The following is a 57,671-nucleotide window of genomic DNA, read 5'->3' as shown; positions in this document are numbered from 1 at the left end:
ACCTCGGCCTTCGACGCGGCGAGGGTCTTGCCCATCTCGGTGGTCATCACCCGGGCGATCTCGTCGCGCTCCGCCTCCAGCAGGTCGGCCGCCGCCTCCAGCCACCGTCCGCGCTGCGCGATCGTGGTGGACCGCAGGTCCCGGTACGCCAGGTCGGTCCGCTCGATCGCCGCGTCGACCTGCGCGTCCGACATCGCCTCGTACGTCTTGAGCACCTGTCCGGTCCGGGGGTCGGTGGTGGCGATGGACATCGGGCTTCTCCCGTCACTCGAAGAGCGAGTGCCGTACGCCGGGTTCCTCGCGACGGCGGGCGGCACGACGACGTTGGATGACGGCCAGGTCGACGACGGCGATCACCGCGAAAACGACGCAGACCACACCCAACCAGGCCACGTCGGCACGGAACGCCAGCACCGCGAAGACGGCCATGCTGACGAGCCCGAAGCCGGCCAGTACGAGCCTCAGGTTGAGCGCGCTGTTCGCGTGGCCGACCGTGCCTCGGGCGCGTCGGGGCTGTGATCGGGTCATCGTCCCCACCTACCCGGCGCTGCCGGGGCTAACCGTCGCCGCCGGGTCGCGGTGGTGCGTTGCGTTACATCGACCGTCCGCCGATAGGCCGGTCCGGGTCGGCGCGCGCACCATGGGAGCCATGACCGTGAGCTCTGCCGTGCCGGTGACCGTCGCCGTGGCCCGACGTGCCGACCCCGCCCGCACCGACGAGATGGTGGCGTGGATGCGGGCCGGTACGGCGCTGGCCGAGGTGTTCCCGGGTTTCCTCGGCGCCGGTTGGGTCCGCAGCGCGCCCGGCTCGGGCGAGTGGCACATGCTCTACCGCTTCGCCGATCCGGACACGCTGCGCCGCTGGGAGGAGTCACCGCAGCGCAACTGGTGGCTCACCTCGGCGCAGGGCATCGTCGAACACACCCGGGTCGAGCGGCGCAGCGGCATCGAGGGCTGGTTCGACCCGCCCCGCGCGGAGACCGTGGAGATGTTGGACGCGGCGGTGCCCGCGTCGCCGCCCCGCTGGAAGCAGGCGATCACGATCTGGCTGGCGTTCTTCCCGCTCAGCCTGACCGCGACCCTGCTGACCGGCCATCTCCTGCCGGACCTGCCGGTCGCGGCCCGGGTCCTGGTCATGACGCTCACCCTCACCCCGCTGATGACCTATCTGGTGCTGCCCCGGATCACCCGGGCGCTGCACTGGTGGCTGCACGGTCACCGCGCCCCGTGGCGCGCATAGCACGCAGCCCTCGACCGCGACAGTTCTCTGCCGCATCTCCGACACCGACACGGAAGCACCACCCGCCCCACGCGTAGAGTCACCATGCTGTTGCTCTGTGCTGTGAGGCTGGGGAACTCATGCCCAAACGCTGGACCACCGTCGTGGTCAGCCTGCTCGCACTGGTCGCGCTCGCCTGCGAGGCCGGTGCGGAACCGACACCGAGGCCCAGCGACGGCACACCCCGGGCCGGCTCGCCCAAGGTCGTCGCGGCGCTCGGCGACTCGATCACCACCGGATTCGGCTCCTGCCTGGTGCTGACCTCGTGCGAACGCAACTCCTGGTCGACCGGGGACGGCCTGCGTGTGGACAGCCACTACCGCCGGCTGGTGGACCGCAACCCCGGGCTGCGCGGCCACGCCCACAACCACGCCCGTCCGGGCGCGCGGGCCGCCGCGCTGGCCGGGCAGGCCGAGCGGGCGGTACGCGACCGCGCCGACTACGTGACCGTGCTGGTCGGCGCCAACGACGCGTGCCGGAGCACGATCGGCGCGATGACGCCGGTGACCGAGTTCCGGGCCGAGATCGACCGGGGGCTGCGGGTGCTGCGCGAGGGCCGCCCGAAGGCCCGGGTGCTCGTGGTCAGCATCCCCGACCTGTACCGCCTCTGGGAGGTCGGCCACGACGACTCGCGGGCGGCCCGCGCCTGGCGTCGTGGCGTCTGCCCGGCGCTGCTGGCCGACGCGACCTCGGACGCCCCCGCCGATCGGGCCCGCCGGGCGGAGTTCCGGGACCGGATCGACGCCTACAACAGCCAACTCCGCGCGGCCTGCCGGGCGTACGGCTCCCGGTGCCGCCACGACGGCGGGGCGGTGCACCGGGTGCGCTTCGACCTGGACCTGGTCAACCGGTTGGACTACTTCCACCCCAACACCGACGGTCAGTCCCGCCTCGCCGAGGTGACCTGGCGCTCCGCCGGCTACGCGGACTGACGCGCCGGCGGCTGCGGTCCCTCCGTCTACTCCGGAGAGATGCGGGGCGCCGGGATGGGTGGGCCCTCCGGTCGGCGGTACATGGCCCGCGAGCGTTCGGCCAGCCCCTTGGTGGCCGAGGAGTTGGCCCAGGTGCCGAGCACGATCGCGGCACCGGGCACCACCTTGGCGAAGAGTCGCTTCGCGGCCCGTACGCCGGCCATCTGGGCCAGCCGTACGCCCAGCCGCAGCATCACCCGACTCAACGCCTGTTGCCCGCCACCGCCGCCGAACAACGCGCCGGCCCGTTCCCGCCCGGCCGCCACCCCCAGCGCGAGCCGGGCACTCGCCGCCACCTTGTGCACCTTCTGCAGCACCAGCAGGTCGGCGGCGCGGTCCGGGTGCGTCGGGTCCACCCCGTACGCGGCGGCGATGTGCAGCACCATCCGCGCCTGTGTCCAGGCCAGCACTCCCACGTCGATCACCGCGCCGGGCAGGCCGGCGGCACCGGAGACGGCACCGGAGAGCCGCGCCCGGTTGACGAACCGGCGTACCGCCTTCTCCGCCAGGGCCTCCTCGGTGAGGCGCGGATGGTCGGCGCGGGTCTGCCGGGCCCACCGCGCCGCCTCCGGCCCGAGCCGGCGCACCGCCTCGATGGCGAGGTGCTCCGGCGCGTACTGCGGATCCTGGCGCATGCGGTCCCAGAGCGTGGCCGGCGGGGCCTCGACGGCCTCGCCCGCGGACGCCGGCCCGGCCGGTGCCGGGGTGACGGGCTGACCGTCGGCGGGGACGGAATCGCTCATCGCTCTCCCTTCGGTGAGTTCTATCCATGTGTACCTCGTGACGGCAACGCGGTACCCCGGCCGGTTGTTGCTACACCGATGCCGGGGCGAACGGCCCGCCGCAACAGGAATGCATCAGGATGACGGGTACGTTCTGGCGATCGGGACGCCGCCAACCCGGCGACCCGTGACGCGCACACCAGGGAGGCCGCACCGGTGCTCGACCCACACGAGCTCTACGAACTCACCGACGATCTGCCCGAACTCGGTCAACCGGTCCTGATCCAGGCCCTCACCGGCTTCGTCGACGCCGGTAACGCCAGCCGGTTGGCCCGCGAACAGCTCCTCACATCGCTGGACGCCCATCCGATCGCCCGGTTCGACCTGGACCAGGTGTTCGACTACCGCTCCCGGCGCCCGGTGATGACCTTCGTCGAGGACCACTGGGAGAGCTACGACGCCCCGGCGTTGGAGCTGCACCTGCTGCGCGACGACGACGAGACCCCGTTCCTGCTGCTCACCGGCCCCGAGCCGGACCTGCAGTGGGAGCGGTTCGTGGCCGCCGTGGCGGGTCTGGCCGAGCGGCTGGACGTCCGGCTCACCGTCGGGCTGAACGCGATCCCGATGGCGGTGCCGCACACCCGTCCGACCGGCGTGACCGCGCACGCCACCCGGCGTGACCTGATCGCCGGCTACGAGCCGTGGCTGCAACGGGTGCAGGTCCCCGGCAGCGTGGGACACCTGCTGGAGTTCCGCCTCGGCGAGGCGGGCCGCGACGCGCTGGGCTTCGCCGCCCACGTGCCGCACTACGTGGCGCAGGCCGAGTACCCGGCCGCCGCCGAGGTGCTGCTGGCGTCGGTGTCGCGCAGCACCGGGCTGCTGCTGCCCCGCGACGGGCTGCACTCGGCCGCCGAGGTGGTCCGGGTCGAGATCGACCGGCAGGTCGCGCAGAACGACGAGGCCAGTGCGCTGGTGCAGGCGCTGGAGGAGCAGTACGACGCGTACGCCCGGGGCAAGGGCGAGCGGAACCTGCTCGCCGCCGAGAACGGCCCGCTGCCCACGGCGGAGGAACTCGGCGCCGAACTGGAACGCTTCCTCGCCGAGCAGACCCGCCCGCCGGAGGCGTGACGGCTTTGCGGGCAAGGCCTTGCGTGCAAGGAAGGGCCCCCTATTAACGCCTCGTGCATAGCAGGGGTCCCCTCCTAACACCTCGCCACCGCCGCGCGCGCACCGCGCACCGCCGCGCACCGCGCACCGCCGCGCACCGCGCACCGCCGCGCGCCACGAGCAGCAGCGTGCACGGCGAGCCGCAGCGCGCACCACGAGCCGACAGGCACGGCGAGCCGCCAGCGCGTGGTGAACTGCCACCGCGTCGTGAGCCGCCGCGACCCGCCGGGCTCGTGCGCCGCCCGGCGGACCGGGCCCGGATACGGCAGGCTGGCACCATGCGCCTGGCCACCTGGAACGTCAACTCGGTGAAGGCCCGCCTGCCCCGGCTATTGGACTGGCTGGCCGGCACCGGGCCGGACGTGGTCTGCCTGCAGGAGACCAAGTGCCCCGACGGCGCGTTCCCGGTCGCCGAGGTGGGCGAACTCGGCTACACCGTCGCCAGCCACAGCGACGGCCGGTGGAACGGTGTGGCCGTGCTGTCCCGGGTCGGGCTGGCCGACGTCACGGTCGGGTTCCCCGGCGAACCCGGGTTCCCCGAGCCGGAGGCCCGCGCCATCGCGGCCACCTGCGACGGGCTGCGGGTCTGGTCGGTGTACGTGCCGAACGGCCGCGCCCCCGACGATCCGCACTACGCGTACAAGCTGGCCTGGCTGGCGGCGCTGCGGGACGCGCTGGACACGGAACTCACCGGCGGGCCGGCGCTGGCGGTCTGCGGCGACTTCAACGTGGCCCCGACCGACGAGGACGTGTGGGAGCCGGCGCTGTTCGCGACCTCCACCCACGTCACGCCCGCCGAGCGGGCCGCCCTGGCGGCGCTGCGCGACCTGGGCCTCACCGACGTGGTGCCCGCCCCGATGAAGGGGCCGCACCCGTACACCTACTGGGACTACCGGGCCGGGATGTTCCACCAGAACAAGGGCATGCGAATCGACCTGGTGTACGCCTCGGCGCCGGTGGCCCGCGCGGTCCGCTCCGCGTACGTGGACCGGGAGGCCCGCAAGGGCAAGGGCCCCTCCGACCACGCGCCGATCGTGGTCGACGTCGACCTCGTACCGACGGTCGAGTCCTTCTGACTCCCCCACCACCCACTCCCGCCGATCTTGGTGCGAAACGGCCCCCGGGGCGGGGCATCGGCGGACCAAGATCTGTTCCGCTCGTCCAGGTCTAGGGTGAAGACATGGCAGTTGTGAAGATCAACGCGATCGACGTCCCGCCCGGTGCCGGCGAGGAGTTGGAGAAGCGGTTCGCCGCCCGCGCCCGGGCCGTGGAGAACTCCCCCGGTTTCCTCGGCTTCGAGTTGCTGCGGCCGGTGGCCGGCGAGAACCGCTACTTCGTGTACACGCGGTGGGAGACCGAGCAGGCGTACCAGGATTGGGCCAACGGTCCCGCCCGCGCCGCCCACGCCGCCCCGCCCGGCGCCGAGCAGCGTCCCCCGGTCGCCTCCGGCGCCACCCTCCTGGAGTTCGAGGTCGTCCAGCAGGTCCCCTGACCGCAGCCGCCCTCTCCCCCAACGACGGGTGGTCAGGCGGGACGGGTGCCGGTCAGGCTGGCGAAGGCGATGACGTTGTCGGCGTAGCCGTCCGGGCCACCGAGCCACTGACCGCCGCAGGTGATCAGGCGCAGCGTCGGTGGGCCGTCGTGACCGTAGACGCGGTCGGCCGGCAACTGGTCCTTCGGGAAGTGCTCGACGGAGTCCACGGTGAACACCGCCACCGAACCGTCCTCGCGGCCCACCTCGACCGTGTCGCCCACCCGGAGCTTGGCCAGGTCGTAGAAGACCGACGGGCCGCTCTTGGTGTCCACGTGCCCGACGATGACCGCCGGGCCGGGGTCGCCGGGGACCGGCCCCCGGTCGTACCAGCCGGTCTCCTCGTGTCGGCTCAGCGGCGGCACCCCGATCGTGCCGTCCGGTGCGTCCCCGACCGGCTTCACCGGGGCGGCGACGTCGATCGAGGGCACCGACAGGCTCACCGGCCGGGCCGCGGTCCGCGCCACGGGTGCCGAGGTCGACGCCGCTTCGCCGCCGGTCGCGGCCCAGCCCAGCGGGGAACCGGCGGTACGCCCCAGTCCGGCTCCGGTGGCGAAGACACCGACCAGCACCAGCACCACGGCCAGCGGCATCGACCAGGGGCGACGGCCGGAGCGCTCGACGCGTTCCACGCGGCGGGCGCGGACCCGGGCACCAGCGCCGATCGGGGCCCGGCCCTCCACGTCCGGCGGGATCGGCCCGTCCAGGTCGGTGGGGTACGCGCGCCCCAGTGGCGGCGCACCCGGCCCGGGCGGCGGGGTGTCGACGGGTAGGTGTGACCACGGACGCGACCCGCGCGGTGTGGCGGCGGGCGGGCGCGGTGTACCCAGCGAGGCGGCCACGGATGGACGAGATGTGCCCGGGGAGGCGGCTGCGGATGGACGAGATGTGCCCGGGGAGGCGGCTGCGGATGGACGAGATGTGCCCGGGGAGGCGGCTGCGGGTGGGTGGGGGCCGCGAGGCGGCGGATCGGGCACGAAAAGGTCGGGGCGGGGCGGGCCGCCTACCGGACGGCCACGCGAGGCACCAGGGCCGGGCGACGGGCGGCCGGCACGGGGCGTACCACCGGAGCCGGTCGGTCGGGGCGCGCGAGGGGCGGGCACGGCGGACTCACCCGCCCGTGCCACGTCGGCGGGTGGCAGCGACCCAGACGACCATGCCGGTGACGGTCAAGGCGAGCCCACCGGGCAGCAGCAGGCCCGAGGCGACGCCACCGGAACCGCCGCCGAAGCCGGTCGCCGGGCCCCGGCTCGGCTTCATCTGGCGTACCACCTGGACCATCGTGGAGGCGGTCTCGCCGCCCCGGCACTCCAGCTTGACCCGGTAGTTGCCGGGGAGCACCCGGTCCTTGACCATGGCCGTCCCGTGGAGCAGGCCGCGTTGCGGCTGCACCGCGACCCGGCCGAAGGCGTCCGAGACGACGATCGCGCCGACCGAGTTGTCCTGGCAGCTCGCTCGGAGGCCGACCAGGTGCCCCGGTTCGACGGTGCTCGGCATGACCTCGACGAAGACGTTCGGACCGGGTTGCGGGGCGGCGGCGAGTACGGCCGTCAGGTCGGGTTGCGGCGCGGCGGGTACGGCTGTCGGGCCGGATCGCGGGGCGACGGGTGCGGCGGGTGCGGCGGCGGCCGGCAGCGCCGGTGCGAGCAGGAGGGCCGCGAGCAGTGGCAGGGCGGCGGCGGGCAGCAACGTGGTGGCGACCGAGGGCAGACGACGAGTACGGGTCACTGACACGATGCCCCCTCCCGGCGCGCCGGAGCAGTCGCCGGGCGCCGATGCGGACACCCGGTCTGCCGTACGGGATGATGGTCTCACTCCCGGTCGTACCTCACATCCGATCCGGCGCGATGCTCGCGTAGGCTCGGTTCGCTGTGACCTCCACCGACCCGCTTCCCACCGTGTCCGCGCCGCCGCACCCGGCGCGGCCGATCCGCACCTTCCACCCGCGTGGCGGCAGGATGAGCGACCGTCAGACGGCGGCGTTGACGCAGCTGTGGCCGATGTACGCCCTGCGAGTGGCCGACATCGACCGACTCGACCCGGTCGACCTCTTCGGCCGGCGGGCCCCGCTCGTGGTCGAGATCGGGTCCGGCATGGGCGACACGACCGCCGAAATGGCCGCCGCCGACCCGGATCGAGACTATCTGGCGGTCGAGGTGCACACGCCGGGAATCGCGAACCTCCTGGACCTCGTGCACCAGCGTGGGCTGGGCAATCTCCGGATCGCCGAGGGTGACGCGCTGGACCTGGTACGCCTGTTGCCGCCCGACTCGCTGGACGCGGTGCACGTGTTCTTCCCGGATCCGTGGCCGAAGTCCCGGCACCACAAGCGGCGACTGATCCAGCCGGCGCACGTGGCGTTGCTGCGGTCCCGGCTGGCACCGGGCGGCACGCTGCACTGCGCGACCGACTGGGCGGAGTACGCGGCGTCGATGCGGGTGACGCTGGACGCCGACCCGGGCCTGGTCAACCTCTACGACGGGGTCGCGCCCCGACCGGCCCACCGGCCGGTCACCCGGTTCGAGCGGCGGGCGTTGCGGGTAGGACGGCCGATCGCCGACCTGATGTACCGCCGCCGGCTCTCGGATGTGTAAGGAGGGGTCCCCTGCTAACGCCTCGTGCATAGCAGGGGACCCCTCCTAACATCTCAGCCCGACGACCCGCGGCCCGGCGGCGGCACGCGGCGGGGTGCGGCGCGGGCGGCAGGGTGCGGCGCGGGCGGCGGCATCCCCGGTTGGCGTTGGCGGGGCTGGGACAGGCACCATGGACCGGCCATGACACTCACCGCCGCGCTGCCCAAGTCCACCGACCCCGACACCCTCTACGACGCGTTCGCCGGCTGGGCGTCCGAGCGCGGTCTGGACCTCTATCCCCACCAGGAGGAGGCGGTCATCGAGATCGTCTCCGGCGCGAACGTGATCATGAATACGCCGACCGGCTCCGGCAAGAGCCTGGTGGCGATCGCCGCGCACTTCGCCGCGCTGGCCGACGACCGGACGACGTTCTACACCGCGCCGATCAAGGCCCTGGTGTCGGAGAAGTTCTTCGCGCTCTGCGAGGTGTTCGGCGCGGAGAACGTCGGCATGCTCACCGGCGACGCGAGCGTCAACGCCGACGCGCCGATCATCTGCTGCACGGCGGAGATCCTGGCCAATCTGGCGCTGCGCGAGGGCGGCCGCGCCGACGTCGGCCAGGTCGTCATGGACGAGTTCCACTTCTATGCCGAGCCCGACCGGGGCTGGGCCTGGCAGGTGCCGCTAATCGAACTGCCGCAGGCGCAGTTCGTGCTGATGTCGGCCACCCTGGGCGACACCACCCGGTTCGTGGACGACCTGACCCGGCGTACCGGTCGGCCGACCGCCGTCGTCCGCTCGGCCGAGCGGCCGGTCCCGCTGCTCTTCTCGTACGCGATGACGCCGATGCACGAGACGCTCGAAGAGTTGCTGCAGACCAAGCAGGCCCCGGTGTACGTCGTGCACTTCACCCAGGCCGCCGCGCTGGAGCGGGCACAGGCGCTGATGAGCGTCAACGTCTGCACCCGCGCCGAGAAGGACATGATCGCCCAGGCCATCGGCGGCTTCCGGTTCACCTCCGGCTTCGGCAAGACGCTGTCCCGCCTGGTCCGCCACGGCATCGGTGTGCACCACGCCGGCATGCTGCCCAAGTACCGCCGGCTGGTGGAGACGCTCGCCCAGGCGGGCCTGCTCAAGGTCATCTGCGGTACGGACACCCTCGGCGTCGGCATCAACGTGCCGATCCGCACCGTGCTGTTCACCGGCCTGTCCAAGTACGACGGCGTGCGTACCCGCCTGCTCAAGGCCCGCGAGTTCCACCAGATCGCCGGGCGGGCCGGGCGGGCCGGCTTCGACACCCTCGGTCGGGTCGTCGTGCAGGCCCCCGAGCACGTGATCGAGAATGAGAAGGCGCTCGCCAAGGCCGGTGACGACCCGAAGAAGCGCCGCAAGGTGGTCAAGAAGAAGCCGCCGGAGGGCTCCATCGGGTGGGGCCAGCCCACCTTCGACCGCCTGGTGTCCGCCGAGCCGGAGCCGCTGACCTCCAGCTTCCAGGTCAGCCACTCGATGCTGCTCAACGTCATCGGCCGCCCCGGCGACGCGTTCGCCGCGATGCGGCACCTGCTCACCGACAACCACGAGGACGCGGCGGCGCAGCGCCGGCACATCCGCCGGGCGATCGCCATCTATCGCGCGCTGCGGGCCGGTGGCGTGGTCGAGGAACTGCCCGAGCCGGACGAGACCGGGCGGCGGGTCCGGCTCACCGTCGACCTGCAACTGGACTTCGCGCTCAACCAGCCGCTGTCGCCCCTGGCGCTGGCCACCATCGAGTTGCTGGACACCGAGTCCCCGTCGTACGCGCTCGACGTGCTGTCGGTGATCGAGTCGATCCTCGACGACCCCCGCCAGGTGCTCTCCGCGCAGCAGTTCAAGGCGCGCGGCGAGGCGGTCGCCGCGATGAAGGCCGAGGGCATCGAGTACGAGGCCCGCCTCGAACTGCTCGACGAGGTGACCTGGCCGAAGCCGTTGGCCGAGCTGCTGGACAACGCGTACGAGATGTACCGGCAGGGGCATCCGTGGGTGGCCGACCACCAGCTCTCCCCCAAGTCGGTCGTCCGGGACATGTACGAGCGGGCGATGACGTTCACCGAGTTCGTGCAGTTCTACGGGCTGTCCCGGTCCGAGGGACTGGTGCTTCGGTACCTCGCGGACGCGTACAAGACGCTGCGGCAGACGGTGCCCGGGGAGGCCAAGACCGAGGAACTCGTCGACCTGATCGAGTGGCTCGGCGAGTTGGTCCGGCAGGTCGACTCCAGCCTGATCGACGAGTGGGAGCGGCTGCGCAACCCGGGCGACCTGCCCGACGTCGCCGCCGCGTTGGACGACCGACCGGCCGCGGTGACCCGCAACGCGCGGGCGTTCCGGGTGCTGGTGCGCAACGCCCTGTTCCGGCGGGTGGAACTGGCGGCGTTGCGACACTGGGACGCCCTCGGCGAACTGGACGCCGAGTTCGGCTGGAACGCCGACGCCTGGGCGGACGCCCTGGAGCCGTACTTCGAGGCGTACTCGGAGATCGGCACCGGGCCGAACGCCCGTGGCCCCGCGTTGCTCATGATCGAGCAGGGTCGCGAGCGCTGGACCGTCCGGCAGATCCTCGACGACCCGGACGGCGACCACGACTGGGGCATCAGCGCCGAGGTCGACCTGGCCGCCTCGGACGAGGCGGGGGCGGCGGTGGTACGCGTCATCGACGTCGGCCAACTGTAGGAATCCACTCCATCCCACGGGCACCGGCAGCGCGACGCGCCGAGCGTTGCGGGGCTTCGGCGTGCCCGGGGATTGACGGCACAAAATGGGGCGTTCCTGAACAGTGGGGGTCGACGCTCACATGCCATCACATAGGCGACGCATTCCTCCCGGGCAACGTTCCGCCGACAGCGCCGTCGTGCTGCTCGTGGCGGCATCGTTCGGCCCGTACGTGGTGTCCGGTGTCCGTACCGAGCAGCTTGCCGTCTGCGCCGTCGCCGTGCTCGCGTTCCTGGCCCGCGCCCGACGCCTGCCGGCCGCGCCCGGGCCGGTCGTGGCGCTCGCCGCCCTGCTCGTCGCCTATCCGACGGTCGCCGCCGTGGCGTCGATCGGCGACGCCCACCTTCCCACCGGGATGCGCACGGTCGGCTTCTGGGCCGGACTGGACAACCTGCTCCTGCCGGCGGTCATCCTGGCCGCCGGCTACCTGATCGTCTCCGGCGACGTCGACCGGCTGCGGTTGCTGCGGTTCGCCGCCGGGACGCTCGTCACGATCCTCGCCGCCAACGCGATCCTGGCGTACGCGATGCTGATGGACCCCGGCGCGTACGACCACATCCTGACCGCCTGGTGGAGTGGCGACACCGGCACGGTGACGACCGCCGAGCGGGCCGCCACGATGGGCCGCTACTCGGGCGTCTTCAACCAGCCCGCCGAGGCCGGTGTCATGTACAGCCTCGGGCTGGTCGCCGCCGTGTTCCTGCTGCGCCGCCGGCCCGTCCCGTTGGCCGTCGCCGGAGTGCTCCTCGCCATCGGCGGCCTCCTCACCGCGTCCAAGATCTTCCTGCTGGTCGGGCTGCCGGTGGCGATCTGGCAGACCTGGGCCGGCTCGCCGTGGCGTACCCGCCTCGGCGCCGCCCTGGCCGTCACCGGCGTGCTGGCCGTCTTCGATCATCAGGCGCGGCGGCCCGACTCGCCGATCGGCGGCATGCTCCTCGACGCCTGGCTCACCCCCGGCGAACAGTCCGGCAGTCTCCTGTCGCTGTACTCGGCCCGCCGCTTCGGCGAGAACTCGACGCTCGCCGAAGCGGCCGGGATCGTGTTCACCCACTCGCCGTGGACCGGCTTCGGCCTGGACGGGCTGCGGGTCGCGTACGACTCGGCATGGGTGGAGGCGTTGGTGATGGCCGGCGTCCTCGGCGTGGTGGCGCAGACCGCGATCCTGACCATGCTGGTCGTGCTCTGGTGGCGGTCCCGCCGACGGGCCGACCGCGCCGTGGTGCGGTTCGGCGCCGGGCTACTGGTCGTGGTGGTCGTCGGTTCGCTGGGACTGCCCACCACCACGGTCAACCGGGTGGCGACGGTGGTGTGGCTGCTGGTGGCGCTGCTGCTCGTGACACGACCGTCCGCCCCGGCGGCGACGGTGGCGGATCCGCACCGGACCCCGCCCATCACGCGGCGACTCGCGCCCCCACCCCGCCGGCCGACGACGCCGATCCGCGCGTTGGTCCCGCTCGGAGCGGCGTCCCAAAAATGGTCGGCAGGTCGGCGTCAGCACGGTCCGATCAGCCCCTTATCTCCCCTGGGCGATGTCAGACCCGTCGATTAGAATGTATGTACTAATCGAGTTCCTGACCTGGGAGGATGCTCGTGACCGCGCCCACCTCCGCCCCCCTCACGCCGTACGCCACCCTTCTCGGCTTCACCCGGTACGTCGGCCGTACCGGGCCCACCAAGGCCAGCTTCGTCGGCGGTCTGCGTCGGCAGCGGGCCAGCCGCTCCGGGTTCAACCCGCACGGCCAGTTCGTCAAGGCGCTCAAGGCCGACATCGCCTTCCACACCGGCGGCACCCACCTGACGCAGGTGGTCGACGTGGTCAAGCCCCGCTGGCGACCGCTCTACCAGGCCCTGGTGCCCGGCGCGACCGCCTGGCTGCACTCGCTCGGCGAGCCGGCCACCGTCGACCTGGCCCAGACCCGCGACGCCCTCGCCATGCTCGGCGACCTCCCCATCAAGATCAACCCACACTTCGGCATCCGGTACGCCGACGGCCGCGCCGAGGCGGTCCGCCTGCACTTCGACGAGGCGCCGCCCAGCGAGGAGGCCACCCTGGCCGCCCTGCACCTGACCGCCCGCCACATGGACGCCGTCCTGCCGCACGCCGAGCCGGTCCTGGTCGACGTCCGGCGCGGCACCACCCACCGGATGCCCGACAACGCCAAGCCCCAGGAGATCGAACGCTGGCTGGCCGGCGAGGCCGCCGCCTTCCGCGCCATCTGGTCCGCCGCCGCCTGACGCCTCTCCCCCTGCCCTTCCCGTCCGCACGTCCGCAACCGATCATCCCGTTGCTTTCGGTCGGCTCTCCGTTTCTCTTCGGACTCAGTGGTGGTCCGGTGCCAGCCGGTGCCGGACCACCCGCCCGCCGAGTCGAGGTGCCCCGCTGCCACGGCCCACCGGGATTCAGCCCAGCGTCGGATCAACCCCGGCGGCGCGGTGGCCGCCGACAGGTCCCCTGGCCGCCGAGGGCTCCTGGCTCTCGGCTGGCCACGGCCGCCGGGGAAGGACACCAGGCTGTCGGCAGGTCGCCCCCGCACCGGCTGTTCAGGATGGGCACCCGGGCTGTCGGCAAGACCCGCAGCCGCCGATGGAACACCGGCTGTCGACAATTCACTGGCCGCCAAGCACATAGGGCTATCGGTCGCACCACGTTGCTCCGATGTCGGCTGCCGTATCCACGGGTGTGGGCTGTCAGCGGGCGGCAGGTTGTCCACAGGGGCAGCGGAGACGCAGCGCGCTCGTCCAGGGTGGGCCCATGCCGGTATCTCCCAGACGGCCCCCGGAACTACGTGGGCGCCTCTTCCGAGGCTCCGAGGTGGTGGCCCGTGGGCTACTCACTCGTACCCAGCTGCGCAGCAAAGCCTGGCGACGGCTCTTCCGGGACGTCTACGTCGACGCCCAACTCGCGGTGACGCACCGTACCCGCTGTCGCGCGGCGCGGCTGGTCCTCCCGGCCGGCGCGGCGGTCGCCGGCCGCAGTGCCGCCGCGTTGTTCAACGTCGGCGAGGTCCGCGTCGACGAGCCGATAGACGTCCTGGTCCCCACCGCCCTGCGACTCGGGCCGGTGGCGGGTCTGACCGTGCACCGCGCCGACGTGGCCGTGGACGAGACCGTCTCGCTTTCCGGCATCCCGGTCACCACCCCTCGACGCACCTGCTGGGACCTCGCCCAGTGGCACCCCCTCGAAGACGCGGTCGCAGTGGTCGACCGGCTGGCCTCCGCAGGTGTCGTCCGACTCGACGACGTGGCGGACCTGGCCCGCGCCCGCCTCGGTATCCGTGGCGGGAAACGACTGCTGCGGGTGGTCGAGTTCGCCGACCCCGGGGCCGAGTCGATGCCCGAGTCACGTCTGCGGGTACGCATCGTGCAGGCCGGACTGCCGAGACCCGTCACCCAGTTCGTCGTGGAGCGTGCGGGCAGATTCATCGCCCGCGTCGACCTCGCCTGGCCCGAGCATCGGGTGGCCGTCGAGTACGACGGACTCTGGCACCACGACCCGGAGCAGTTCCACCGCGACCGACGCCGCCTCAACCGCCTGCTCGGCACCGACTGGCTGGTACTTCACGTCACCGCCAAGCGTCTCCGCGACGATGTCGACGGCTTCCTCGTCGAACTCCGCCACGCCCTAACCACCCGCCGCCCCTGACCCGGCGTCTCTGACCGGCCGCCACCCATGACCGACCGCAGTCCCTGACCGACCGCAGCCCTCGACCGACCGCAGCCCCTGACCGGCCGCCTTCTCCAGTCGAGAAGGTGGGCCACCCGCCGCCAGCCTCGACCCGCCTGTCGACGCAGCCCGGCCTGGCCTGCAGCGCGAGTGCGCGGGCCCGACGCGGCACGTCGCAAGATCCGCGCAACTTCATTGATATTGCTGTCTCAGGCACCCCTGGAGGCAGCAGTATCCATGAAGTTGCGCGGATCATGAGGACGCGCGCACGGCGCGGGGCCAGGTTGGTTATTCGGGCGTGGTGGGTGACTCGGTTACCTGGTTCACCTGGGGGTCCTCGACCGTGCCGGTGATCACCCGGAGCGCCGGGAAGTGATCGGCCAGCAGCCGTCGGCACGGGTCGCAGGGGGCCACCAGGCTACGACCGCGATCGCCCACGGTGACGATCGTCTCCAGTTCGCCCGCGTGCTGGGTCGCCGCAGTGCCCACCACGACCACCTCGGCACAGGCACCTCCGGCGGGATGCACGACGTTCACGCCGGAGACTATCCGCCCGTCGACGGTGCGGGCCGCCGCCGCAAGGGTGTGGGCGGCGCTGCGGCAGCGCAGCTTGGCCACGGCGCTGGCGGCCTGCACCAGCGCCCGGTCGGTGTCACGCATCGTCATCGGCGTTCCCGTGCTCGCTCCGGCTCGGCGGTCAACGATAACCGCCGCTCTGCTCACGCCCACGCGGTGCAGGCACGCACGCGCGGGTGCAGGCACGCACGCTGCGGGACACGCAGACTGCAGGGCACGCACGACGCAGGGCCGCACGACGCAGGGCACGCACGACGCAGGGCACGCACGACGCACAGGTGCAGGGCACGCACGACGCACAGGTGCAGGCGCGCACAGGTGCAGGGCACGCGGACGTGCAGGCGCGCACGGTGTTAGGAAGGGACCCTTCCTATACCTGAGGCGTTAGCAGGGGACCCTTCCTTACATCCGTCCCTGACGTTGGCGGGGTAACCAGGAGGCGGGTCGGCGGGTCGCTGCCTATCCTTGGCCACGACATGCAGAATCAAGCCACCACCGCCGCGACCGATCCGGTTCGCGAGGTGCACCGTCGTCTCTCCCCGTTGATGTTCCGCGACCAGCGTCGGCTGCGTCGGCGGCTGGACGGGTTGCGGAAGGTGCGCGATCCGCAGCGACGGGAGGAGGCGCTCGCCGAGATCGTGGTCGAGGTGGCCGAGGCGGAGGCGCGGCTGGCGGCCCGGCGGGCGGCGGTGCCGACGGTGACGTACCCGCCGCAGTTGCCGGTCAGCGAGCGTGCGGCCGACATCGCGGCGGCGATCCGTGACCACCAGGTGGTGATCGTGGCCGGCGAGACCGGCTCGGGCAAGACCACCCAGTTGCCGAAGATCTGCCTGGAGTTGGGCCGTGGGGTGCACGGGCTGATCGGGCACACCCAGCCGAGGCGGTTGGCGGCGCGTACGGTCGCGGACCGGATCGCCGAGGAGTTGGGCACGCAGCTCGGTGACGTGGTCGGCTTCAAGGTGCGCTTCACCGATCAGGTGGGCGAGAACAGCCTGGTCAAGCTGATGACCGACGGCATTCTGCTGGCCGAGTTGCAGACCGACCGGATGCTGCGCCAGTACGACACGTTGATCATCGACGAGGCGCACGAGCGCAGCCTCAACATCGACTTCATCCTCGGCTACCTCCGGCAGCTCCTGCCGCGCCGTCCCGACCTCAAGGTGGTCATCACCTCGGCGACCATCGAGACCGACCGGTTCGCCCGGCACTTCGCCGGGCCGCCCACCGCCGAGCACCCGGACGGGGTGCCGGCGCCGGTGGTCGAGGTGTCCGGTCGGACGTACCCGGTCGAGGTGCGGTACAGGCCACTGGTCGAGGTCGACGAGGACGCCGACGACACGGACGAGGAGAACGTCCGCGACCAGGTCCAGGCCATCGGTGACGCGGTGCAGGAGCTGGCCGCCGAGGGGCCCGGCGACGTCCTGGTGTTCCTCAGCGGCGAGCGGGAGATTCGGGATACCGCCGACGCGCTGGGCAAGCTCGTCGAGCACCGACCGGCGCTGCGCCACACCGAGATCCTGCCACTGTACGCCCGGCTCAGCGTCGCCGAGCAGCACCGCGTGTTCGCCCCGCACGGTGGGCGTCGGGTGGTGCTGGCCACCAACGTGGCGGAGACCTCACTGACCGTGCCGGGCATCAAGTACGTGGTGGATCCGGGGACCGCGCGGATCTCCCGCTACTCGCAGCGGCTCAAGGTGCAGCGGCTGCCGATCGAACCGGTCTCGCAGGCCAGCGCCAACCAGCGCAAGGGCCGCTGCGGGCGCACCTCGGACGGCATCTGCATCCGGCTCTACGACGAGCAGGACTTCCTGGCCCGCCCCGAGTTCACCGACCCGGAGATCCTGCGGACCAACCTGGCCTCGGTCATCCTCCAGATGACCGCCATCGGGCTGGGCGACATCGCCGCCTTCCCGTTCATCGACCCGCCGGACCGGCGCAACATCGCCGACGGCGTGAACCTGCTGCACGAGCTGGGCGCTCTGGACCCGACGGAGTCCGACCCGGACCGGCGGCTGACCGCGCTCGGGCGGCGTCTCGCGCAGCTCCCGGTCGACCCCCGGCTGGCCCGGATGGTGCTGGAGGGCGAACGCAACGGGTGTGCCGTCGAGGTGATGGTGATCGCCGCGGCGCTGTCGATCCAGGATCCCCGCGAGCGGCCCGCCGACCGGCAGGCCCAGGCGGACCAGGCGCACGCCCGGTTCGCTGACAAGGAGTCGGACTTCGTCGCGTACCTCAATCTCTGGCGTCACCTGCGCGAGCAGCAACGGGCCTTGTCGTCCAGCGCGTTCCGCCGGATGTGCAAGGCCGAGTACCTCAACTACCTGCGGGTACGCGAGTGGCAGGACATCGTCAGCCAGTTGCGCCAGGTGTTGCGTACGCCGAACGCGGACCTGCCGGAGGAGATCGACACCCCCCGGGTGCACCAGTCGCTGCTGCCCGGCCTGCTCTCCCACATCGGTCTGAAGGACGCCCAGAAGCACGAGTACCTGGGTGCCCGGGGGGCGAAGTTCGGGCTGTTCCCGGGGTCGGCGTTGTTCCGCAAGCCGCCGCGTTGGGTGATGGCCGCCGAGTTGGTGGAGACGTCCCGGCTGTGGGGGCGGGTGAACGGGCGGATCGAACCGGAGTGGGTCGAGCCGCTGGCCCAGCACCTGGTGAAGCGCAGTTACAGCGAGCCGCACTGGGAGAAGAAGCAGGCGGCGGTGATGGCGTACGAGAAGGTGACGCTCTACGGCGTACCACTGGTCACCTCTCGCAAGATCACCTTCGGCCGGATCGACCCGGTGCTGAGCCGGGAGCTGTTCATCCGGCACGCGCTGGTCGAGGGCGACTGGTCCACCCACCACCAGTTCTGGCGGGACAACCAGCGGCTGCTGACCGAGGTGGAGGAGTTGGAGAACCGGGCTCGGCGGCGGGACATCCTGGTCGACGACGAGACGATCTTCCAGTTCTACGACGAGCGGATCCCCGCCGACGTGGTCTCCGGGCGGCACTTCGACAGTTGGTGGAAGACGGCCCGCCGGGAGCGGCCGGACCTGCTCACGTTCACCCGCGAGCTGCTGGTCAACGCCGGTCGGGGCGGGGTGGACGAGGCCGACTTCCCGGACTCCTGGAGTGCCGACGGGGTCAGCCTGCCGGTGACGTACACCTTCGAGCCGGGCACCCCGACCGACGGCGTGACGGTGGACATCCCGTTGCCGCTGCTCAACCAGGTGCCGGCGGAGAGCTTCGACTGGCAGGTGCCGGGGCTGCGCGAGGAGTTGGTGATCGCGCTGATCCGGTCGCTGCCGAAGCCGGTACGCCGCAACTTCGTGCCGGTGCCGGACTACGCCCGCGCCGCGCTGGCCGCGATCACCCCCGGCGAGGAGCCGCTGCTGGACGCGCTGACCCGGCAGCTGCGCCGGATGACCGGGGTGACGGTGCCGCGCGACGCCTGGGACCTGAGCCGGCTGCCGGCGCACCTGCGGGTCACCTTCCGGGTACTCGGCGAGGACGACAAACCGGTCGCCGAGGGCAAGGACCTGCCGGACCTGCAACGCCGACTCAAGGCGGAGGTACGCCAGGTGGTGGCCGCGGCCGCGCCGGACGTGGCGCGTACCGGGCTGACCGGCTGGGAGATCGGCACCCTGCCGCGCACCATCGAGCAGGTCCGGGCCGGGTACGCGGTCACCGCGTACCCGGCGCTGGTGGACGAGGGCGCCACGGTGGGCGTACGCGTCTTCGACTCGGCCGGCGAGCAGGAGGCCGCGCACTGGGCGGGCACCCGGCGGCTGCTGCGGTTGACCGTGCCGTCACCGGCGAAGTTCCTCCAGGGGCGGCTCTCCAACGAGGCGAAGCTGTCGCTGTCCCGCAACCCGCACGGCGGTGTGCAGGCGTTGATCGAGGACGCGGCCGGGGCGGCGATCGACAAGCTGGTCGGCGACGCCGGTGGGCCGGCCTGGGACGCCGAGGGTTTCGCCGCGCTGCGGGACACCGTGCGGGCCGGGCTGGTGGACACGGTGGTGGAGGTGATGGACCGGGTCCGGGCGGTGCTCGGCGCGGCGTACGCGGTGCAGCAGCGGCTCGGCGCGACCCGGAACCTGGCCGTGGTCGCCGCCCTGGCCGACATCCGCGCCCAGCTCACCCGTCTGGTGCACGCCGGGTTCATCACCGAGGCCGGGTACGCCCGCCTGCCCGACCTGCTGCGCTACCTGACCGCGATCGAGCGGCGGATGGACCGGTTGGCGGCGAACCCGCAGCGGGACAAGCAGCAGCAGGACCGGGTCGCCGTGGTGCAGCGGGAGTACGACGAGATGGTCGCGGCGCTGCCGGCGGCCCGGCGGAACTCGGCTGCGGTGCGGCAGATCCCCTGGATGATCGAGGAGTTGCGGGTGAACGTCTTCGCCCAGGCGCTGGGCACCCCGTACCCGGTCTCCGAGCAGCGCATCTATCGCGCCATGGACGACGCGGAGAGCGGCTAGTGCGGTGTCCAGAAACGTTCACCGGGCCGCGCCGGGTCCAGACGACGACCGGCGGCGTTCCTGGACACCGCACTAGGCCAGGGGTTCCACGCCGGGCGGGAGCTGCGCGTCGGCGGTGGCGGTCTGCACGTACTCCAGCAGGATGCGGCGGAGTTCGCGGCCGGCGTGCGTGGGCACCACGTCGCGGCGGCGGGCCACCGCGATGGTGCGGCGGACCCCGGGGGGCGCCAGCCGGGTGACCCGGATGCCGGGCCGCCGGGCCACCACGATGCCGGGGACCAGGGCGACGCCCAGCCCGGCCTCGACGAAGCTGAGGACGGCGTCCATCTCGCCGCCGTCGACGGAGAGCGTCGGCTCGAACCCGGCGGCGCGGCACGCCTGGAGGGTGGCGTCGCGCAGGTCGTAGCCTTCGCGGAACATCACCAGCGGCTGGTCGCGCAGGTCGGTGATGCGCAGGTCGCCGCCGGTCGAGGCGGTCGGCAGCGGGTCGACGGAGGCGACCACCAGGCTCTCCCGCAGGATCGGGTCGGCGCGCAGCCCGGGGTCGGTGCCCTGGGCCGGCATGATGATCAGCGCCAGGTCGAGGTCGCCGCGGAGCAGGTCCCGGACCAGGTCCTGTGAGCCACCCTCCTCCACCCGCAGGTCGATGGTGGGGTGCGCGTCGCGGAACAGGCGCAGCACCGGCGGGGCCAGCGAGGTGGCCAGGCTGGGGGTGGCGCCGAGGCGTACCCGGCCGCGCCGCAGGCCGACCAGTTCCTGCACCTCGCGGGTGGCCGTGTCGACGTCGGCCAGGATCCGCTTGGCCAGCGGCAGCAGCACCTCCCCGGCGGCGGTGAGCGTGATGTTCCCCCTTACCCGCTCGAACAGCGGGGCACCCAGGCTGTCCTCCAGGGCGTGAATTTGCTTACTCAACGAGGGCTGAGTTATGCCGACGATGTCGGCTGCCTGGGTGAAATGTCGTACTTCTGCCACCGCTACGAAGTACTTCAGCTGATGGAGCTGCATCTAAATAGCTTATGGCTATCAAGACTGCGGTGTCGATGCATTGGACGACTGATCAAAGTGCTCCTAGCGTCGGGCTCGTGGTAGTCACGACGAGAACGCGGTCGCCCATCCGATCCAATGTCGGACTGAAGGCGGTCATGGCGGTGACGGGCATCTTCCTGGTGCTCTTCCTCATCGCGCACATGCTGGGCAATCTCAAGGTCTTCGCGGGCGACACGTCGTTCAACGACTACGCGCACTGGCTGCGCGACATCGGCGGACCGGTGCTGCCGCACGCCTGGTTCCTCTGGATCATGCGGATCGGCCTGCTGGTCTCGGTGCTCGGCCACATCTGGGCGGCCACGGTCCTCGCGCTGCGCGCCCGCGCCGCCCGCCCGGTGCGTTACGCCCACCGCAAGAAGGTCCGGGGCAGCTACGCCGCCCGCACCATGCGCTGGGGTGGCGTGATCATCCTGCTCTTCGTGATCTATCACATCCTGGACCTGACCACCGGCACGCTGAACCCGGTCGGTGACCCGTCCCGGCCGTACGCCAACGTGGTGGCTGACTTCGCGCCCGCGCGCTGGTACGTCACGCTCTTCTACACGCTGGCGATCGTCGCGCTCGGCTTCCACCTGCGGCACGGCATCTTCAGCGCGCTGCGCAGCCTCGGGCAGCAGACCCCCCGGGGCGAGCAGCGGGCCCGCCTGGTGGCGTTGACCTTCGCCGTCGTGCTCTGCGCCGGCTACCTCCTGGTCCCGTTCGCCGTACTCACCGGATTGGTGTCCTGACCATGGATCTGTTCACCGAGGGCGACCCGATCGCCGACACCCGGGCTCCCGACGGGCCGATCGAGACCCGCTGGGATCGCCGCCGTTTCGAGGCCAAGCTCGTCAACCCGGCCAACCGGCGCAAGATGACCGTGATCGTGGTCGGCACCGGCCTGGCCGGCGGTGCCGCCGCCGCCACGCTGGGCGAGCAGGGCTACCGGGTCAAGTCGTACTGCTACCAGGACAGCCCGCGCCGGGCCCACTCGATCGCCGCGCAGGGTGGCATCAACGCCGCCAAGAACTACCGCAACGACGGCGACTCGGTGCACCGGCTCTTCTACGACACCGTCAAGGGCGGTGACTTCCGCTCCCGCGAGTCGAACGTGCACCGGCTGGCCGAGATGTCGGTGAACATCATCGACCAGTGCGTCGCCCAGGGCGTCCCGTTCGCCCGCGAATACGGCGGTCTGCTGGACACCCGCTCCTTCGGTGGCGCCCAGGTGCAGCGCACCTTCTACGCCCGGGGCCAGACGGGTCAGCAGTTGCTGCTCGGCGCGTACCAGGCGTTGGAGCGGCAGATCGGCCTCGGCAACGTGGAGATGAACGCCCGGCACGAGATGCTGGAGCTGATCATCATCGACGGCAAGGCGCGCGGCATCGTCGTCCGGGACATGGTCACCGGCGAGATCAGCACCGAGTTCGCCGACGCGGTGGTGCTCGCCTCCGGCGGCTACGGCAACGTCTTCTATCTGTCCACCAACGCCAAGGGCTGCAACGTCACCGCCACCTGGCGGGCGCACCGCAAGGGCGCGTACTTCGCCAACCCCTGCTACACCCAGATCCACCCGACCTGCATCCCGGTCTCCGGCGACCACCAGTCGAAGCTGACCCTGATGAGCGAGTCGCTGCGCAACGACGGCCGGGTGTGGGTGCCCAAGACCAAGGGCGACGACCGCAACCCGAAGGACATCCCGGAGAACGAGCGGGACTACTACCTGGAGCGGATCTACCCCAGCTTCGGCAACCTGGTGCCCCGGGACATCGCCTCCCGGGCCGCGAAGTACGTCTGCGACGAGGGGCGTGGGGTGGGCCCGACCAAGCTCGGCGTCTACCTGGACTTCTCCGACGCCATCACGCGTCTGGGCCGCAAGGCCATCGAGGCCAAGTACGGCAACCTCTTCGAGATGTACGAGCGGATCACCGGCGAGGACCCGTACGAGGTCCCGATGCGCATCTACCCCGCCGTGCACTACACGATGGGCGGCCTCTGGGTCGACTACGACCTCCAGTCCACCATCCCCGGCCTGTTCGTGATCGGCGAGGCGAACTTCTCCGACCACGGCGCGAACCGGCTCGGCGCCTCGGCGCTGATGCAGGGGCTGGCCGACGGCTACTTCGTGCTGCCGAACACGGTCGCCAACTACCTGGCCGCCGGCCCGTTCGAGCAGGTCGACGGCAGCCACCCGGCGGCCGTCGAGGCGCGTCGCGACGTCGAGGACCGGATCCAGCGGCTGCTCGCGATCAACGGCGACCGTACGGTGGACTCGTTCCACCGCGAGCTGGGCCAGATCATGTGGGAGCACTGCGGCATGGAGCGCTCCGAGGCCGGGCTGCGCAAGGCGATCGACGAGATCCGCGCGCTGCGGGACCAGTTCTGGCAGCGGGTACGGGTGCCCGGCGACGGCGAGGGGCTGAACCAGTCGTTGGAGAAGGCCGGCCGGGTCGCCGACTTCTTCGAGCTGGCCGAGCTGATGTGCATCGACGCCCTGCACCGGGAGGAGTCCTGCGGCGGCCACTTCCGCGCCGAGCACCAGACTCCCGACGGTGAGGCCCAACGCGACGACGAGCACTTCGCGTACGTCGCCGCGTGGGAGTTCACCGCCACCGGGCAGCCGTCGGTGCTGCACAAGGAAGACCTGAACTTCGAATACGTCCACCCCACGCAGCGGAGCTACAAGTGAACCTGACCCTGCGCATCTGGCGTCAGTCCAGCCCCCAGGACAAGGGGCGGATGGTGACCTACCAGGTCGAGGACGTCTCACCGGACATGTCCTTCCTGGAGATGCTCGACGTCCTCAACGAACGGCTCATCCTCTCCGGCGAGGAGCCGGTCGCCTTCGACCACGACTGCCGCGAGGGCATCTGCGGCATGTGCGGCCTGATGATCAACGGTGACGCGCACGGGCCGCAGCGCGGCACCACCGCCTGCCAGCTGCACATGCGCCAGTTCTCCGACGGCGAGACCATCGACATCGAGCCGTGGCGGGCCCGGGCCTTCCCGGTCATCAAGGACCTGGTGGTCAACCGCAACTCGTTCGACGAGATCATCGCTGCCGGCGGGTACATCACCGCCCCCACCGGCAGCGCGCCGGAGGCCCACTCGGTCCCGGTGGCCAAGGCCGACGCCGACGCCGCCTTCGAGTCGGCCGCCTGCATCGGCTGCGGCGCCTGCGTGGCCGCCTGCCCGAACGGCTCCGGCATGCTCTTCACCGCCGCCAAGGTCACCCAGCTCTCGCTGCTCCCCCAGGGCCAGCCCGAGCGGTACACCCGGGTCATCGGCATGGTGGACGCGCACGACGAGGCCGGCTTCGGCGGCTGCACCAACGCGGGCGAGTGCACCGTGGTCTGCCCGAAGGGCATCCCGCTGACCACCATCGGCCGCCTGAACCGCGACTACCTGGCCGCCACCACCAAGCGGAGCGACACCCCCGGCACCTGACCCCCGGGACCTGGACTGTGGGGCCCGACCCCGCATTCGGCCACGTCGAACGGCCGCCCTGCCACCAGGCACGGCGGCCGTTCGCATACCCAGCCCGTCCCCGCCTCCGCCCCAGCCCGCCCCACCGCACCACGGCAGCCGCAGCTCCCTTGATCAGCGTGGGCGTCGGCGTCTGGGCGGTGCGCGGACGCCTGCACGGGGCAAGATCCGCGCAACTTCAGTGATGTTGCTGTCTCCGTGGGCGTCTGAGGCAGCAGTTTCCATGAAGTTGCGCGGATCATGATGCGCCGCGAGGGGTGTGGACCCGGTGCCCACCGAGCGGGGGGGGGCGGGAGCGCGGGGGGGGGCGGGTCGGTTGAAGCGGGCCGGGTGGGGTAGCAGCCAGTCAGGCGACGATTCAGGGGGTACGGACATGCGGGCGTTGACGTGGCAGGGCAAGCGGGACGTACGGGTGGAGACCGTGCCCGACCCGAGGATCGAGGCACCGACCGACGCGATCGTACGGATCACCTCCACCGCCATCTGCGGCTCGGACCTACACCTGTACGAGGTGCTGGGGCCGTACCTGAAGCAGGGTGACGTGTTGGGGCACGAGCCGATGGGCATCGTCGAGGAGGTCGGGTCGGGGGTGACCCGGCTCAAGCCCGGCGACCGGGTGGTGGTGCCGTTCAACATCGCCTGCGGGTCGTGCTGGATGTGCCAGCGCCAGTTGTACGCCCAGTGTGAGACCACCCAGGTGACCGCCGAGGGCAAGGGTGCCGCGCTGTTCGGCTACACCTCCCTGTACGGCTCGGTGCCCGGTGGGCAGGCGGAGTACCTGCGGGTGCCGCACGCCGACTTCGGTCCGATCACGGTGCCGGACCACGGCCCGGACGAGCGCTGGCTCTATCTGTCCGACATCCTGCCCACCGCCTGGCAGGCCGTCCGGTACGCGGACACGCCGCCCGGGGGCACGCTGGCCGTCTTCGGTCTCGGCCCGGTGGGGCAGTTCTGCGCCCGGGTCGGCCGGCAGCTCGGTGCCGAGCGGGTGATCGGGCTGGACCTGGTGCCGGAGCGGCTGGAGATGGCCCGCCGGCACGGGGTGGAGGTGCTCGACGTGTCCCAGCTCGACGACGTACCCGGCGCCCTGATCGAGATGGTGGACGGGCGCGGCCCGGACGCGGTGATCGACGCGGTGGGCATGGAGGCACACGGCGCTCCGCTGGGCAAGTTCGCCCAGGCCGCCGCCGGGATCCTCCCGGACAAGCTGGCCGATCCGATGATCGACAAGGTCGGGGTGGACCGGTTGGTGGTGCTCAAGGCCGCGATGAAGGCCGTCCGACGCGGCGGCACGGTCTCCATCTCCGGCGTGTACGGCGGCGAGGTTGACCCGCTGCCGCTGATGGAGATGTTCGACCGGGGCATCCAGTTGCGGATGGGCCAGTGTCACGTACGCCGGTGGATCGACGAGATCGTCCCGCTGCTCACCGACGAGGACCCGCTCGGTGTCTCGGACCTGCGCACCCACCGGCTGCCGCTGGACCAGGGCCCGCAGGCGTACCAGATGTTCCAGCGCAAGGAGGACGGCTGCGTCAAGGCGGTCCTCACTCCGTGAGCGGTCGCCACGCGCCGGTGTCCCGTCGGTCCGGGCGTCCGTGACGGACCCGGCCTAGGGTGTCCGGGACGGACCCCGGGCCGACGGGAGTGGACCATTCGCGAACCGGATGCACCGCAGCGCGACCTGGGCCGGATCGCGGCACGGGTCCGGGCGGCGTACCGGCGGGAGCGTGCCCGGGCCGGCGGCGACTGGCAGGCGTACGTGAGTCTCGCCGGACCGGACGGCCCGCTGGTCGCGGTGGACGATTCGGCGCAGCGGCCGGTCGAGGCGTACAGCGTCAACAAGATCGCGGTGGCGACGGCGGTGCTGGACACGATCGACCGGGGCCGGCTCGCCCTCGACCAGCAGGTCGAGGTGACCGCCGCGATCGCCGCGCGGGCCGGCGACGGCATCTTCGGGCTGGACGGCGCGTACCCCAGCCGGGTGACGCTGGGACACGCGTTGGCGAACCTGCTGACCGTCTCCGACGACGTCGCGGTGCGGCTGTGCGCGCTGGTCTGCCCGGGCGCCGAGGTCAACCGGATCCTGGTGGCGAAGGGCTTCCCGCGCACGCAGGTGCAGCCGGTGGCCGACTCGCCCCGTTACCACCTCGGGACCAGTACGGCCCGCGAGACGCACGACCTGCTCCGGGCGCTCGTCGGCGGCACCCTGCTCTCCCCCGCCTCGACGGAGTTCGTGCTGCGGTTGCTGCGCTCGCCGGTGGCGTTCACCGACGGGATACGGCGCAGCATGTCGTCGGCCGAGCGGGCCCGGATCGCCACCAAGGCCGGCTGGTTCCGCGACGCCCGGCACGAGGCCGGGGTGATCTTCGACACGAGCGGCTCGCCCCGGCTGACGTACGTCTTCTTCGCCGCCGGCCATCCGCAGGCGGACGACTTCGGGGCCACCCACCCCGCTGTGCAGGCCCGGGCCCGGCTGGGCCGGCGGCTGCTCGACCTGACCGACCGGCTGGCCGCCCGCGAGCATCGCCCGCACGGCCCCGGCATCCACGGCTGAACCGGGCGGCGAGGGCTACCGTGGACTGCGGGGATCAGCAGAGGGGGGCGACCATGCGGACGCCGAAGGAGCCGACGGGACGAGTCACCGGCCGACGGATCGTGGGATCGGTGGCCGGCGTGGCCGCGCTGGCAGGACTGGCCGGACTGGCGTGGGCGGCCCGGGGCGTACCGGCCTCGTTGGGTGGCCGGCTGACCGGGGCCCGGGCCGAGCGGGCGGAGCGGTCGCCGCAGTTCCGGGACGGGACGTTCCACAACCGGGCGAGCACCCGGACGGCACCCAACCCGGACAGCAACCTGTTCCGGGAGATGATCTTCGGTAAGCAGCAGCGCCGACCGACCGCTGCCGTGCCGCTGGTCCGTCCGGCACCCGCGCCCGACGTCGACCGGGCCCGCGAGCTGAACCTCGTCTGGTACGGCCACGCCTCCACGCTGATCGAGATCGAGGGTCGCCGGGTGCTGGTCGACCCGGTCTGGAGCGACAGGTGCTCGCCGTCCGACGCGGTCGGCCCGCGTCGCCTGCACGAGCCGCCGGTACGCCTCGACGAACTGCCGCAGCTCGACGCCATCCTGATCTCCCACGACCACTACGACCACCTCGACATGGCCACCGTGCGGGAGCTGACCGCCCGGCAGTCGGCGCCGTTCCTGGTGCCGCTCGGCGTCGGCGCGCACCTCGACCGGTGGGGGGTGCCGGCACACCGGGTGATCGAGCTCGACTGGTCGCAGACGCACCGGGTGGCCGACCTGGAGATCACCTGCACCGCCGCCCAGCACTTCTCCGGTCGAGGGCTGCGACGCAACGGCACACTCTGGAGTTCGTGGGTGGTCGCCGGTCGGCAGCGGAGGGTCTACTACACCGGGGACTCCGGCTACTTCGACGGGTACGCCGAGATCGGGGCGGAGTACGGGCCGTTCGACGCGACGCTGGTGCAGATCGGCGCGTACGACCGGGCCTGGCCGGGAATCCACATGTTCCCGGAGGAGGGCGTCGCCGCCCACCTGGACCTGCGCGGCGGGCTGTTCGTGCCGGTGCACTGGGCGACGTTCAACCTCGCCATGCACGACTGGTCCGAGCCGGTGGACCGGCTCTGGGCCGAGGCGAAGGCCCGCGACGTCCGGCTGGCCGTGCCCCGGCCCGGCGAGCGCGTCGTGGTGGACGACCCGCCGCCGGTGGACGGTTGGTGGCAGGCGGTCGCCTGAGTTCTTCGATGTTAATAGGGGTCCCTTCCTATGCCGGAGGCGTTAGGAAGGGACCCCTCCTTACATCATCACGGTCAGAGGACGAAGGCGTCGGTCCACAGGGCGCCGGAGCGGCCGGAGAGGGCGTCCAGCATCGCCACCGCCTGCCCGTCGGTGAGCTGGGCGACGAAGTCCACGATGGCGCGGCCCCGCGCCTTGCCGAGCCGGTCGGGGGTACGCGGGTGCAGCTCCGCCTCGGCCAACTCGACCAGGTCGTGCAGCCGCCGGGGCAGGCGGGACTCCTCCTCCGGGTCGAGCAGCCACTCCAGCAGCGCCTCGACCAGGGTGCCGAGCAGTCGGGCCTGACCCCGCTGGTGCAGGGCCAGGTCGGGACGGGCCAGCACGAAGCGGTGGTGGACGAACTTGAGCACCTGCACCTCGTGCCACTGTGCCGGGGCCAGCAGCACGTGCCCGGAGCGCATGCCGGGCTGCTCGACGACCGTGATCGCGTCCACGAAGCGGGTGGTCCACCGGGCGGAGAACCGGGCGACGTACTGTTCGGCCTCGATCGAGCCGTCGAAGGGTACCGCCAGCAGGCCCTCGACCAGCTCCTCCCGGACGTGTTCGACGGCCGCCGCGAAGGCGTCGTCGTCGGCGATCCAGGCGTCCTTGCGGTGCAGTTGGCGGCGCAGCCGCTCGATCGCCGCGCCGGGCCGGCGGGCCGAGGTCTGCAACGCCGCGTCGGTGATGGCCCGCAGGCTGCCGATCTCCCGCTGCCAGGCCATCAGCTCGGCGGCGACCGCGCCCTGCTGGAGCACCCCGACGCGATAGAAGTCCTCCACGTCGTGGATGGCGTACGCGACGTCGTCGGCGGTGTCCATCACCGATGCCTCGACGGTCTGCTGCCAGTCGGCGATCCGCCCGGCGAACGGCGCCCGCGCCTGCCGCAGGTCCTCCAGCTCGGTGCGGTACGCCCCGAACTTCGCCGAGCCGCTGTCCGGGTCGTCCGGCGGCGGGGTGGCGCCGCGCGGCGGCGGGTCCATCAGGCGCGGGTGCGGGTCGGGATGATCGAGCCGGGTCCACGGGTACTTCAGCATCGCCGCCCGGACCGCCGCGGTCAGGTCCAGACCGGTGGTGGCCGCGCCGCGGATCTCGGTGGAGGTGACGATCCGGTACGACTGGGCGTTGCCCTCGAAGCCGTCGGTGAGGCCGAGCCGATGCCGGGCCAGCCGGTCCAGCACCCGTTCGCCGAGGTGCCCGAAGGGCGGGTGACCGAGGTCGTGGGCGAGCGCGGCGGCCTCCACCACGTCCGGGTCGCAGCCGCCCAGCTTCTCCACCAGGTCACGTTGCCACCCGTCGGCGGTGAGCCGTTCGGCGATCGCGCGGGCCACCTGTGCGACCTTGAGGCTGTGCGTGAGCCGGTTGTGCACCAGCAGCCCGGACCCGCCGGGACTGACCACCTGGGTGACGCCGCCCAGGCGGGTGAAGAACGGCGAGCCGACGATGCGGTCCCGGTCCGCGCGGAACGGGCTGGTCGCGAGGTCGCCGAGGGTCCGGGCGCTGCCGCCGAACAGGCGTCGGGCGCGCGGCTCCACAGGTGGTTCCATGATCGCCACGGTAGCCCGGCAGAATGCACCACGGAACCCACACCCGAAGGCGGAGCGACATCGTGACCCTCTCTGTTCATCAGCGCATCGCCGAGGAACTCGGCGTCGCCGAGCGCCAGGTACACGCGGCCGTGGAGCTGCTCGACGGCGGTGCCACGGTGCCGTTCATCGCGCGGTACCGCAAGGAGGCCACCGGGCTGCTCGACGACACCCAGCTCCGTACGCTCGAGGAGCGGCTGCGCTACCTGCGTGAGCTGGACGAGCGGCGGGCGGCGGTGCTGGAGTCGATCCGCTCCCAGGGCAAGCTGGACGAGGCCCTGGAAGCGCAGATCATGGCGGCCGACTCGAAGTCCCGCCTGGAGGACATCTATCTGCCGTACAAGCCCAAGCGGCGGACCCGGGCGCAGATCGCCCGCGAGGCGGGGCTGGAGCCGCTGGCCGACACGCTGCTCGGCGACCCGGCGCGGGACCCCCGGGAGACCGCCGCCGGCTACGTCGACGCGGACAAGGGTGTGGCCGACGCCGCCGCCGCGCTGGACGGGGCGCGGGCCATCCTGGTCGAGCGGTTCGCCGAGGACGCCGACCTGATCGGCACGCTGCGCGAGCAGATGTGGTCGCGGGGCCGGCTGGTGGCCCGGGTACGCGAGGGGCAGGAGTCGGCCGGGGCGAAGTTCGCCGACTACTTCGACTTCGCCGAGCCGTACCCGAAGCTGCCCTCGCACCGCATCCTGGCGATGTTCCGGGGCGAGAAGGAGGGTGTGCTCGACCTGACCATGGACCCGGAGACCGACGGCGACGCCGACACGGTCACCGGACCGACCCGGTACGAGGCGGCGATCGCCGGCCGGTTCGGGGTCACCGACCAGGGGCGGCCGGCGGACCGGTGGCTGGCCGACACGGTGCGCTGGGCGTGGCGGACCCGAATCCTCATCCACCTCGGTGCCGACCTGCGGATGCGGTTGTGGCAGGCGGCCGAGGAGGAGGCCGTCCGGGTCTTCGCCACCAACCTGCGCGACCTGCTGCTGGCCGCGCCGGCCGGGGCCCGGCCCACGATGGGTCTGGACCCGGGTCTGCGGACCGGGGTGAAGGTGGCCGTGGTGGACGCCACCGGCAAGGTGGTCGCCACCGACACGATCTATCCGCACGAGCCGCGCCGGCAGTGGGACGCCTCGATCGAGACGCTGGCCCGGCTCGCCGGGGCGCACCGGGTGGAGCTGGTGGCGATCGGCAACGGTACGGCCAGCCGGGAGACCGACAAGCTCGCCGGTGATCTGATCAAGCGTTTCCCGCAGCTCGGGTTGACCAAGGTGATGGTCTCCGAGGCGGGCGCCTCGGTCTACTCCGCCTCCGCGTACGCGGCGCAGGAGCTGCCCGGGATGGACGTGTCGCTGCGCGGCGCGGTCTCCATCGCCCGCCGGTTGCAGGACCCGCTCGCCGAGCTGGTGAAGATCGACCCGAGGTCCATCGGTGTCGGGCAGTACCAGCACGACCTGTCGGAGGTGAAGCTCTCCCGGTCGCTGGACACCGTGGTGGAGGACTGCGTCAACGGCGTCGGGGTGGACGTGAACACCGCGTCCGCGCCGCTGCTGACCCGGGTCTCCGGGATCGGTGCCGGGCTGGCCGAGAACATCGTGCTGCACCGGGACGCCAACGGGCCGTTCCGCAGCCGCTCCGACCTGCGCAAGGTGCCCCGGCTCGGGCCGAAGGCGTTCGAGCAGTGCGCCGGCTTCCTGCGCATCCCCGACGGCGACGACCCGCTGGACTCCTCCAGCGTGCACCCCGAGGCGTACCCGGTGGTGCGCCGGATCCTGGCCAGCACCGGGCAGGACCTGCGGGCGCTGATCGGCCGGTCGACCATCCTGCGCGGGCTGCGGGCCACCGACTTCGTCGACGACACGTTCGGTCTGCCGACGGTGACCGACATCCTCGCCGAGTTGGAGAAGCCGGGGCGGGACCCGCGTCCGGAGTTCACGACCGCCACCTTCGTCGAGGGCGTCGAGAAGATCGGCGACCTGACGCCGGGGATGGTGCTGGAGGGCGTGGTCACCAACGTGGCCGCCTTCGGCGCCTTCGTCGACGTCGGGGTGCACCAGGACGGTCTGGTGCACGTGTCGGCGATGTCGCGCACCTTCGTCAAGGACCCGCGCGAGGTGGTGAAGTCCGGCGACGTGGTGAAGGTCAAGGTGCTGGACGTGGACGTACCGCGCAAGCGCATCTCGCTGACGCTGCGGCTGGACGACGACGCGGAGGCCGGTCGGGGCGGCGCGCGGGAGCGCGGCGGTCGGGAGAACCCGGGCCGTCCGGAGAACCCGGCTGGTCGGGAGAACCGGGGCGGTCAGGGCGGACGCGGCCGGGACGGCGGCGGGCAGAGCGGTGCCGGGCAGGGCGGACGCGGCGGCGGTCGCGGTGACCGGGGCGGGCAGCGTGGCGGGCCGCAGCAGCGGCAGGGCCGGGGTCCGGCCGGGCCGGCGAACGACGCGATGGCCGAGGCGTTGCGTCGGGCCGGACTGGCCTGAGCCCTCCCCCGGTGGGCGGCGTACGGTGAGCGCCATGGCGGGCGAGGAGGACTGGCGGGAGCAGCGGCGGCGGGCGGTGCACGCGCACGCCGAGGCCGAGTCCCGCGCCCGGGCCGTGGAGCAGGCCGCGGCGGCGGAGCTGGTGCACCGCTTCGCCGCCGACGCGACCGCGCGCGGTCTGCGCCCGGAGCGGCTGCGGGTGACGTCGTACGACGGGCGGCACCGCTACCGCACCGGGCTGACCGGCTGGTACGTCGACCGGGGCCGCTCGCGGGCGGTGGACACCCGGGGGAACTTCTATCTGCTGACCGTGCCGAACAGTCTGCGTGCGCTGCTGTTCGGCGCGGTCTGCCCGCCGGTCCCGCCGCCGCTGGTGGTCGGCCGGGGCGGCCGGGACGGCGAGTCGCTGCCCCTGGCGGAGCTGCTGGACCGACGCCTCGCCGCCGGTGACGACTGGCCCTGACGACAGCAGACGTCAGCGTCGGTGGACGTCGACCACCTCGGAGAGCGCCTGCTCCACCCGTTGCGCACCGGCAGCCACCGAGAAGACCCGCTGGTAGTGCTGCCGACCGGCCTGCCCGAGCAGGTCGAGCTTCTCCCGGCCCAGGTCGCAGAGTTCGCGCAGCGCGGCGGCGATCGAGTCGGGGTCGCCGGGCCGGGCGGTGATCCCGGCCCCGCTGTCGCGGGCCACGTCGGCGGCGTCCCCCTCGGCGGCCACCAGCAGGGCCCGTCCGGCGGCCAGCGTGGCCTGCACCTTGCTCGGCATGGTGTACGCCGACATGCCACCGGGCCGCAGGCTGACGTAGTGCGCGTCGCCGGTGGCCATCAACGCGGGCATCCGTTCCCGGGGCAGTTGCCCGAGGAAGCGCACGTTGGCCGCGCCAAGATCGTCGGCCCGGTGGCGCAGCCGTTCCTCGGTGGTGCCGGAACCCGCGATCAGGCAGACCAGCCGGGGATCGGTCACCCGGGCACAGGCGTCGACGAGCGAGTCGAGCCCCTGTGCCTCGCCGAGCGCACCGGCGTACACCAGGACCACCTGGTCGGGTCGCAGGCCCAGCTCCGCGCGCAGGTCACCGGCGCGGGGCCGGGGGGTCTCGTCCGCCCACATCGGGATGTGCAGCAGCTTCTCCCGGGGCACGCCCCGCCCGGCGAGCAGGTCGACCGCGCCGGGCGAGACGCAGGCGACGCGGGCGGCGCTGCGGTACATCGCGCCGCACCAGCCGGCCATGCCGCGCTCGACGGTCCGGGACAGCCGCCCGGTGCCGAGGAAGCCGCTGGCCACCACGCTGTCCGGCCAGAGATCGAGGACGTGCAGCAGCACCGGCACCCGGTGCGCGTACCGGGCGAACCACATCGGCAGCGCGACGCTGATCGGCGAGTTGCCCACCCAGAGCGCGTCCAGCCCGCGCAGCACCGGCGTGCCGGAGGTCAGCGCGGAGACCGCGAAGGAGCCGTAGTTGGCCACCCGGCGCAGCGCGGACCGGTCGTGGCTGGGATAGAGCGCGACCCGCCGGATCCTGGTCGCGCCGAGGGTCTCGTCCCGGCGGCGGGCCATCCGGTAACCGGGGGCCAGCCGCCCGGTCGGGTAGTTGGGGAAGCCGGTGAGCACCTGCACCTCGTGGCCCCGGCCGGCGAGGGCGGTGGCGAGCATCCCGGGCAGGGCGGCCGGGCCGGGCTCCGGGTCGAACCATTGCGTGAGCAGGCCGATGCGCATCCGCCTCATCCCGTCTCCAGTGTGGCCAACGGGCGTACCGGCGACACGGCGCCGTCGGTACGCCACAGCGCGGTCAGCGACTCGCGCAGGTCGTACGCGGGCGCCCAGCCGAGCACCCGCCCGGCACGGGTGGTGTCCGCGCACATCCACGGCACGGTGGCGGAGCGCCCGGCGTCGGCGGTGAAGCCGCCGTCCCGGATGTCACCGGTGAACCCGGCCACCTCGGCCAGCAGCCGGACCACGTCGCGGACGGCCACCGCCCGGCCGCTGCCGACGTTGACGACGCGGTCGGTCGTGGGCGCGCTGCGCGTCGCCGCGAGGACCGCCGACGCCACGTCCCGCACGTCGACGAAGTCGCGGTACGTGGCGTGCAGTCCCAGCGCGATCCCGTCGTCCCCGGCGGCCCGGGCCGATCTGATCAGCGCGGTGACCCGACCGAGCACGTTGCCCGGTGGCATGCCCGGCCCGACCGGGTTGAAGACCCGCAGCACCACCGTGTCGAGCCGGCCCGCCGCGCCGGCCAGTTCCGCCAGTCGGGTCGCGGTCAGGTGACTGAGCCCGTACTCGCTGACCGGCGCGCACGGGTGCTCCTCGGCCACCGCGAGGCCGTACGGCACGGGTCCGTACTCGGCGGCCGAGCCGATCCGGACCAGTCGGGCCGCCGGCACGGCCTCGGCCATCGCCTCGACGAGCTTGGCGGTGACCAGCACGTGCGCGCGGACGAAGTCGTAGCCGGAGCCGACGATCCGGCCGGCGGCGGCCACCACCACGTCGGGCCGTTCCCGGGCCAGCAGTGCGATCAACGCCGGCAGCTCGATCCGGACCAGGTCGCAGGCCACCCGGTCGGGTGCCCGGACGTCGGTGTGCGCGGCGAGCAGGGACCGGACGTGCCGTCCCAGGAACCCGCCGGCACCGAGCAGCAGGACCCGGCTCATCGGCGGTACGCGGGGTCCGCCTCGGCGACCGACGGTGGATTGCCGGTGAACTCGTGCCAGGTGGCCGCACCGGGCGCGGAGATGCCCTGGCGACTGACCACCACCCAGACGGTGGCCAGCACGATCTTCAGGTCCAGCAGGAGGGAGCGCCGGTCGACGTACTCGACGTCGTGGGCGAACTTGGCCTGCCACTCCAGCGCGTTGCGGCCCCGGACCTGCGCCAGCCCGGTGATGCCGGGGCGTACGTCGTGGCGGCGGGCCTGTTCCGGGCTGTAGAGGTCGAGGTACTGCACCAGGTGCGGGCGGGGACCGACGACGCTCATCTCGCCCCGCAGCACGTTCCAGAACTCCGGCAGCTCGTCCAGGCTGCTGGCCCGCAGCCAACGGCCGACCCGGGTCAGGCGTTGCGCGTCGGTCACCAGTCCCCGGTCCGGGTCGGGATGCCGCATGGTCCGGAACTTGACCATCTCGAACAGCTCGCCGCGCAGGCCGGGCCGCTTGTGCCGGAACAGCACCGGCCGACCGTGGGCGATCAGCACCACCAGGGCCACCAGGGCCATCAGCGGTGCGCCCAGGACCAGGACGAGAAGGGCGCCCACGACGTCGAGCAGCCGCTTCCACCGATCGTACGGTCGCGGGATGTCCGGATCCTCGGCGATCCCGCGCGGACCCCTCGCCTCGCCGGCAGACCCGGCACGCGTGTGCGTCGCATGGAGAGCAACTTTTGACATGCGATACGCATATCATTTTCCACCGCACCGGATCGCGCTTTCACATTTCGTGGCGCGCCCTTCGGACCGTACGGTGGAATGAATGGCCCTCGCCTTTATCCATCCACTTCGGAAATCCGAACGAGACTCCTTTTCAAATTCGGGAAAGCCGGCCCGGACCAGTTCGTGAATCGGTATGTTCGCCGGTGGATGCTGTCCCGACTCACCGCGGAACACTCGACAGGGAACAGGCAGGGCCAGATGTGATTTCCTCGCTAACGGATCGGCGATTTCTGATTACCGGTGGCACCGGGTCATTCGGCCAGACGATGGTCTCCCGGCTGCTCGACGCCGGCGCCACCGAGGTACGGGTCCTCAGCCGCGACGAGTCCAAGCAGGACGCGATGCGTCACCGCCTGCGGGACGACCGGGTTCGCTACTACGTGGGTGACGTCCGCGACTACGACAGCGTGTTCAAGGCCGCCCGGGGCATGGAGTTCGTCTTCCACGCCGCCGCCCTCAAGCAGGTCCCGTCCTGCGAGTTCTTCCCGTTGGAGGCGCTGCGCACGAACGTGCTCGGCAGCGCGAACGTGGTCGAGGCCTGCGAGCGGGGCGGCGTCGAGACGCTGGTGCTGCTCAGCACCGACAAGGCGGTCTACCCGGTGAACGCGATGGGGATGACCAAGGCCCTGATGGAGAAGGTGGCCCAGGCGCACGCCCGGAACAACCCGCAGGCCCGGACCCGGGTCTGCTGCGTGCGCTACGGCAACGTCATGTATTCGCGCGGCTCGGTCATCCCGCTGTTCATCGAGCAGATCCGCCGGGGCGCGCTGCCGACCGTGACCGAACCCTCGATGACCCGCTTCCTGATGTCGCTGGCGGAGTCGGTCGACCTGGTCGAGCACGCCTTCCGCCACGGGCAGCCGGGCGACGTGTTCATCCGCAAGGCCGACGCCTGCACCATCGGCGACCTGGCCACCGCCCTGTGCAACCTGTTCGGGGTGCCCGCCAAGTTCGACGTGCTCGGCATCCGGCACGGCGAGAAGCTGTACGAGACCCTGGCCAGCCGGGAGGAACTCGCGCACGCCGAGGACCTGGGGGAATTCCTCCGGGTGCCGGTGGACAGCCGAGACCTGAACTACGCCCTCTACTTCGAGGAGGGCAACGTCGAGCGGGGCACGCTGGCCGACTTCCACTCGCACAACGCCCGCCGGCTCTCCGTACCGGAGATCGAGTCGCTGTTGCGGACCCTGCCCGAGGTACGGGCGCAGCTCGAGGCCGCGGCGGCCGCCGCCGTGCCCGCGTGACCGAGCGGCGCGCTGTTGCCCCGGGCGTGGGCGGCGGCGTGACGGAACGGGTGCCCCGGCGGCGCGACCAGGCCGACGTCGCGTCGCGCCCGGCCGCCCGGCGGGTCCTCGTCGTCGGGGTCACCGGCATGCTCGGCCACGCCGTCCTGCGCGAGCTGAGCGAGGATCCCGACCTGGACGTGCACGGCCTGGCCCGACGCGTCGACGACGAGGCGGGGTGGTTCCCGACGCACCTGCGCGACCGGATCACCACGGGCGTCGACGCCACCCGGTTCGACGAGGTCCGCCGCTTCCTCGACCTGCTGCGGCCGGACGTGGTGATCAACTGTGTGGGCGTCATCAAGCAGCGGCCGGACGTGCAGGAGGCGGTGCCGACCGTCACGCTCAACGCGCTCCTGCCGCACCTGCTCGCCGACGCCTGCGCCGACCTCGACGCCCGGTTGGTGCACGTCAGCACCGACTGCGTCTTCTCCGGTCGACGGGGTGGCTACGCCGAGGACGACCTGCCCGATCCACCCGACCTGTACGGGCGCTCCAAACTCCTCGGTGAGGCTGCCGGGCCGTCCGCGCTCACCCTGCGCACCTCGATCGTCGGGCACGAGTTGGCCACGCACCGCTCCCTGGTGGACTGGTTCCTCGCCCAGCGGGGCCAGGTACGCGGTTTCACCCGGGCCGTCTACACCGGCGTGACGACCGTCGAGTTCGCCCGGCTGCTGCGCACCGTGGTGCTGCCGCGCGAGGACCTGACCGGGCTCTACCACGTCGCGGCCGAACCGATCACCAAACACGACCTGCTGCGGCTGGTCGCGGAGGTGTACGGGTGGCCGGGCGAGCTGGTGCCGGACGACGGGTTCGTCTGCGACCGCTCGATGCGGGCCGACGCGCTCGCCCGGGCCACCGGCTACCGGCCGCCGGACTGGCCGGAGATGGTCCGGGCCATGCACGTGGCCCGTGCCCGCTGGGCCGAGGCGTCGACGGACCGGCCCGGCATCCGGGTCTGACGGCGGACCAGGACGACCCGCCGGCCGCGTGGTGTGCGGGCCGGCCGCGAACCGAAGGACACCACGTGTTGAACCGTCTGGCCCAGTGGGGCGTCGTCGCGGGGGCGGCGGCGCTGGTCGTGGTCACGACCCTCGTCGCGGTCGACGCCCCGCTGGCCGCGATCGGGCTGACCCTGCTGCTCCTGCTGGTCGCCCTGGTCCGCCGGGTGGACGGCTGGCGGTGGTTGCTGGGGCTGACCACGGCACTGCTGGTCTGTGCCTCGTCGGACCTGCCCGCCCTGGTCGAGCTGAGCTTCTATCCGCGCTACGCCGCGGTCGCCGGCCTGGTGGTGTGGGGGCTGTGCCGGCCGGTCCGGGCCCCGGTCCGGCTCGCCCCGTGGACCGGCGTCCTCGTCGTCGCGCTCTGGTCGGTCGCCGGGATCGCCACGCTCAGTACCGTCTGGTCGGTGGTCCCGATGGAGACCTTCCAGCGTGGGGTGGCCCTGGTGCTGTTGGCCGCCCTGGTGCACGTGCTGGTGCGCCGGCGGTGGTCCGAGCGCGGGGTGATGCTTGCCGACCTGCGCACGGTGTACCTGGTCCTCAGCGTGTCCGCCCTGGTCAGCCTCGGATACGGGGGCACCGGCGGCGTGCTGACCGCCGGGCTGACCAGCAGTCAGCGGTTCCAGGGCATCTTCAACAACCCGAACATGCTCGGCATCGTGTGCGCCCTGGCCATCCCGCTGGGCTGGGCGGTCTACCAGCAGTTCCGTCGGCCCGTACTGCTGCTCGGCCTGCTTCCGGCCGGCGTCTGTCTGCTGCTGTCGCAGTCGCGTACCGGCATCGTCGCCGTGCTGGTCGGTGCCGCCTGGGTCCTACTGCGGCACGGGTTCGGGCCGGTGGTCCGGACCGCCTCGGCGGTGGCCGCGACACTGCTGGTGGCGCACCTGTTCAACCTGCTACCGGTGATCTTCTCGGCGCCGTGGATGCAGCGGGTCGTGCTGCGCTTCACCGATCCGGAAGGTGCCGACCTGTCCAACGGCCGGACCGAGATGTGGCAGGCCACCGTCGACCTGTGGTGGCAGAACCGGCCCACGCTGGGCTTCGGGTACGCGTCCCGCAACCACCTGTTCGAACTCGCCAGTTACGACGAGTTCTTCGGGGCGGGCGTCAGCGTGGTGCACAACAGCTATCTGCAACTGCTGCTGGAGCTGGGACTCACCGCCGTCGTCCCGCTGGTGGCGCTGCTGCTGGCCGCCGGGCGCGGCGCGCTGCGCGCACCGGTGCGCGGGGCCAACTCGGGACTGGTCTGGCTCGTGGTCAGCGGGGTGATGGTGCAGTTGACCGAGTCGGCCATCTTCGGCACCGGTCAGCCGTACCCGTACGTGTTCTGGCTCGCCGTCGCCGCCCTGCTGCACCGGCCCACCGCCGACCCGGACGAGAAGGCCGGGGTCACCGAGGGCGTACGCACCCGGCCCGGCCGGCGGGCACCCGCCGGGCTGCCCGGCTGACCGGTCAGCGACGGCCCTCGGCGGTCAGGAACGCGGTGACCCGGGACTGCCAGGCACGGTGGTCGAACGACTCACGGGCCCGGGACAGCGCGGCCCGGCTCATCGCCGTCCACTCCTCGTCCCGCAGGCGAAGCGCCCGCTCGATCCCGCGACGCACGTCGTCCGGACCGTTGCCGTCGAGCACCAGACCCTCGACGCCGTCGTGCACGTAGGCGGCCAGGTCGCTGGTGTGGTTGAGCAGCACCGGGCACCCAGCGGCGAGACTCTCCGGCACCTTCGACGGGAAGCCGTGCGCGGCGTACCCGCCGGTGGGCCGGACCAGCATCGAGAAGTGCGCGCCGCCGAGCAGCGTCAGCACGGTGTCGCGGGGCACCCGGCCGAGGAAGGTCACCTCGGCCGCCACCTCGTCCAGCAGCGCCGGGTCCAGGTCCGACCCGGTGGCGGCCTGCTCGCGGGTGACGCCCGCGATGGTCAGGCTGACCCGCCGCTGGTCGGCCGGGGCGAGCCGGCTGATGCCGCGCACGATCACGTCGAGCATGTCCTTGCGCCCCGGGGTGCCGGCGTAGAGCAGCCGTAGCCCGTCGGCCAGCGACGGTGTCCGGGGTAGCGCGAACTCGGCGCAGTCCACCTGCGGCGGCACCACGAGCACGTCGAGGCCGTACGCGCCGAGGTGGTCGGCGAGCGCACCGGTCACCGCCGTGGCCCGGCGCACCAGCCGGGTGGTGAGGAAGGTGGACCAGCGGTGCCGCACGAAGTACGGGGTGAGCCAGCCGTGCGCGAACTGGTGCCGGTCGTGGCGTTCGCTGGCGTCCACCACCACCGGTGCGCGCAGCACGAGCCGCAGCACCGCCCAGTTGCCGAGCGTCATCATCGCCATCGGCAGCAGCACCACGCCGACGTCGTCGCGGTCCACGCCCTCGCGACGCAGGGCACGCAGCACGCGTACCGGTCGGGCGAGGCGGGCCGCCATCCGGGTGAGCCGGTTGCCGCCCCGGACGCGCAGCGTGATCAGGTCGATGCCGGCGACGTCGCCGAAGGGGCCGGGGAAGGGGACCTCGCAGGGCCAGTCGTTCACCACCAGGGTCCGCTCCCCCTCCGGCGCGGCGCTGCGGGCGAGCTGCCGCAGCCGGTTGGAGGTGGCGTCGCCGTACGGGAAGGCGTACGCGCCGACGAGCAGTGGCCGGACCGGGCGTACCCGGGTGGCCGCCGGGCGGCGTTGCTCCGGGCCGCGTACCAGGATCCTGTCGTTCATCTCGGTCACCGTTCCGAGCCGGCGGTCTGCCGGCTCCGCTGTGCTGTCGGGTGTTCCTGTGGTCGATAGATGGCGAGGTGGGCGGCGAGGGCGGCGTCGATGGCGAAGACGCTGTCGGTGAAGCGCGCGGCGGCCGTCTGCGGTGTCGTCGTCGCGGTGTACGCGGCGGCGGTCCGCACCGCCTCGGCCCAGACTCTCGGCGGCGCGTCCGTGTCGACGACCGTCACGCCGGGCAGGTGCGCCTCGATGAACCGCACCCCGGGCAGGTCGGCCGCGACGGTGCCGACGCCCAGCGCGACGGGTTCCAGCACTCCCCCGGGCAGCCCTTCCAGGCAGGAGGGGTGCACCACCACGTCGGCCTGACGCAGCAGGTGACCCACGTCGTCACGGGCACCGAGCAGGTGCACCCGGTCGGCGAGGCCGGCGGCGTGCGCCGCGGCGCGGACCCGTGCGTCGTCGTCCGCGTCGTCGCCGGGACCGACCAGGACGGCGTGCGCCGGCACGCCAAGCGACCGCAGTTCGGCCAGGATCGGCGGCAGCAGCCAGCGCCGCTTCTCCGGCGAGGCCCGCCCGACGCTGACGCAGACGAGGGCGCCCGGTTCGGCACCGACCAGCGTCCGCAGGTCGTCGCGGCCGGGTGCCCGCAGCCGGTCGAGGTCGAGGCCGTTGAGCACCACCCGGCAGCGCCGGTCGTGCTGCCACCGCGGGTCGTAGCCGAAGGTGAGCGAGCTGGGCGAGACGCCGAGGATGTCGGTGGCGCTGTGCCGCAGCAGGCGACCGCAGAGCCGCCGGTAGACGCGCCGCCGCAGGCTGCGGCGGACGTTGTCGTCGCCCCGGAAGTGCGCCACCCGGACGGGTACGCCGCAGAGCCGGGCCAGTGCCAGCGGTACGCCGGAGAAGTTGGCGCAGTCGACGTGCACCACGTCCGGACGCCACCGCCGCAGCAACCCGACCAGGAGCGGGACGAAGTGCGCGTCCAGCGCGACCGGGGTGACCGTGCCGCCGTACCGGGTGACCGTCTCGGCCAGCGGGCCGGGGCCGATCCGGTCGCTGAGCGTCACCAGGTGCACCTCGACGCCGGCGGCGGCCAGCCGGGGCAGCAGTTCGGCGGTGCGCATCTCCGTGCCGCCGAAGTTGAGTTCGCCGACGATCCGCAGCACCCGGCACGGACGGTCGGGCCGGTCGGTGCCCGGCGTCGCCGGATCATCCCAGGACATCTGCGCGCTCCTTCGCTCGTTCGGTCGGTCGGGTCCGATCGCCGCGCAGCGCCCGCCGGTAGCCCACGAACACCGCCGGCCACATGGTCAGCACGTACGCGAGGCAGGCCGCGACCGGCAGGCCGACGAGCCCGAACTGCCGCAGTCCCCAGACCTTGAGCCCGGCCGCCAGCACCAGGAACGTCGCCCAGCCGACGAACTGCGGCCGGAGCAGGCCGACGCTGTTCTGCACCATGATCAGCGGGGAGGTGACGGCGACCAGGAAGGACCAGGCGGCCAGCCCGGCCAGGAGCGCGACCGACACCGAGGCGCGGTCGATGTCGCTCACCCACAGCTCGACCAGCCGGGGGCCGACGCCGACCAACGCACCGCCGACCACACCGACGACGACGCCGTAGAGGAGCACCATGCGCCGGGTGTTGCGGCGTACCCAGGCGACCTCGCCCCGGGCCAGGGCGGTGCCGTTGACCGGCCAGATCGTCATGCCGACCAGCCCGACGAAGATCGACAGTACGCCGAAGAGCTTCCCGACCACCGCGTAGTGGGCCGCCACCACCGGCCCGAGCAGGTACGCGACGAGCGGGCTGTCCATGTTGAGCGCGATCGACGACATCGTGGTGAGCGCGAAGAACTGGAGGCCGAGCCGGAGCAGGCCGACGGCGGTGGCCCGGTCCACCAGGGCCGGACCGGGCCGCAGCGCGGGCTCCTGGAACCAGAAGTAGGTCACCGTGTTGAGCAGGTTGGTCAGCGGGACGGCCAGCACCGCGCAGCCGATCACCACCAGCGGACTCCATCCGGCGGCGATGGCGCCGAGCACCGCGCCCATCGCCACCAGCGCACCGGCCGACTGCCAGACGTTGCTCTGCACCACCTGGCCCCGGGCGTACTGGATCCGCTGGATCAGCGAGAACGGGATGTTGACGGCGAAGGCCCCGAAGCAGAGCAGCACCATCGTGGTGGCGTCCGCGGCGACCCGGGCGTCGGTCACGCCGAAGAGCCCGGCCCATCCCACCGTGGGTACGACCACCACCAGCGCGACGACCAGCACCACGGCGACCGCGCCGAGGGTGGCGAAGGCACTGGAGATCTCCCGCGCCTGCGCCCGGACGTCGTGGACGTGGTGGCTCAGCCGGGTCAGCAGCCCGTTGCCCAGCCCCAGGTCGGCGAACCAGGCCATGCCGGTCAGCGCGGTGACCGCCATCCAGAGGCCGTACCGCTGGTCGCCGAGGTAGCCGAAGCAGGCCGGGGTGACGACGAGCGGCGCGGCCAGGCCGATCCCCTTCGCCGCCATCGCGGTGGCGATGCCGACCGTGACGCGTCGGTCCCGGTCACCCGCCGCCGCCGGTGTCTCGACGGCGGGCGGTGTGGTGGTGGGGTCGACCGGGACGCTCGGGGCGGTCGACCGCCCCGGTCCGGTCCGGCTCGCCGCCCGGTTCACCGGGTCCCGGTGGAAGCCACGTCGCGCCGCCCGGACATCCACTCGACGGTGGCGCGCAGGCCGTCGAGGCGGTCGACCGGGATCACGTCGGGGAACAGGTCCCGCAGGCGGGTGTCGTCGGCCAGGGAGTGCGGCACGTCGCCGGCGCGCGGTGCGGCGTACTCGCGGGCGATCGGCCGCCCGAGCAGGCCCTCCAGCTCGTCGACGACCTCCAGCAGGGTGGCTCGTGCCCCGAAGGCGAGGTTGACCGGATGCGGGTGCTGCACCCGACGGCGCACCGCGTCCAGGATGACCTGGCAGACCGTGCCGACGTAGGTGAAGTCGCGGGACTGGGTGCCGTCGCCGTGCACCACGACCGGCTCGCCGCGCAGGGCGGCGTGCACGAAGCGCGGGATCACCGCCGCGTACGCGTGGTCGTGCCGCTGCCCGGGTCCGAACACGTTGAAGAACCGGAAGGCCAGCGTGGACAGGCCGTACGACGCCTGGTACGCCAACGCGTACGCCTCGGCGGAGAGCTTGCTCGCCGCGTAGGGACTCATCGGGCGGGTCCAGGTCAGCTCCGCCTTGGGCAGCGCGGGGTTTGTGCCGTACACCGAGGACGACGACGCGACGACGACGTGCCCGACGTGGTGTCGGCGGGCCGCCTCCAGCACCATCAGCGTGCCGGTCGCGTTCGCGTGGTGGGAGGCCACCGGGTCCCGCAGGGAGCGGGGCACGCTCGGCAGGGCGGCCAGGTGCACCACCGCGTCCCGGCCCGCCATCGCCGTGTCCAGGGCGACCGGGTCCAGGATGGATCCCTCGACCAGGTCGACGCCGAGTCCGTCGAGGTTGCCGGGGAGCCCGACGGAGAGGTCGTCGAGGACGGTCACCTCTTTGACGGCGGGATCCGCCAACGCGGCGCGGGCCAGATTGGATCCGATGAAACCGGCCCCGCCGGTGACCAGAATGCGCATGGACAAAACCCCCGAATGAATGTCGAAGATATGTATATCCACTCATCTGGGTCAGCGTCCCGCGTTCGGGGAATTCCGTACTGCTGTCCGGGAGCCGACGGTCCGCCGCTGACCAGGGGCTACGTGGCGCACAGTGGCATCATCGGTACGCGTCACGGCGGAGGTGCCGGCCATGGGAGAACTGATCGTCTACCGTTCCAACGCCCTGATGACCGTCCGGTCGCGTTTCGACGCCACCCGCGACGTGCTGATGCCGGCGAACATCGCCTATCCCCTGGGCATGGTCGGCATGTGGCACTCCAGCCTGCCGCAGGTCACGCTCGTCCCGTCGACGGCGACCGACGCCCAGGTGTGGCCCTCCCCGTCGGCCGTGGGCACCCCGATCCACGACACCTCCGACGACAACTGCCCGATCAACACCGGCTGGTCGTACGTGGGCGGCAACCACGGGTACAACGTGGGCAACCAGATCGCCGTGACCAACCACGGCAAGACCACCGCCGACGTGGGTTCCCGGTGGACCGACGGCGCCCGGGTGTTCACCCTGCTCGCCATCACCAACGCCAACAGCCTGCTCTTCGGCAACCCGTACGTGATCGTGGACGGCATCCCCCAGGGTGCGCGGGTCCGGCCGGCGGCACCACTGACCCACCTCTCCGGCGCCACGAACCGCACCACCGTGCCGATCACCGGACTCACGCCGGACGTGCAGATCCGTCCGGCCACCCACACCCACGTGGTCAGTGTCGAACTCGACGGTCGGGCGCTGCCGGACGGTCGGCGTACCGGCCAGGAACTGCGGATCCGGGAGTCGTACCTGATCCCCTCCTACCAGGGGATGATCGACACCGCCCAGGCGAACATCGGCACGCCGATCGCCACGATCATGTCGCGGATCCCGTCGCTGTGCCGGATCGACAACCTGTACCGCTGGAGCACGGACGGGCTGCTGGTCTCGCAGACGGTCACCGCGCTGAGCCGCTTCGCCCTGAACGCCGGGGTCACCCAGTGCTCGGCGCTGACCGTGCCGACCGGCGGCAGCCGCCGACAGTTCATGGCGAACGTGGGGGTCGCCGGCTCACTCAACTGGTCGACCTGGGCGAAGCTCGACACGCTGGCCGTCCTCACCGACATCACCCCGGCAACGCTGCGGGACCCGCTCACACCGGCGGCCAGCATGACCCAGTGGGTGGTCGACTCCGGTGGGGTGCAGAAGTGGGGCATCGCGGTCGGGCTGCTGCCCTTCGACGACGGGCGGCCGGCGACGCGGGCCCGGCACACCACGGCGAAGTGCTGGTTCGTCAGCTCCAGTCTGAAGAAGAACTACCCGCAACTGGTGTGGGGCCGCACGCTGGAGCCGAATGACTCGGTGACCGGCACGGCGTACCGCCGCTATCTGGCACCGCCCTCGACCGCCACCGAGATCGTCGTCTCCACCGGCACCGACGACGTGGTGGTGATCGAGCGGGTCGACCCGGTCGCGTCGACCCGGATGGCGGCGCCCGGACTCTTCCACCGGAGGCTGGTCGCGGACGGTCCGACCAACCTCGCCGTGCCGGACCGGGTCGCCGTCGACGGCATCCCGTACGCGGTGCCGGTCTCGCCCGGGTACGGCATGTGGCGCGCCCAGCCCGCCCCGCCGGCACCGCCGCAGGTGCCCGGCGTGACGCTCGGCGTCGGCAGCTACTTCCTGCCGCTGGCCGGGCCGACCCGGACCTGCACGTACACCGGCGCGTTCCAGCGGCTCCTGCTGTGCCCGGTGTACCTGGCCGAGCCGACGCCGGTCGACCGGGCCTGCGTCGAGGTGACCACCCCCGGCACCGGCGTGCTGCGCCACGGCGTGTACGCCCACGACCCGGCCACCGGGCGGCCCGCGCTGCTCGGCCCGGTCGCCGACTTCGGCACGCTCGCGGTGACCACGGCCGGGATCAAGGAGTCGGTGCTGAGCACGCCAGTCATGTTGCCCGACGGCTGGCACTGGTACGCACTCGTCTGGCAGGGCACCGGCACCACCGCGCCGACGCTGCTGGCCGAGGCGGCGGGCGGGACGGCGCTCGACATCGGCACCGACCGGACAGCGATGTCCGGCGACCGGTACGGCTACCAGGTGTCCGGCGTGACCGGCGCCCTGGGCGCGATCACGGTCGGCGGCGTACACCAGTTCCCGCCAGCGCGCGTGGCCTACCGGCGGGCCTGACGGCCGTCAGACCGTGGTCACCCCGTAGATCCGCTTCATCGCCTCGTGCTTGGCGGGTACCGGCAGGTGACCGATCCCCAACGACTTGGCCTGCAACCGCGCGAGGTACTCGTCGGTGGTCCGCAGCGGTCGCGCGGGCACCCCGGCGGCAACGGTGTTGTCCGGGATGTCCCGGGTCACGATCGAGCCCGCCCCGATCACGCACCGGTTGCCGATGGTGACGCCCGCCAGGATCATCGACCGCATCCCGATGTAGACGTCGTCGCCGACCACGATCGGCGCGGTCCAGTCGAGGTCCGGGTGGTCCTTGCGGAGGATCAGCGTGCCGCCGTCGTGCGTGACGAACTGGACCTCGGAGGTGATGTAGACGTTGTCGCCGAGGGTGATCAGCCAGGGCTCCGAGCCGAACATCGCCCGGCTGATCCCATAGAAGCGGACCCGGCCGGTCAGGTTCACCCCGAGGGAGCGGGCGAACGCCTCCGGGTCGCGGGTGGCGGCGAGATGGTCCCGCACCCGCCTGACCATCGTCCGAACACGACTGGACACCTGACGTCCTCACCTGACGAAGTACGCGGCGACGGGCGGGCGCGCCCGCACCGCCGGACAACTCCCGCAACGATCCGAAGCGGGTACGCGTGACGGCCCTGCGTCGACGGTCAGCGGCAGAACCGGCGGGCGTGCTCCAGCACGTTGAGTTCCCGGCTCTGCTGCCGCCAGATCCGGTACTGCCGGGCGGCGACCCGTTTGGCCTCGGCGCGTTCGGTGACCGACCGGTCGGCGAGCCGGTCGAGCACCACGCTGAACGCGGCGGCCGTGGCGGGGCGGACCACCGCTCCCCCGGCGTCGGCGATCAGCGCGCTGAACGGCGTCTCGTCGGAGCAGATCACCGGGCAGCCGGCGGCCAGGCTCTCGACGATCACGTGACCGTAGTTCTCGCCCAACGTCGGGAAGAGGAACGCGTCGTACCGGCCGAAGGTCGCAAGCACCTGCGCCGCCGGGAGTTCGCCCCGGTAGGCGACCCGGACGTGGTCGGGCATCGACTCGACGACCTGGCGGCACCGGGCCCAGTACTGTTCGTCCTCCACCGGCCCGAAGATGTCGAACTCGATCGGCCGGGTCGCGCGGGCCACCGCCTCCAGCGCGGTGACCAGGTTCTTCATCGGCGAGATCCGGCCCACGAAAACCAGCCGCAGCGGCCCGTCACGCGGCTCGGCAGGCGGGGGCGGGTCCTGGGGCACGGCGCACTCGTTGCCGTTGACCATCACCCGGGCCCACGGCACGGCCGCCCGGATCTGCGCCTCCTCCCGCCGGCTACAGGCCTGCCAGCGCACGTCGAGCCGGCGCAGCAACGGCGCCCACACCGACAGGAAGAGTCGCTTCTTGCGCGACCTGATGTCGAGGGCGGCCGGCGCCAGCTCTCCGCGTGGCGCGAGCAGGATCGCCTTGGCGCGCAGCACGCCCGAGGCGACCGCGAGGATCGACACCACCGAGAACGGCGACCAGAGGCTGTTGACGTACAGCAGGTCGACCGGTCGGGAGCGGACGTGCCGCACCAGCCGGACCCAGTGTCGGAGGGCGAACGGGTCGAGGTAGAACACGGCGGAGCGGGCGTCGCTGCGCAGCAGTCGCCCGGACAGCCCCGGATAGGAGACCGGCGAGCGCAGGTCGCGGTCCCGGGTGACCAGGGTGACGTCGAGATCGTCCGGCAGGGTGTCCAGGATGTACCGCAGGGAGCGGATCGGCCCGCCGCCCCGGAAGCCGGGCTCGAACACACCGGCGGTCGCGACGACCCGGTAGCCGTCCGTCTCGACGGCGTGCAGCGACACCGACCGGCGTGCACCGGCGGCGTCGGGCGGACGGGTCCGCACCGGCTCGTTCACTGTGTGGCTCAACCTTCTAGCAGGCGGGTGTCGTCACCGCAGTCCGCAGCCGCGCCGGCGGGGCCGTCACCATCGACGCTCCGGGACGGTTCAGATGGCGGAGAGCGGCCGGCGTTCTCCGCGGACGAGGGAGCCACGGGTGACGACCGACGTAGTGATCGTAGGAGTCGGCGGGATGGGCCGTGAGGTGTATCGGGTAATTTGTCTACTCAACACGCCGACGCTCGACGTACCCCGATGGCGGGTGCTCGGGTTCGTCGACGACTACCCCACCGAGCCCGACGTCGCGCTGGTGCACCGCCTCGGGGTGCCGTTCCTCGGCCCGACCCACCGGCTGGGCGGGCTGCCACCCACCACGCGGGTGGCGCTCGGGGTCGGCCGGCCCCGGCTGCGCCGGGAGACCGCCGAGGCCATCGCCCACCACGGGCTGCCCGCCGCCACGGTGATCCACCCGGACGCCGAGATCGGCGCGGACTGCGTGGTCGGCGAGGGACTGTTCGCCGCCGGTGGCGCGCGGGTCACGACGAACGTGATCCTCGGCCGCCACGTCCACCTCAACCAGAACTGCACGGTGGGGCACGACGCGGAGCTGGGCGACTACGTGTCGGTCAACCCGCTGGCCGCCGTCTCCGGCCACTGTCGCCTCGCCGAGGGCGTGATGGTCGGGACCACCGCCGCCGTCCTGCCCCGGCTCACGGTCGGCCGGGACGCCGTCGTCGGGGCCGGGGCCTGCGTGACCCGCGACGTCCCGGCCGGTGTCGTGGTCACCGGCGTACCGGCCCGACCGACCCCGTCCTCAGTGCCGAATGCCCGCCCAGTCGTGATGGCGGCGCACGGTCGACAGGATGAAGTCGACCACCCGGCGTGACGTGTCCGGGACCTGGTAGTCCAGCGGACAGCCGGCAGCACCCACCTCCGCCTGCGCAATCACCACGCGGACCGCCTCCACCACCCCGGCCGGGTCCAGGCCGGTCATCACGATCGCCCCGGTGTCCAGCGCCTCCGGGCGCTCGATCGACTCGCGCAGCGTCACCGCCGGGAAGCCGAGGATCGCCGACTCCTCGCTGACCGTGCCGCTGTCGGAGAGCGTGCACCGGGCATGTCGTTGCAGGGTCACGTAGTCGAAGAAGCCGAAGGGCTCGTGGAAGGCGATGGCCTCCAGGCGCGTACCGTCCACGGCCAGGGACTCCAGCCGCTTGCGGGTCCGTGGGTGGGTGGAGACCAGCAGCGGCAGCCCCCACTCGTCGCGGACGGCGCAGAGGCAGTCCAGCAGCCGGCGGAGCCGGTCCGGGTGGTCGACGTTCTCCTCCCGGTGGGCGCTGACCACGACGTAGCCACCGGGCTCCAGGTCGAGCCGCGCCAGCACGGTGGACGCCTCGATCTGCGGCCGGTAGTAGTCCAGCACCTCGCGCATGGGCGAACCGGTGTGCAGGATGCGCCGCGGGTGCAGGCCCTCGGCGAGCAGGTTGCGCCGGGCGTGCTCGGAGTAGACCAGGTTGAAGTCGGCGACGTGGTCGACCATCCGCCGGTTGGTCTCCTCCGGCACGTTCAGGTCGAAGCAGCGGTTGCCGGCCTCCATGTGGTAGACCGGCACCTTCATCCGGCGGGCCATCAGGGCGGAGATCGCGCTGTTGGTGTCACCGAGCACCAGCAGCGCGTCCGGACGCGTCTCGGCGATCGCGGCCTCGGTACCGACCAGGACGGCACCGAGCAGGCTGCCGAGCGAGCTGGTGTCCGCCCGCAGGAACCGGTCCGGCGCGCGGACTCCCAGCTCGGTGAAGAAGATGTCGGACAGGGCCGGGTCCCAGTTCTGTCCCGTGTGCACCAACGTGTGCTCCACGGTCCGATCCAGCGCGTCGATCACCCGGGCCAACCGGATGATCTCCGGCCTGGTCCCGACAACGGTCATCACCCGGGTCACGGGCAGTCTCCTCACCACGGTCTTCCGATGGGCGGGCTGGCCCACCGATTCAGGACGTGCGCCCCTGCGGGGGCACCCGGTACGCCGGGTCGCGGATCACGTGCCGCGCCTGGTCGAGCACGCTGACCCGGGTCAGGCTCGCCTGCCAGCGCCGGTACGCCGCCCCGGCGGCCACCCGCGCCGCGTGCCGCTGCTCCGGCGCGGCCGTGGCGACCTGCGTGACCAGTGCGCCCAGGGCCGCCGGGGTCAGTTCGGTCAGCACCAGCCCGCCACCGTCGCGCAGCACGTCGGTCCAGGGGGTGCGGTCGGAGCAGACCACCGGGCAGTACGCCGACAGGCTCTCCGCGATGGCGTTGCCGAAGTTCTCGCCCCGGGTCGGCAGGACGAACGCCTCGTACCGGGAGAAGGTCTCGCGGACCTGGTCGGGGTGCAGTTCCCCGCGATAGGCCACGGTGGCCTGCTCGGGCAGGGCCGCGATCAGGTCCTGGCACCGGTGCCAGTACCCCGGGTCCCCCACCGGACCGAAGACGTCCAGCCGGACCGGCACCGGCACGTGGGCGAGCGCGCGGAGCACCAGGTCGAGGTTCTTCATCGGGGAGATCCGTCCGATGAAGACCAGCCGGGCCTGGGCGTTCGGCGGCAGCGCGACCGGCTCCGGCCCCGGTTCGGGGCCGCTGGCGACGGCGACCACCCCGATCCGGGCCCGGGGCAGCACCCGTCGGATGTCGGCGGCCTCGGCCGGGGTGGTGGCGTGCCACAGCACGCGAGGCTGTGCCAGCATCCACCGCCAGCCGGCCAGGAAGACCCGCTTGCGCAGACCGTGTAGTCGCAGCGCGGCCGACCCGAACTCGCCCCGGGGAGCCACCAGCACGCGCCGCACCCGCAGCAGGCCGAGCCGGGCCGCGACGATCGGCAGGATGGAGAAGGTCGACCAGACGCTGTTCACGTAGAGCAGGTCGAACCGGACCGCGCGCAGCGCGCGCCAGAGCTGCCGCCAGTGCGCCGGACGGCGTACCCCGAGATAGAAGATGTCGGTCCGGCCGAATCGCGCCCACCGGCCGGAGAGACCGGGATAGGGATCGCGGGAACCGAGGTCGTGGTCGCGGGTCAACATCGTCGTCTCGATGTCGTCGCTGGCCTTGGCGAGCACGTCCGAGATCGAGCGGACCGGGCCGCCGGCCCGCCATCCGGGAACGAAGTACTCCGCCGTGACGAGAACGCGGAATTGCTTCTCGTCGTATTCCGAGACTCCTTCTCGAAATTGCGACACGGGGGTGGTGTCGTTGACCATCTTCGCTCCTCGCCGGCAGCACAGGACTGATTGGACCAACGATCGAGCGCTTCTGCGGTGACTGCCGGACGCGGCGGAAGACACCTTCCGAACAGTATGCGCAAAGACGGAAACCGGGACCCTGAAAACCGCTATAAAAACCAGGCGACACCCACCGTCGATACAGCGCTAGGGGATTTCATGTCACGAGTGGCACTCATATCCGGTATCACCGGGCAGGACGGCAGCTACCTGACCGAATTCCTGCTCGACAAGGGATACACGGTGCATGGGATCAAGCGGCGCTCGTCGTCGTTCAACACCGATCGACTGGACCGCATCGACGTGCACCCGCGCCACTCGGACGCCCGGTTGTTCCTGCACTACGGCGACCTGTCCGACCCGGCCAGCCTGACGTCGCTGATCCGGGACGTCCGGCCGGACGAGATCTACAACCTCGGCGCGCAGAGCCACGTCCGGGTCTCCTTCGACATCCCCGGTTACACCGCCGACGTCACCGCGCTCGGTGCCCTGCACATGCTGGAGGCCGCCCGCGCCGCCGGCATCGACTGCCGCTACTACCAGGCATCGTCCTCGGAGATGTTCGGCTCGACGCCGCCGCCGCAGCGCGAGGAGACGCCGTTCCACCCGCGCAGCCCGTACGCGTGCGCCAAGGTCTACGCGTACTGGTCGGCGGTGAACTACCGCGAGTCGTGGGACATGTTCTGCGTCAACGGCATCCTGTTCAACCACGAGAGCCCCCGGCGCGGCGAGAACTTCGTCACCCGCAAGATCACTCGGGCGGTGGCGCGCATCGAGGCGGGCCTGCAGGACCGGCTCTATCTCGGCAACCTCGACGCGGTACGGGACTGGGGCTACGCCCCGGAGTACGTCGAGGCGATGTGGCTGGCCCTGCAACAGGACAGCCCGGACGACTACGTGGTCGCCACCGGCGAGGGGCACACCGTCCGCGAGTTCGTCGAGGCGGCCTTCGACCAGGTGGGTCTGGACTGGGAGCAGTACGTCCAGATCGACCCGGCGTACTACCGACCGGCCGAGGTCGACGCGTTGATCGGCGACTACAGCAAGGCCCGCCGTCGGCTCGGCTGGGCGCCCAAGACCCTCTTCGGGGACCTGGTGCGGGTGATGGTCGACGCCGACCGTCAACTGCTCGAGGACGAGCGGATGGGACGCCTGGTGCGGGTGGACCGATGAGGGTCACCGTCGACGCCACCCCGATCCGCCCCGGCCACGCGGCCGGTGTCGAGGCGTTCGCGTACGGTCTGCTGGCGGGGATGGCCGCCGACGACTCCTGCGACCTGCGGGTCGAGGTCCTGCGCGGCACGCTGGACCAGTGGCGGGGATACCTGCCCGCCGACCGGATCGACTGGACCGAGGTGGCCCAGCCGCTGCGGTCGGACAACCCGGCCGGACAACTGCTGCGACGCTGGACACCGACCCGGGTCCGCAACTCGGTGGCCGTGCGCCGGACGGTCAACCTGCTGCGTCAGCGCTCCGGAGCACCGTCCTCGGGCGCGGACGTGACGTTGTACCCGTTCCACTGTGCGCCCGCCGGGTCCGGCAGGTCGGTGGTGGTCCTGCACGACCTGCGGCACCTGCACGCCGACTTCCACTCCCCCGGGTACGCGGCCGTGGTCCGCGAGAACGTGGCCAGGGCCGCTGCCGTCGTGGTGACCTGGCCGCACCCGTACCGGCAGGCATTGCGCCTGTTCCCCGAGGCGGCGCAGCGTATCGTGCTCATCCCGACGCCCACCTTCCAGCCCGCGCCGGACCGCGCCGCCGCCCATCCGGAACCGGGCCTGCTCGTCTATCCGTCGTCGACCGCGACGCACAAGAACCACGCGACGCTGCTGGAGGCGATGGCGCTGCTGCCGGAGTACCGCCTGGTCTGCCCGGGGCCGCTGGTCGAACCCGAGGCGAGTCGCCTGCTCGCCCGCGCCGCCCAGCCGGACCTGCGCGGCCGGGTGTCCTTCCCCGGCTTCGTCAGCCTGGACGAACTCCACGCCCTGTATGCCCGCGCCGACGCGGTGGTGGTGCCCTCGCTCTGGGAGGCGGCCAGCGGGACGATGCTGGAGGCGTTCAGTTGGGGACTCCCGGTGGCCTGCGCCGACTCGGAGCCGCTGCTGGCCCAACTGGAGTTCACCGGGGCGCAGGCGGCGGTGTTCCGGGCCACCGACCCGTCCGCGCTGGCCGACGCGGTCCGACGACTCTCCGCCGACCGGGAGCACTACGCCGCCGCGTCCCGCCGTGCCGACGGCCGGCTGGCCTCCCGCACCTGGGCGGCCACCGGCCGGGACTACCTGGACGTGTTGCGCTGGGCGGCGGACGGACAGCCCGGTCCGGTGCCCCGGTCCGCGTTCGCCACCGCCCTCGATCCGGAGGTGGTGTCGTGAGCACGCCGGAGCGTTTCCCGGTCGCCCGGCCCAGCATCACCGACCTGGAGGAGCGCTACGTCGTCGACGCCATCCGGAGCGGCTGGATCTCGTCGCACGGCCCCTACCTGCGGGAGTTCGAGGACCGCTTCGCCCGCCGCTGCGCCGCCGACGCCGCGGTGTCCACCGGCAACGGCACGGTGGCCCTGCACCTCGTGCTGGCCGCCGCCGGCATCGGCCCGGGCGACGAGGTGATCGTCCCCGCGCTGACCTACGTGGCGACGGCGAACGCGGTCGCGTACTGCGGTGCCCGCGCGGTCTGCGTGGACGTGCTGCCGCAGAGCTGGTGCGTCGACCCGGCCGCCGTACGCGCGGCGATCGGCCCGCGTACCCGGGCGGTCATCGCCGTCGACCTGTACGGCCACCCGGCCGACTATCCCGCCCTGCGCGATCTCTGCCACCGGCACGGACTGCTCCTGGTCGCCGACGCGGCCGAGTCGTTCGGCGCCACGCTCGACGGGCACCCCACCGGGTCACTGGCCGACGTCACCACGTTCTCGTTCTTCGGCAACAAGGTGATCACCTCGGGCGAGGGCGGCTGCGTGACCACCTCGGACAGTGCTCTGGCCGACCGGATGCGCCTGCTACGCAACCAGGGCATGGACCCGCACCGCCGCTACTACTTCCCGGTGCTGGGCTACAACTACCGGATGACCAACCTGTGCGCCGCGTTGCTCTGCGCCCAGCTCGACCGGGCCGACGAGATCATCGCGCACCGCGACCGGGTGATCGCCGGCTACGAGACGCAGTTGGCCGACGAGCCGGGGCTGACCCGCCAACCCGTACTGCCCGGGGTCCGCCGGGGACCGTGGATGGCCGCGTTCCTGGTCGGTGCCGAGGGCGACGCCACGTCGCGGGACGCGCTGGCCCGCGCGCTCGACCGACACGGCGTGGAGACCCGACCCTTCTTCGTGCCGATCATCGAATTGCCCGCACACCGAGACGAGGCGGCGGACTGCCCGGTGACCACCGACCTCAGCCGTCGGGGCATCAACCTGCCCACCCACCCGGAGCTGGGCGAGGCAGACGTGAAGACCGTGGTGGAACGGGTCCGCGCCGCCCTGGCCGGCGTCACCGGCTGACCGGACGGACGCGACGCCGGTCAGCGCGAGTCGACCGGCGTCGCGTCCAACCGCAGGTAGCTGAACCACCAGCAGGCGGCGCTGAGCAGGGCGAGCACCGCCAGCGCGCCGGCTGCGCCGCCGGCGCCGAACAGGACACCGCCAGCCACGATCGTCGCGATCCGCAGCGGTCCGAGAGCCACACCGATGGCCAGCGCCCGCGCCCCCGCCGACTGCACGCGGTGCCCGGCGAACGCGACCAGCGCGATCGGCGCCAACAGCGCCTCGACGGACAGCAACGGCAACAGTGGACGGGCCGCGTGCCAGTTGTCCCCGAGCACCGTCCGGCCCACCTCGTCGGGCAGCAGGCACACCGCGAGGACCAGCGGCAGGAGTACGCCCACGGAGAGCGCCACGACCGCACCGGCGGCCCGGACCCGGGCCCGGGGCGTGTCGGCGCGGGACTGCGCCAGGTAGGGCACGATCAGCGAGGAGAGCGTCGTCGTCAGCAGGGTCACCGGTCCGAAGACCGTTCGGGCCGCGCCGAGGGCGCCCACCACGGCCACCCCGGCCGTGGCGGCCAGCGCGCTCAGGGCCAGTTGGGCCGAGCCGGTGGTGACCAGGAACTGTGCGGCGAACGAGGCGGCGACCCGGGTCTCCCGGCGGTCGAGTCCCCAGCCGGGCAGCACGCCGTACCGCTGCCAAAGGGCGGCCACGACGCCGAGAACGGCACCGGACGCCGCCCAACCGGCGAAGATCATGACCGTCGGCGCGCCCGTGACCAGCACCGTCCCGACCGACAGCGCGGTGCAGCACAGCCAGGCGCACTCCTGCGTCCAGGCCACCCGGGTCCCACCGACGCCGATGCTGATCGCCTTGACGTAGTCGTAGACCACCAGGCCGGGCAGGGCCAGGCCGACGATCGTGAGGTACGGCGAGTCGAGCACCGCTCCGGTGGCCGCCGTGAGCACCCCGGACACGACGGCGACGGCGGCGGACCGACGTGCCCCCCGACCGACCGTACGCCGCTCCGGCGCCTGCCGCGCGGCCAGCACCGCCTCGGTGACCGCCGTCCGTACCAGACCGATGACCAGCACGTAGACGGAGAAGGCGAGGGCGAACTGGCCCAGTCCGGACAGCGACTCGCCACGGGCGACGGAGATCGAGACCATCAGGTTGCCCACACTGGACAGCCCGTTCACCGACAACGCCGCCACCGCCCGGCGGGCGAACGCACGCCGTCCACCCGGGCCGGTGGCCGCCGGAGCGGGCCGGGGTGTCGCCCGGATCGTCACGGGTCGGACCGGGCGCCCGGCGACACGGACCGCGGCCGGCTCAGACGCAGGAGCAGCAGCACCGGCAGCGCGGCGACGGTGAACTGCACGAACGAGATCATCGACTCCGGATAGACCTTCGACCACATCAGCGGGGCCGCCACCACGAAACTGAAGACCGCGAGACGGATCGGTCCCGGCGCGCCACCGGCCCGCAGCAGCAGCACGCCGACGAGCGCCCAACCGAGGTGGTACAGGACCACGCCCCACGGGCCGTCCAGGAAGTAGATCGTGCCCAGGGAGAGAAAGGTGTAAGCGGAGGTGGAGGTGCCGCCCAGGTACTCGTTGATCCGGGCACCGGTCGACAGGGCCGGCCGGTCCGGGTCGATCATCCGGGGCACCAGCCCGTACCGCACCACCTCGGTCAGGCCGGGTCGCTCGATGTCCACCGGGATGTCGTACTCGCTGGCCCGGGTCACCTGGAGATCGAGCCGCAGCCGGTCGGCGGAGGTCACCGCCTCGTCGATCGCCACGCCCCCGTCGGCGCGCAGGTCGTTGCGGGCGGCGTACACCGTCGGCCAGATCAGGAACATCGCCAGCACGGCGACGACCACGAACCGGCTGTGCAGCAGCCCGCAGATGGCCGCCAGCGCGACGAGGAAGGAGAGGTAGGTCATCAACGGCGCGGTCAACGCCGTCGCCACCGCGACCACGAGTTGCGTCCCGAGCAGGCAGAGCGTCCAGCGCAGGCAGGCCAGCCGACTGGCCAGTCCGGCGAGCAGACTGGCGACCAGCAGGGCGAACGCGAGGTACCGCCACCCCATGAACAGCGAGCTGACCACCGCCGCCGGCGAGGAGACGACCTCGCCGGTGAGCTGGGTGAAGATGGTGCCCTGGCCGACCCAGGCACTGACCAGGTCAGCGGTGACGCTGACCAGTACGACCGCGCGGGCGATCGTGAACAGGTGGGGATAACCGTCGCTGGCCTCGGCCAGACCGCGTTGCCACTCCCCCCGCCGGCCCACCCGCCGGAGGAAGGCCAACTCCACCGCCAGACAAGCCGGCACGGCCAACCCCAGCAGCATCACGATGAAGCCGACGTCCGGGTTGTCGTTGAGCACCGCCATCGGCACGATGAGCACCGCGTACGGGGCCAGCACCACGGTGGTGACCGGGAAGAGTTGCAGCAGCCAGGTCAGCCGGGGCAGCTTGCGCCGCCGACCACGGACCACGGTCGGTGTGGTCGGTGGGCCGGGCGGTGACGGCACCCGCGCCTCGACGATCCGGTACGACGTCGAGGCCGTCACCTGCTCCCCGCTCCGGTGCGGTGACGCGGGCGGAACACTTCTCGAATGCGAACCCGAATCGGCGCATTCCTCATGTACGGGCCTCCGCAATATCCGTTCGACTCCGAGCGGGCAAATCAAACTAGCATCGGCGGCCACGATTATCGAACAGGCCGCAGAATGAGGCGGGTTCGTGAATTCGTGTCGCGTTGACAATTCTCGGGTAAGCGCTCCGGCCGCGCGGGTCGGCCATCCGCCCG

General features: G+C 72.2%; 48 protein-coding genes (1 of these 48 cut by a window edge). 27 read left to right on the top strand and 21 right to left on the bottom strand.

Annotated elements, in window-relative coordinates; genetic code table 11:
* A protein-coding gene (locus ACZ31C_RS22445; protein WP_465796937.1) for an NADP-dependent succinic semialdehyde dehydrogenase crosses the window boundary here: on the bottom strand, nucleotides 1-251 show its start. Its footprint begins 1,162 nt before the window's first position; only the first 251 of its 1,413 coding nucleotides appear in the window; the start codon lies at nucleotides 249-251; its stop codon lies off the left edge, out of view.
* 13 nt (nucleotides 252-264) lie between these two features.
* Entirely contained in the window at nucleotides 265-528 is a 264-nt protein-coding gene (locus tag ACZ31C_RS22440) for a DUF6343 family protein (RefSeq protein WP_350695190.1), read from the bottom strand.
* 121 nt (nucleotides 529-649) lie between these two features.
* Here ACZ31C_RS22440 and ACZ31C_RS22435 point away from each other — a divergent pair, with 121 nt between their 5' ends.
* Complete coding sequence (locus tag ACZ31C_RS22435; RefSeq protein ID WP_465796936.1) at nucleotides 650-1,240, top strand: antibiotic biosynthesis monooxygenase; 591 nt, start codon at nucleotides 650-652, stop codon at nucleotides 1,238-1,240.
* Between the two features lie 119 nt (nucleotides 1,241-1,359).
* Nucleotides 1,360-2,211, top strand: coding sequence for a GDSL-type esterase/lipase family protein (locus ACZ31C_RS22430; RefSeq protein WP_465796935.1), 852 nt, complete (start codon nucleotides 1,360-1,362; stop codon nucleotides 2,209-2,211).
* A 26-nt stretch (nucleotides 2,212-2,237) separates the two neighbouring features.
* Here the strand turns inward: ACZ31C_RS22430 and ACZ31C_RS22425 are convergent, their stop codons facing one another.
* Entirely contained in the window at nucleotides 2,238-2,993 is a 756-nt protein-coding gene (locus ACZ31C_RS22425; protein WP_465796934.1) for an EcsC family protein, read from the bottom strand.
* 195 nt (nucleotides 2,994-3,188) lie between these two features.
* Here ACZ31C_RS22425 and ACZ31C_RS22420 point away from each other — a divergent pair, with 195 nt between their 5' ends.
* The 3 genes from ACZ31C_RS22420 to ACZ31C_RS22410 all read left to right on the top strand — a co-directional run bounded on the left by ACZ31C_RS22420 (nucleotide 3,189) and on the right by ACZ31C_RS22410 (nucleotide 5,631).
* Complete coding sequence (locus ACZ31C_RS22420) at nucleotides 3,189-4,100, top strand: proteasome assembly chaperone family protein (protein ID WP_465796933.1); 912 nt, start codon at nucleotides 3,189-3,191, stop codon at nucleotides 4,098-4,100.
* Between the two features lie 317 nt (nucleotides 4,101-4,417).
* A complete protein-coding gene (locus ACZ31C_RS22415) occupies nucleotides 4,418-5,215 on the top strand; it encodes an exodeoxyribonuclease III (RefSeq protein WP_465796932.1) in 798 nt (265 codons plus the stop codon).
* 104 nt (nucleotides 5,216-5,319) lie between these two features.
* Nucleotides 5,320-5,631 carry an antibiotic biosynthesis monooxygenase family protein gene (locus ACZ31C_RS22410; protein WP_350695198.1) on the top strand — a complete coding sequence of 104 codons (312 nt, stop codon included), beginning with the start codon at nucleotides 5,320-5,322 and terminating at the stop codon, nucleotides 5,629-5,631.
* A 32-nt stretch (nucleotides 5,632-5,663) separates the two neighbouring features.
* On the opposite strand, the gene ACZ31C_RS22405 is transcribed toward ACZ31C_RS22410, so the two are convergent.
* The gene (locus ACZ31C_RS22405; protein WP_465797016.1) at nucleotides 5,664-6,263 is read right to left on the bottom strand and encodes a class F sortase; all 600 of its coding nucleotides are present in this window, start codon (nucleotides 6,261-6,263) and stop codon (nucleotides 5,664-5,666) included.
* A gap of 517 nt (nucleotides 6,264-6,780) precedes the next feature.
* Nucleotides 6,781-7,407, bottom strand: coding sequence for a hypothetical protein (locus ACZ31C_RS22400; protein ID WP_465797015.1), 627 nt, complete (start codon nucleotides 7,405-7,407; stop codon nucleotides 6,781-6,783).
* Nucleotides 7,408-7,541: 134 nt separating this feature from the next.
* On the opposite strand from ACZ31C_RS22400, the gene trmB reads away from it, so the two are divergent.
* From trmB to ACZ31C_RS22375, 5 genes are all read left to right on the top strand, one after another.
* A complete protein-coding gene (gene trmB, locus ACZ31C_RS22395; protein WP_465796931.1) occupies nucleotides 7,542-8,264 on the top strand; it encodes a tRNA (guanosine(46)-N7)-methyltransferase TrmB in 723 nt (240 codons plus the stop codon).
* A 180-nt stretch (nucleotides 8,265-8,444) separates the two neighbouring features.
* Complete coding sequence (locus ACZ31C_RS22390) at nucleotides 8,445-10,949, top strand: DEAD/DEAH box helicase (RefSeq protein WP_465796930.1); 2,505 nt, start codon at nucleotides 8,445-8,447, stop codon at nucleotides 10,947-10,949.
* Between the two features lie 187 nt (nucleotides 10,950-11,136).
* Entirely contained in the window at nucleotides 11,137-12,537 is a 1,401-nt protein-coding gene (locus tag ACZ31C_RS22385; protein WP_465796929.1) for a hypothetical protein, read from the top strand.
* Between the two features lie 41 nt (nucleotides 12,538-12,578).
* A complete protein-coding gene (locus ACZ31C_RS22380) occupies nucleotides 12,579-13,223 on the top strand; it encodes a hypothetical protein (RefSeq protein WP_465796928.1) in 645 nt (214 codons plus the stop codon).
* A gap of 517 nt (nucleotides 13,224-13,740) precedes the next feature.
* Nucleotides 13,741-14,631 carry a hypothetical protein gene (locus tag ACZ31C_RS22375; RefSeq protein ID WP_465796927.1) on the top strand — a complete coding sequence of 297 codons (891 nt, stop codon included), beginning with the start codon at nucleotides 13,741-13,743 and terminating at the stop codon, nucleotides 14,629-14,631.
* Nucleotides 14,632-14,940: 309 nt separating this feature from the next.
* On the opposite strand, the gene ACZ31C_RS22370 is transcribed toward ACZ31C_RS22375, so the two are convergent.
* Complete coding sequence (locus ACZ31C_RS22370) at nucleotides 14,941-15,318, bottom strand: cytidine/deoxycytidylate deaminase family protein (protein ID WP_465796926.1); 378 nt, start codon at nucleotides 15,316-15,318, stop codon at nucleotides 14,941-14,943.
* A gap of 386 nt (nucleotides 15,319-15,704) precedes the next feature.
* Between ACZ31C_RS22370 and hrpA the strand changes: the two genes are divergently transcribed.
* Nucleotides 15,705-19,685, top strand: coding sequence for an ATP-dependent RNA helicase HrpA (hrpA, locus tag ACZ31C_RS22365; RefSeq protein WP_465796925.1), 3,981 nt, complete (start codon nucleotides 15,705-15,707; stop codon nucleotides 19,683-19,685).
* Between the two features lie 72 nt (nucleotides 19,686-19,757).
* On the opposite strand, the gene ACZ31C_RS22360 is transcribed toward hrpA, so the two are convergent.
* Nucleotides 19,758-20,690 (bottom strand): LysR family transcriptional regulator, encoded by a 933-nt coding sequence (locus ACZ31C_RS22360; protein WP_465796924.1) that lies wholly within the window; start codon nucleotides 20,688-20,690, stop codon nucleotides 19,758-19,760.
* A 77-nt stretch (nucleotides 20,691-20,767) separates the two neighbouring features.
* Here ACZ31C_RS22360 and ACZ31C_RS22355 point away from each other — a divergent pair, with 77 nt between their 5' ends.
* The 6 genes from ACZ31C_RS22355 (at nucleotide 20,768) to ACZ31C_RS22330 (ending at nucleotide 27,953) form a co-directional block, all read left to right on the top strand.
* Nucleotides 20,768-21,460 carry a succinate dehydrogenase cytochrome b subunit gene (locus ACZ31C_RS22355; RefSeq protein ID WP_396746486.1) on the top strand — a complete coding sequence of 231 codons (693 nt, stop codon included), beginning with the start codon at nucleotides 20,768-20,770 and terminating at the stop codon, nucleotides 21,458-21,460.
* 2 nt (nucleotides 21,461-21,462) lie between these two features.
* The gene (locus ACZ31C_RS22350) at nucleotides 21,463-23,400 is read left to right on the top strand and encodes a fumarate reductase/succinate dehydrogenase flavoprotein subunit (RefSeq protein WP_465796923.1); all 1,938 of its coding nucleotides are present in this window, start codon (nucleotides 21,463-21,465) and stop codon (nucleotides 23,398-23,400) included.
* Nucleotides 23,397-24,158 carry a succinate dehydrogenase/fumarate reductase iron-sulfur subunit gene (locus tag ACZ31C_RS22345; RefSeq protein WP_465796922.1) on the top strand — a complete coding sequence of 254 codons (762 nt, stop codon included), beginning with the start codon at nucleotides 23,397-23,399 and terminating at the stop codon, nucleotides 24,156-24,158. The genes ACZ31C_RS22350 and ACZ31C_RS22345 overlap by 4 nt, the downstream gene beginning before the upstream one ends.
* A gap of 412 nt (nucleotides 24,159-24,570) precedes the next feature.
* Nucleotides 24,571-25,752: a zinc-dependent alcohol dehydrogenase gene (locus ACZ31C_RS22340; RefSeq protein WP_465796921.1), complete on the top strand. Its 1,182-nt coding sequence runs from the start codon at nucleotides 24,571-24,573 to the stop codon at nucleotides 25,750-25,752.
* A gap of 204 nt (nucleotides 25,753-25,956) precedes the next feature.
* Nucleotides 25,957-26,751, top strand: coding sequence for a serine hydrolase (locus tag ACZ31C_RS22335; RefSeq protein WP_465796920.1), 795 nt, complete (start codon nucleotides 25,957-25,959; stop codon nucleotides 26,749-26,751).
* A 53-nt stretch (nucleotides 26,752-26,804) separates the two neighbouring features.
* Nucleotides 26,805-27,953, top strand: a complete 1,149-nt coding sequence (locus tag ACZ31C_RS22330; protein ID WP_465796919.1) for an MBL fold metallo-hydrolase — start codon at nucleotides 26,805-26,807, stop codon at nucleotides 27,951-27,953.
* A 74-nt stretch (nucleotides 27,954-28,027) separates the two neighbouring features.
* Here the strand turns inward: ACZ31C_RS22330 and ACZ31C_RS22325 are convergent, their stop codons facing one another.
* Nucleotides 28,028-29,539 (bottom strand): deoxyguanosinetriphosphate triphosphohydrolase family protein, encoded by a 1,512-nt coding sequence (locus ACZ31C_RS22325; RefSeq protein ID WP_465796918.1) that lies wholly within the window; start codon nucleotides 29,537-29,539, stop codon nucleotides 28,028-28,030.
* A gap of 62 nt (nucleotides 29,540-29,601) precedes the next feature.
* Between ACZ31C_RS22325 and ACZ31C_RS22320 the strand changes: the two genes are divergently transcribed.
* Both ACZ31C_RS22320 and ACZ31C_RS22315 read left to right on the top strand, forming a co-directional pair.
* Nucleotides 29,602-32,055 (top strand): Tex family protein, encoded by a 2,454-nt coding sequence (locus tag ACZ31C_RS22320; RefSeq protein ID WP_465796917.1) that lies wholly within the window; start codon nucleotides 29,602-29,604, stop codon nucleotides 32,053-32,055.
* Nucleotides 32,056-32,089: 34 nt separating this feature from the next.
* A complete protein-coding gene (locus tag ACZ31C_RS22315; RefSeq protein WP_465796916.1) occupies nucleotides 32,090-32,518 on the top strand; it encodes a hypothetical protein in 429 nt (142 codons plus the stop codon).
* A gap of 12 nt (nucleotides 32,519-32,530) precedes the next feature.
* On the opposite strand, the gene ACZ31C_RS22310 is transcribed toward ACZ31C_RS22315, so the two are convergent.
* From ACZ31C_RS22310 to ACZ31C_RS22300, 3 genes are read right to left on the bottom strand one after another with little or no spacing between them, the layout of a single operon-like run.
* Entirely contained in the window at nucleotides 32,531-33,778 is a 1,248-nt protein-coding gene (locus tag ACZ31C_RS22310) for a glycosyltransferase family 4 protein (RefSeq protein WP_465796915.1), read from the bottom strand.
* Nucleotides 33,775-34,704 (bottom strand): NAD-dependent epimerase/dehydratase family protein, encoded by a 930-nt coding sequence (locus ACZ31C_RS22305; protein WP_465796914.1) that lies wholly within the window; start codon nucleotides 34,702-34,704, stop codon nucleotides 33,775-33,777. Before ACZ31C_RS22305 ends, ACZ31C_RS22310 begins: the two co-directional genes overlap by 4 nt.
* Complete coding sequence (locus tag ACZ31C_RS22300) at nucleotides 34,701-35,315, bottom strand: sugar transferase (RefSeq protein WP_465797014.1); 615 nt, start codon at nucleotides 35,313-35,315, stop codon at nucleotides 34,701-34,703. Before ACZ31C_RS22300 ends, ACZ31C_RS22305 begins: the two co-directional genes overlap by 4 nt.
* A 362-nt stretch (nucleotides 35,316-35,677) precedes the next feature.
* On the opposite strand from ACZ31C_RS22300, the gene ACZ31C_RS22295 reads away from it, so the two are divergent.
* The 3 genes from ACZ31C_RS22295 to ACZ31C_RS22285 all read left to right on the top strand — a co-directional run bounded on the left by ACZ31C_RS22295 (nucleotide 35,678) and on the right by ACZ31C_RS22285 (nucleotide 39,209).
* Nucleotides 35,678-36,721, top strand: coding sequence for a polysaccharide biosynthesis protein (locus ACZ31C_RS22295; protein ID WP_465796913.1), 1,044 nt, complete (start codon nucleotides 35,678-35,680; stop codon nucleotides 36,719-36,721).
* Complete coding sequence (locus tag ACZ31C_RS22290; RefSeq protein ID WP_465796912.1) at nucleotides 36,718-37,722, top strand: dTDP-4-dehydrorhamnose reductase family protein; 1,005 nt, start codon at nucleotides 36,718-36,720, stop codon at nucleotides 37,720-37,722. Before ACZ31C_RS22295 ends, ACZ31C_RS22290 begins: the two co-directional genes overlap by 4 nt.
* Before the next feature lie 65 nt (nucleotides 37,723-37,787).
* Nucleotides 37,788-39,209 (top strand): O-antigen ligase family protein, encoded by a 1,422-nt coding sequence (locus tag ACZ31C_RS22285; RefSeq protein ID WP_465796911.1) that lies wholly within the window; start codon nucleotides 37,788-37,790, stop codon nucleotides 39,207-39,209.
* Between the two features lie 4 nt (nucleotides 39,210-39,213).
* Here ACZ31C_RS22285 and ACZ31C_RS22280 read toward each other — a convergent pair whose 3' ends face one another.
* From ACZ31C_RS22280 to ACZ31C_RS22265, 4 genes are read right to left on the bottom strand one after another with little or no spacing between them, the layout of a single operon-like run.
* Nucleotides 39,214-40,461: a glycosyltransferase gene (locus ACZ31C_RS22280; RefSeq protein ID WP_465796910.1), complete on the bottom strand. Its 1,248-nt coding sequence runs from the start codon at nucleotides 40,459-40,461 to the stop codon at nucleotides 39,214-39,216.
* A 5-nt stretch (nucleotides 40,462-40,466) separates the two neighbouring features.
* Nucleotides 40,467-41,678, bottom strand: a complete 1,212-nt coding sequence (locus ACZ31C_RS22275; RefSeq protein WP_465796909.1) for a glycosyltransferase — start codon at nucleotides 41,676-41,678, stop codon at nucleotides 40,467-40,469.
* Nucleotides 41,665-43,116 carry a lipopolysaccharide biosynthesis protein gene (locus tag ACZ31C_RS22270; RefSeq protein ID WP_465796908.1) on the bottom strand — a complete coding sequence of 484 codons (1,452 nt, stop codon included), beginning with the start codon at nucleotides 43,114-43,116 and terminating at the stop codon, nucleotides 41,665-41,667. Before ACZ31C_RS22270 ends, ACZ31C_RS22275 begins: the two co-directional genes overlap by 14 nt.
* Entirely contained in the window at nucleotides 43,113-44,069 is a 957-nt protein-coding gene (locus ACZ31C_RS22265) for an NAD-dependent epimerase/dehydratase family protein (protein WP_465796907.1), read from the bottom strand. The genes ACZ31C_RS22270 and ACZ31C_RS22265 overlap by 4 nt, the downstream gene beginning before the upstream one ends.
* 172 nt (nucleotides 44,070-44,241) lie before the next feature.
* Between ACZ31C_RS22265 and ACZ31C_RS22260 the strand changes: the two genes are divergently transcribed.
* Nucleotides 44,242-46,266 (top strand): hypothetical protein, encoded by a 2,025-nt coding sequence (locus ACZ31C_RS22260; RefSeq protein ID WP_465796906.1) that lies wholly within the window; start codon nucleotides 44,242-44,244, stop codon nucleotides 46,264-46,266.
* A gap of 6 nt (nucleotides 46,267-46,272) precedes the next feature.
* Here ACZ31C_RS22260 and ACZ31C_RS22255 read toward each other — a convergent pair whose 3' ends face one another.
* Nucleotides 46,273-46,812 (bottom strand): acyltransferase, encoded by a 540-nt coding sequence (locus tag ACZ31C_RS22255; RefSeq protein WP_465796905.1) that lies wholly within the window; start codon nucleotides 46,810-46,812, stop codon nucleotides 46,273-46,275.
* A gap of 110 nt (nucleotides 46,813-46,922) precedes the next feature.
* Entirely contained in the window at nucleotides 46,923-48,146 is a 1,224-nt protein-coding gene (locus ACZ31C_RS22250) for a glycosyltransferase family 4 protein (RefSeq protein WP_465796904.1), read from the bottom strand.
* Nucleotides 48,147-48,285: 139 nt separating this feature from the next.
* On the opposite strand from ACZ31C_RS22250, the gene ACZ31C_RS22245 reads away from it, so the two are divergent.
* Nucleotides 48,286-49,014, top strand: coding sequence for a NeuD/PglB/VioB family sugar acetyltransferase (locus tag ACZ31C_RS22245; protein ID WP_465796903.1), 729 nt, complete (start codon nucleotides 48,286-48,288; stop codon nucleotides 49,012-49,014).
* Here ACZ31C_RS22245 and wecB read toward each other — a convergent pair.
* Nucleotides 48,943-50,067 (bottom strand): non-hydrolyzing UDP-N-acetylglucosamine 2-epimerase, encoded by a 1,125-nt coding sequence (wecB, locus tag ACZ31C_RS22240; RefSeq protein ID WP_396746429.1) that lies wholly within the window; start codon nucleotides 50,065-50,067, stop codon nucleotides 48,943-48,945. The genes ACZ31C_RS22245 and wecB overlap by 72 nt on opposite strands.
* Nucleotides 50,068-50,116: 49 nt before the next feature.
* A complete protein-coding gene (locus ACZ31C_RS22235; RefSeq protein WP_465796902.1) occupies nucleotides 50,117-51,358 on the bottom strand; it encodes a glycosyltransferase in 1,242 nt (413 codons plus the stop codon).
* 180 nt (nucleotides 51,359-51,538) lie between these two features.
* Here ACZ31C_RS22235 and gmd point away from each other — a divergent pair, with 180 nt between their 5' ends.
* Genes gmd through ACZ31C_RS22220 form a run of 3 tightly spaced genes read left to right on the top strand, consistent with a single transcriptional unit; the run spans nucleotide 51,539 to nucleotide 54,872 of the window.
* A complete protein-coding gene (gmd, locus tag ACZ31C_RS22230) occupies nucleotides 51,539-52,552 on the top strand; it encodes a GDP-mannose 4,6-dehydratase (protein WP_465796901.1) in 1,014 nt (337 codons plus the stop codon).
* A complete protein-coding gene (locus tag ACZ31C_RS22225; RefSeq protein ID WP_465796900.1) occupies nucleotides 52,549-53,751 on the top strand; it encodes a glycosyltransferase in 1,203 nt (400 codons plus the stop codon). Before gmd ends, ACZ31C_RS22225 begins: the two co-directional genes overlap by 4 nt.
* Nucleotides 53,748-54,872 carry a DegT/DnrJ/EryC1/StrS family aminotransferase gene (locus ACZ31C_RS22220; RefSeq protein WP_465796899.1) on the top strand — a complete coding sequence of 375 codons (1,125 nt, stop codon included), beginning with the start codon at nucleotides 53,748-53,750 and terminating at the stop codon, nucleotides 54,870-54,872. The genes ACZ31C_RS22225 and ACZ31C_RS22220 overlap by 4 nt, the downstream gene beginning before the upstream one ends.
* 20 nt (nucleotides 54,873-54,892) lie before the next feature.
* On the opposite strand, the gene ACZ31C_RS22215 is transcribed toward ACZ31C_RS22220, so the two are convergent.
* Together ACZ31C_RS22215 and ACZ31C_RS22210 are read right to left on the bottom strand one after the other, a co-directional pair.
* Nucleotides 54,893-56,146, bottom strand: coding sequence for an oligosaccharide flippase family protein (locus ACZ31C_RS22215; RefSeq protein ID WP_465796898.1), 1,254 nt, complete (start codon nucleotides 56,144-56,146; stop codon nucleotides 54,893-54,895).
* Nucleotides 56,143-57,432: a hypothetical protein gene (locus ACZ31C_RS22210; RefSeq protein WP_465796897.1), complete on the bottom strand. Its 1,290-nt coding sequence runs from the start codon at nucleotides 57,430-57,432 to the stop codon at nucleotides 56,143-56,145. Before ACZ31C_RS22210 ends, ACZ31C_RS22215 begins: the two co-directional genes overlap by 4 nt.
* Nucleotides 57,433-57,671 lie beyond the last annotated feature (239 nt).

This window comes from Micromonospora sp. NPDC023869 (assembly GCF_055559695.1).
This window is presented reverse-complemented; position numbering and strand designations above follow the sequence as displayed.

What these genes read in the sequence shown, in the direction of transcription:
- ACZ31C_RS22325 (WP_465796918.1), bottom strand. Translation starts at nt 29,539, where the DNA reads ATGGAACCACCTGTGGAGCCGCGCGCCCGACGCCTGTTCGGCGGCAGC.
- ACZ31C_RS22275 (WP_465796909.1), bottom strand. Translation starts at nt 41,678, where the DNA reads ATGTCCTGGGATGATCCGGCGACGCCGGGCACCGACCGGCCCGACCGT.
- ACZ31C_RS22435 (WP_465796936.1), top strand. Translation starts at nt 650, where the DNA reads ATGACCGTGAGCTCTGCCGTGCCGGTGACCGTCGCCGTGGCCCGACGT.
- ACZ31C_RS22350 (WP_465796923.1), top strand. Translation starts at nt 21,463, where the DNA reads ATGGATCTGTTCACCGAGGGCGACCCGATCGCCGACACCCGGGCTCCC.
- ACZ31C_RS22440 (WP_350695190.1), bottom strand. Translation starts at nt 528, where the DNA reads ATGACCCGATCACAGCCCCGACGCGCCCGAGGCACGGTCGGCCACGCG.
- ACZ31C_RS22310 (WP_465796915.1), bottom strand. Translation starts at nt 33,778, where the DNA reads ATGAGGCGGATGCGCATCGGCCTGCTCACGCAATGGTTCGACCCGGAG.
- ACZ31C_RS22360 (WP_465796924.1), bottom strand. Translation starts at nt 20,690, where the DNA reads ATGCAGCTCCATCAGCTGAAGTACTTCGTAGCGGTGGCAGAAGTACGA.
- ACZ31C_RS22235 (WP_465796902.1), bottom strand. Translation starts at nt 51,358, where the DNA reads ATGGTCAACGACACCACCCCCGTGTCGCAATTTCGAGAAGGAGTCTCG.
- hrpA (WP_465796925.1), top strand. Translation starts at nt 15,705, where the DNA reads ATGCAGAATCAAGCCACCACCGCCGCGACCGATCCGGTTCGCGAGGTG.
- ACZ31C_RS22305 (WP_465796914.1), bottom strand. Translation starts at nt 34,704, where the DNA reads ATGAGCCGGGTCCTGCTGCTCGGTGCCGGCGGGTTCCTGGGACGGCAC.
- ACZ31C_RS22315 (WP_465796916.1), top strand. Translation starts at nt 32,090, where the DNA reads ATGGCGGGCGAGGAGGACTGGCGGGAGCAGCGGCGGCGGGCGGTGCAC.
- ACZ31C_RS22340 (WP_465796921.1), top strand. Translation starts at nt 24,571, where the DNA reads ATGCGGGCGTTGACGTGGCAGGGCAAGCGGGACGTACGGGTGGAGACC.
- gmd (WP_465796901.1), top strand. Translation starts at nt 51,539, where the DNA reads ATGTCACGAGTGGCACTCATATCCGGTATCACCGGGCAGGACGGCAGC.
- ACZ31C_RS22415 (WP_465796932.1), top strand. Translation starts at nt 4,418, where the DNA reads ATGCGCCTGGCCACCTGGAACGTCAACTCGGTGAAGGCCCGCCTGCCC.
- ACZ31C_RS22370 (WP_465796926.1), bottom strand. Translation starts at nt 15,318, where the DNA reads ATGACGATGCGTGACACCGACCGGGCGCTGGTGCAGGCCGCCAGCGCC.
- ACZ31C_RS22265 (WP_465796907.1), bottom strand. Translation starts at nt 44,069, where the DNA reads ATGCGCATTCTGGTCACCGGCGGGGCCGGTTTCATCGGATCCAATCTG.
- ACZ31C_RS22225 (WP_465796900.1), top strand. Translation starts at nt 52,549, where the DNA reads ATGAGGGTCACCGTCGACGCCACCCCGATCCGCCCCGGCCACGCGGCC.
- ACZ31C_RS22375 (WP_465796927.1), top strand. Translation starts at nt 13,741, where the DNA reads ATGCCGGTATCTCCCAGACGGCCCCCGGAACTACGTGGGCGCCTCTTC.
- ACZ31C_RS22390 (WP_465796930.1), top strand. Translation starts at nt 8,445, where the DNA reads ATGACACTCACCGCCGCGCTGCCCAAGTCCACCGACCCCGACACCCTC.
- ACZ31C_RS22330 (WP_465796919.1), top strand. Translation starts at nt 26,805, where the DNA reads ATGCGGACGCCGAAGGAGCCGACGGGACGAGTCACCGGCCGACGGATC.
- ACZ31C_RS22405 (WP_465797016.1), bottom strand. Translation starts at nt 6,263, where the DNA reads ATGCCGCTGGCCGTGGTGCTGGTGCTGGTCGGTGTCTTCGCCACCGGA.
- ACZ31C_RS22425 (WP_465796934.1), bottom strand. Translation starts at nt 2,993, where the DNA reads ATGAGCGATTCCGTCCCCGCCGACGGTCAGCCCGTCACCCCGGCACCG.
- ACZ31C_RS22280 (WP_465796910.1), bottom strand. Translation starts at nt 40,461, where the DNA reads ATGAACGACAGGATCCTGGTACGCGGCCCGGAGCAACGCCGCCCGGCG.
- ACZ31C_RS22430 (WP_465796935.1), top strand. Translation starts at nt 1,360, where the DNA reads ATGCCCAAACGCTGGACCACCGTCGTGGTCAGCCTGCTCGCACTGGTC.
- ACZ31C_RS22410 (WP_350695198.1), top strand. Translation starts at nt 5,320, where the DNA reads ATGGCAGTTGTGAAGATCAACGCGATCGACGTCCCGCCCGGTGCCGGC.
- ACZ31C_RS22260 (WP_465796906.1), top strand. Translation starts at nt 44,242, where the DNA reads ATGGGAGAACTGATCGTCTACCGTTCCAACGCCCTGATGACCGTCCGG.